The sequence below is a fragment of the Oceanobacillus massiliensis str. N'diop genome (assembly GCF_000285495.1).
Lineage (GTDB): Bacteria > Bacillota > Bacilli > Bacillales > Amphibacillaceae > Oceanobacillus > Oceanobacillus massiliensis.
Map to the genome: position 1 here is coordinate 275890 of NZ_HE610977.1, position 56744 is coordinate 332633.

Here is a 56744-nt window from a genome sequence, read left to right on the forward strand (position 1 = left end):
CCGGCAATAACCAATGCACTCCCAATCACTGTGAGTAGAAAGGTTCCCCAATTATTTATAAAGGAAGAGTCAGTAAAATGAACTGCCAGCAAGAATCCGGTAATGGTAGTTATTAAATTCGAGTTCACAATACCTATTTTAATAAGTGCTTTTATTTCTGAAATGAACCTGGAAATTTTTTGCTTATTCGATACAGCAGCATTTCCGATCACTTCAGTATATGGTGTTTCTACTTTATTCATTTTATCCCCCCTTCAAATCCGGGCAAAAAGACATGATAATAATCAGAATACCACATAATAATTTGTATTCTGATATCCATTCTAATTGTATCACGAATTTAATTTACAATCTAATTAACCTACTTGTAACATTTTACAACATATTCCCCATTAGTATGTGTCGAAAATGTGAAACAATAACAATTGTTAAAAAGAAAGTAAAATATGTACTACATCCACTAATACATGTACTTGCACTGAATTGACAACAGTCATCCCTATACTATTTCTAGCAAACAAAGGCGATTTATGCAAGACTTTTTTATCTGGTTAGTGAAAACAAGCCCTAAACATGATACTATTACAGTTATGTGTTTCAGCAAGTTTTCGAACTTATTTCATTGCATTGGACTATCACTAATATTATTATTAATCTATTGAAAAGAAATGATTTATTATTTATTCATTAAAGTGAGGCTATATTGGTATGATAAAATATTTAAAAATCCTTTCAGTAATCGCAACAATTGGGATGCTGCTGATTCTGCTTGGCGGCGCGTTAGTTACGAAGACCGGCTCACAAGATGGATGCGGAGAAAGCTGGCCGCTATGTGAGGGTGAGGTAGTACCGAGCACATTTACCTTTGAAATGGTAATTGAGTTAAGCCACAGAGCCGTAACGGGTATAGTAGGCATCGTTGTGGTCGCTCTCGCGGTTCTTTCATGGGTTAAAATCGGAAATGTAAGGGAAGTGAAATTCCTTTCGTTTTGCTCCGTTTTTTTATTTTTCTTCAGGCTCTGATTGGGGCAGCGGCAGTGATGTGGGGTCAATCCGACTTTATACTGGCGGCTCATTTCGGAATATCTTTAATATCTTTCGCATCTATATTCCTTTTGATGCTGCTGATTTTTGAAATCGATAAGAAATTTGATAGTGCATCTTTATTTATCAAAAAGAAACACCGTATAGAAATTTATGCGTTATCGCTCTACACGATGGCCGTTGTTTATACAGGGGCATTGGTGAGACATACCGAATCAAACCTCGTGTGTGCTGATTGGCCCTTCTGTACGAATACTTCTCCCCTTGGATTTTCTGGCTATAGTTTTAATCAATGGGTGCAAATGGGACATCGACTAACAGCAGCTATTCTTCTTATATGGACGCTGCTGCTTACAATCAGGATTATCAAATATTATCGATCCAGTAAAATTATGTATTGGGGATGGATAATCGCCTGCTCTCTTATATTCCTGCAGGTTTTCTTTGGTGCAATGATTATTTTTACCCTATTAAATCTCGGTGTAGCTTTGATGCATGCACTGGTTATCTCTTGCTACTTTGGAATGATTAGTTATTTTGTGCTATTATCCACAAGAAGCGGAAAACATGAAAAAACAGGAAGCAAATCATAATTTGCTTCCTGTTTTTTTATCATTACTCAAATTCTATTAATAAATCATTGACTTCAATAGTGTCTCCGCTACCGACATGAATCTCTTTAATCACTCCTGAATATGGTGCCTGAATAGTAGTTTCCATTTTCATAGCTTCATTCGTAAGCAAATGGGCACCTTTATTCACCGCATCACCCTTTGAACAATTAACCGAAAGCACTGTTCCGGGCATCGTGGCACCAATATGTTTGGTATTCGACTTGTCTGCTTTTGGCTTTGTGGCAACCATTGATTCAAGGCTATTGTCCCTTATTCTGATTTCACGAGATTGACCGTTCAAATCAAAGTAAAAGACACGTGTCCCATCCTCTTTCGGTTCCGAAATGGAGACCAATTTGACAATCAGTGTTTTGCCTTTCTCTATCTCAACTTCTATTTCTTCACCCAGTTTCATTCCATAGAAGAAAGTAGGTGTATCCAGTACAGACATATCACCATATGTTTCACAGAACTTCGTATAATCCATAAAAACTTTAGGATATAAGGCGTGTGAAATCAAATCAAAGCTTGTTACTTGACGATTTAATGATTGGAATAGCTCTTCCCTGGCCTCTTTAAAGTCCACAGGTTCAAGCAATTCACCCGGCCGTACAGTAATAGCCTCTCTGTCTTTAAGGATTATTTTTTGCAGTTTCTCAGGTATTCCCTGATACGGTTGACCGATATACCCTTGTGCAAATTCGATTACAGAATCCGGAAAGTCTATCGTGTTTCCCTTTTCATATACATCTTTCTCTGTCAGGCCATTTTGCACCATAAATAAGGTCATATCACCGATTACTTTAGAAGAAGGCGTAACTTTAACAATATCCCCAAACATATCATTTACTTTCCTAAACATTGTTTTGACTTCATTCCATCTATTCCCGAGTCCGACAGCCTTAGCCTGCTGTTGCAGATTACTGTATTGCCCGCCTGGCATCTCATGGAAATAGACCTCTGTATGCGGAGCCTTCATTCCACTTTCAAAATCCTGGTAATACCCTCTGATCCCTTCCCAATAATGGGACAGTCCTTCATATGCTTCAATGTCAATTCCCGGTTGCCTGCTAGTGCCTTCAAGTGCATGATAAAGTGTTTGGACACTTGGCTGGGAGGTTAATCCTGCCATTGGACCTGCAGCTATATCTACTACATCGACACCCGCTTCTATTGCTTTAGTATATGTCAATATGCCATTCCCGCTTGTATCATGTGTATGCAAATGAATTGGAAGGTCGATTGTCTCTTTTAAAGCGTATATCAATTGGTAGGCCGCTTCCGGTTTCAATAATCCTGCCATATCTTTAATTCCTAATACATGTGCACCGGATGCCTCCAGCTCTTTGGCCATATTTTTATAATAATCCAGATCGTACTTTTTACGTCCTTTATCCAGGATATCCCCTGTATAGCAAATAGCAGCCTCGGCAACTTTATTGCTCTCGCGAACAGATTCGATAGCAAGCTTCATTCCTTCAACCCAGTTAAGGCTGTCGAATATCCTGAATACATCTATCCCTGCATTAGAACTTTTCTCAACAAACTCTCGAATAAGATTGTCAGGGTAATTTTTATAGCCTACTGCATTACTTGACCGAAGCAGCATCTGAAATAAGACATTAGGCATTTTTTCACGAAGTTTTATAAGCCTTGTCCATGGATCCTCTTTCAAGAATCTGTAAGCAACATCAAATGTAGCTCCGCCCCACATTTCAACGGAAAAGAGATTGGGGGCTAAACGTGCAGTCGGTTCAGCAATCCGCAGCAAATCGTTCGTTCTCACCCTCGTGGCAAGCAACGATTGATGTGCGTCCCTGAATGTCGTATCGGTCAGCAAGACTTCATCTTGTTCCTTTAACCATTTTGCCAGTCCCTCTGGACCATGCTCATCGAGTATCTGTTTTGTTCCATTTGGAATCTCTTGATGTCGATCCACTTCCGGTATCAGCAATGGAGAAAAGGATGGTTTCTCCTTTTTGGTCAATCCTTCAGCACCGTTTAGTGTTGTATTTGCGATGTAGGTAAGCATCTTCGTACCACGGTCTTTCCTTGCTGGAAATACAAACAATTCCGGTGTTTTATCAATAAAAGTCGTATCATACTTACCAGAAAGAAATTTATCATGCAAAATAACATTTTCCAAAAAATGAATATTAGTTTTGATTCCGCGAATTCTGAATTCCTTCAAATTTCTAACCATTTTGATTGCAGCCTGCTCAAAACTCAGCGCCCATGTGGAAACTTTCACGAGTAATGAGTCATAATGCGGTGAAATCACAGCGCCCTGATAGCCGTTCCCAGCATCGAGACGGACGCCGAATCCCCCACCAGTACGATATGCATTTATTTTTCCGGTATCCGGCATAAAGTCATTTAATGGGTCTTCCGTTGTTACCCTTGATTGAATGGCATATCCGTTAATCTTGATATCTTCCTGATTTGGCACTCCGACTGCCGGGTCATGCAAACTTAGCCCATCGGCAACCTTTAGTTGAGTCTGTACTATATCCAATCCAGTAATAAGTTCTGTGATGGTATGTTCCACTTGAACACGTGGATTTACTTCAATAAAATAAAATTCATCTTGTGTGACGAGAAATTCAACAGTGCCGGCGTTAACGTAACCGACATTTTTCATCAAGTCAACTGCCGCTTTGCAAATCTCATTGCGGCGCTCATCTGTCAATGAAAGGCTTGGTGCAACCTCTATTACCTTTTGATGCCTTCTCTGAACGGAGCAGTCCCTTTCATGCAAATGGACAATATGACCATGCTTATCGCCAAGAATCTGTACTTCTATGTGTTTGGGATTTTGAATGAATTTTTCCAGATATATCTCATCATTTCCAAACGCAGCTTTTGCTTCTGATTTTGCCCGGTTATAGGCTTCTTTGGCTTCCTTTTCCTCATGGACGATCCTCATTCCGCGACCGCCGCCGCCTAAAGACGCCTTAATAATAATCGGGTATCCGTATTTTTGACCGAACTTTTCAACTTCATCAATTGAAGTAACTGCACCGCCACTGCCAGGTATAATAGGCAGGTTCGCTTTGACGGCCTGTTCCCTGGCCTTCACCTTGTCACCGAACATATTTAAATGCTCGCTTGTCGGCCCGATAAAAATAATTCCCTCTTCTTCACAGCGCCTTGCAAAGTTAATATTTTCTGACAGGAATCCATATCCAGGATGGATTGCATCAACATCTACCTCTTTAGCCAAATCAATGATTGCTTCTATATCCAAATAGGCATCAATTGGTTTTTTGCCCTGGCCAATCAGGTATGCCTCATCTGCTTTGAAACGATGAAAGGAGGCTGAATCCTCTGTTGAATATACAGCCACCGTACGGATATTCAGTTCCGTACAAGCGCGAAACACCCGGATCGCAATTTCCCCTCGGTTTGCTACAAGTACCTTGTTGATATTTTTCAATTCTGCCATCTTTTTCCACCCCTATTGTAATTAATAGTGCTTCTGTTTCTGCTTCCTTCTGCTTTCTCCTCTGTTTCCCCATTTTCCTGCTTCTTAACATACATTGCAATATTATTTAAGATCCCCATAGAGATCAACATAATCAGAAGTGATGAACCACCATAGCTGACAAACGGCAGCGGAACCCCGGTAATCGGCAGCAGCCCGCTGATTGCTCCCAGATTGATAAATGCCTGGATTGCAACCATGGAAGATATCCCGATTGCCATTAAAGCACCGAAACTATCATTACATTTTCTAGCAATAAAAATCCCTCGCAGAACGATGATTGCCAGCATTCCTACTATAATCAGCACCCCGATAAAACCTAATTCCTCGGCAACTACTGCCATAATAAAATCTGTATGCGCCTCCATCAAGTATCCAAGTTTCTGCACACCATGCCCTAATCCTTCTCCATTCATACCCCCTACACCAATCGCTAAATAAGATTGAATCAATTGGTATCCATCTGAATCAGGAGTTTCAAAAGGCTTATATGCACCTGTAAAACGCGAGAGTCTCTCGTCTGTCACCATATACGGAACCGCCAGCAGCGCCAGACCAAGGCCGACCGCAATCAGAATCGATAAATGCTTTAACCTAATACCTGAACTGAAGATTACGGAACACGCAATCAGGAAAATAATCGATGCAGTTCCAATATCCGGCTGCATCACGACCAATCCCAGAATAATTCCGGTCATAATCAGCGGCGGCAGGACTCCTTTATTGAATTCATTGATATATGACTGCTTTTTCGAATACACCGAGGCCAGATACATTATGATCCCCAGTTTGGCGAGCTCCGCCGGCTGCATACTGAATGGCCCGATTTGAAACCATGACTTGGCATTGTTAACGGAATTACCAAAAAACAAAACGGCAACCAGCAAAAATACGATAATCAGAATGATGAATTTCATTAACTTTTGATAATATTTATATGGGAAAATACTGCAGAAAATAAAACCCGCTGCGCCCAGTCCAAACCAAATCGATTGCCTGACAAGATAATACGTACTTTCATTCCCCTCAACGACTGCCGTCACCATACTCGCACTATAGATCATGACTATTCCGAAACAAGCCAAGAGTATAGGTGTAATGATAAGTGTAAAATCATAATCTTTCCATTTCTGTATCATTCTGCTTCTCCCTAACATATGTAATTTAAACAAGGTCTTAAATCCATTTATCTGCGGACCAAAATCCATTAATGGATGTCTATTTATCTCTTTTTATTTTGACCGACTCATTAATAGGCAAAGTACTTTAAACAAAAAAACCTTGCCAATTATATGCTGGCAAAGTTTTTGCTTCATTGTACCGTTACGCCATTGCATGAGCGATAAATCATAAAGATTTTTGGGAAGCTTCATGCAGTATATTAAGCTTCTTCTCCAGATTCTCAAGAAGCGCTTTACCTTCATTCTCGCTGATTAAGTTCAGACGCACAGCAAAATCAATTTCCCTTGAAAGACCGAACATTTGCGTGTCCAGTACATCCTCATAAACCGGACATTGCGGCATCGTCAGATTTTCTATTTGAACTTCAATGAGTCGTAAAATGTTGTCAGCGTCAGCCTTAAGAAGGGCGTGGGCTTTCTCACGATGATCTATAGTAGTCACCTCAGGCATCAATTGGATCCCCTCCACTTAAAAGACTTTCTTTTATATTATATTATCGTTAGCTACTGGAAAATGCAAATAAAACAAGGAAATTTATATAAAAATAATTCATTACGAATGAAATTATCAATAATGTCTGATATTCTAAATGAAGATACATAATTAGGGGTGAATATAATGATCGTACCAATTACCGGAAATGTCTCCTACTCCATAACTTTAGATCCTACCGTCTGGATATTTGACGACAGAAAGATTTTATTGGAAGAAGCATTTTCAACTCAGGGCAGTGAGAAAGAAGAGATTGACCCATTGCAAACAGCTTCAGAGAGATTTAACAGGGAAGTTCTCGATACGAAAATGAATCGGCCGCCTGTTAATAGAAGCATCTCCAAGCTTGAGGGAGAAGCAATTTTGACCAATTCCTATGTGATGCCATTGCATGACTTCATAACAAATGCCGAAATAAAATCGGACGCTATTGATGCAACACTTGTAACAAGTGCAGATGATGATGTGACGGTTACGCTTGACGAACTGACAAATGGATATTTTTTATTTGCTCTGGATGGGCAGCCTTTAAGAGATGATGGACCGGTCCACTTTTATTATAAGGACGGTTCAAACGTCGAAAGTCCCATTAAAAAATAAAAAAATAGTCATCAATTAATCAAAGTCTGCTGTTGAAGCAGACTTTTTTATATATTTTTTATCTGTGAACAGAATCTAGCTCCTTTCAAGAGTATATTTTTAAGCAATTTAACCAAAATAAGTTCATCAGCTATTAAATCGAGGAGGTATGCTGCATGAACCTGCAATTAAATATACTTTTACTGGCTATCGTATTGTTTTTGTCTGCATGTAATCAAGGGCAAGAGGATGATCCATTGGCCAGTGAAGACCCGAATACGGACCGAATCGTGCAAGTTAAGAATTCTGATCCATCACAGAATCCTGATTTAGATAACAATGAGATTGCGGAACATCTGGCTGAAATCGCATCCGATATCCCTAACGTTAATCAAGCATCAGCAGTTGTAGCCGGTCCATATACGGTTGTCGCAATTGATGTCGACAAAGATCTTGACCGTTCAAGGGTAGGAACTATTAAATATTCGGTCACCGAAGCATTGTACCATGATCCCTATGGAAAAACCGCGGTAGTCGTTGCAGATGGCGATGTCATGGAGAGAATTGAAGGTATGGGAAATAAAATAAGCCAGGGTCATCCAGTCCAAGGAGTTGTCGATGAGCTAGCAGCGATTGTCGGTCGCTATATGCCTGAATTTCCAGCAGACGAGGACCGAGCCCCAGAGCCTGACCAAAATAAGGAAATTATAGATGAAGAAGATGAACAAAGATTAGATGATATCCAGGATGACCAATCCAACCAGCATAAAAACAGCTCAGATTCAAATCAATAAATTTACAATAAACAGCCTCAGGCCGATTAAAAAGGTTTCCCACTCAGGAAACCTTTTTCTTATGATTCGTTTTCTACTCATTTAAACCCGGATCCAGTGTAACTTCTTCTATTAGCTACCTATCTTATGATATACTACAGATTAAGAAATACTAAACCCTGGGTTGAGGTGAAATTATGCAAGTCAAATGTTCTCTTTGCGACAAAGTGGAAGAAATAGAGGATTATTCTTTAAAAGCGAAAAGATTGAGAAACAGAAGAATTTATATGTATCTGTGCACTCCCTGTTATGATCGAATTGAGGATAGGACCAACAAGCGCTTAACTACAGGGAAATTCAGATTGTATCGCGAAAATAAAAAAGTGGATCAATACCTATAAATTCCTATATTAAAAAACGCCTATGATGTCTGAGCCCCTTCAGTTAGACTTTTTGTTGTCCAACTTATCGGCCCGCATCAGTAAAGGCGTTTTTTTATTACTGTTTATTTGCTGATCTTTGTTTATAAAGTCTGAATCTGTATATTGCCAGCACTAATATGATGACAGAAAGACTTTCTATTGTCGGCATCTTCATAACCGTTGTGAAGATAGTTAAGATAAAAGTACCAATCAGCAGCATCACATAAACGAAAATAGTTTTCCCAACAGGAAGTTTCCTGGCAAACCCAAGCTCATATGCAATCGCACATAAAATGAAATTTATCACAAAAAATATCCAAAATATATTTTCAATGCCGCCGTTGATTTCCACTACCATATCAAATACAAATGCATCCATATAAATCCCCCACTATCTAAATAAACCCTTTTACCATCATACTAAATCTTTCCGGTTCATGCCAGTTCTTTGAAAATCTATTAGAGAGTTATTTTTGAAGATTTTCATATTTTGATATATACTATTGGTGATAGAAATAGAGGTGCTTTAATGAAAAACATTAATTTTCCTATGCTGTTTTTGGCTGTTTTAGTCATTGTTATGTTGATATTAGTAGCTTTCTCGATTGCCTTACGTAATATTTGGCTTATTTTATTATTTCTAATATTGGCATTTGGACTTTTTGGCTATGGTTTCTCCATGAAAAAAGGAAGAAAGTGACATAGTCATTTTCTTCCTTTCTGCATATAGGCAAGGATTCTATGCTGAATCGATATGTTGCACGTAAGGATAGATGATTTATTCAGCATATCAAGTTCGCCACCATTGATATCCGTTGTAACACCACCCACTTCTTTCACCAGAATCATTCCTGCAGCAATATCCCATGGAGAAAGGTTCATCGATATATAGCCGTCAACAATTCCTTCAGCAGTATAGGCGAATTCCAGCGCAGCCGAACCATATGTCCTAGTGCCCCGTATATCCTTCACAAATTGCTGCATGACCTTTTCATCGATTAATCTATTTTCACATAGCCAGAAGTGATTCATCCCAATAATTGCTTCGTTTATAGTTGATTTCTCGTTCAGTGGAGATAGCCTTTTATCGTCTTTAAACGCACCTTCACCTTTTTTGGCATGATATAAGATATTTTCCATAACGTCATATATGATGCCTATTTCGCCTATACCATCCTGGTAGATTCCTACCGAAATAGCAAAATTCCTTTTTTGATGGACAAAATTCATCGTGCCATCAATCGGATCAATTATCCAGACTGTTCCATCGAGGTTTTTAAGGTCATCACCATAGCCCTCTTCTCCTATAATGGAGTGGCCTGTAAAAGTCCCTTTAATCTTTTCTACAAAGAATTGCTCGGTTTCCTTATCCAATTTAGTGACAAGATCGTTCGCATTCGATTTCGTCTCGATGTCCAGTGGATCATTCATCTTGTCTCTAATGGATTCACCGGCTTCCAGTACCCATTTTATAGCCTGTTTATATATTTCATCACGAAGCACCACATCCATGTAAATACCTCCAATTTATATCTGTATCATTAATTGTATCAAAGTGGAGGCTGTACGTCATTGTATTTGAATGACCCCAATATGTATTCGAATATTATCGCAATGCTCCAATACATATTGGGGTCAGCACCTTATTCGTGTTCATTTTCAATTTGAAGCATCTGTTTTCTTAAATCTTCCAGCCGTTCCTTGGTCTTGATCATCTTCACTTTGTCTTTCTCCTGCATAGCATCGTAAAGGGTCACAAGTTCATAATCAATTTCCATTCGAATAACAGGTAATCTCTCCTGGGCCTCTTTCCTTCTTAAAGCTTCCATTACATACTTCATTTTTTCCACTTCCTCTCATAGCTTGTTTAATGCAATCCATCTGTCTTTCCTTTATTCTATGACTACGGCATCTTTTTGTTCGTGACTTTATTTAAGATTTTGATTTATTTTATAATCATTTCCCAATTGCCCTTATTTTTAAACATAGCTGAGAATTTCATCCCTATTTTTTATCGAAGTCGGCGGAACTTGACTTCCGTGACTAAATCCTTAATAATAATTATTATAATCTATGCATCAGGAAGGAATGAATCATTTGGCATTTCACGGGTTTGAGAAAAAAGACTTTACTACATTTACAATAGATGGCCTGGATGAAAGAATGGAAGCTATCCAGTCAAGAATCCAGCCTAAATTTCAGGAAATTGGATCGGAAGTTGTTGATCATTTGTCAGCTAAGTTAGGCAACGAGGTTTATTTACATATTGCAAAGCATGCAAGAAGAACGGTCAATCCACCAAAGGATACGTGGATGGCGGTAGCCGATAACAAACGAGGATATAAAAAACACCCGCATTTTCAGTTGGGATTATTTGATGACCATGTTTTCATATGGCTGGCACTCATTTATGAATTGCCAAACAAAAAAGAGATTGCTGAAGCTTTTATCGAAGAATTTGATGAAATAAAACAGTTACCTGATTCCTATGTCATATCTCTTGATCATATGCAAAAGGATTCCCTCAAGATTGACGAACTGGAAATGAAACATCTCGAACGATTCAGAGATGTTAAAAAGGCTGAATTTTTAATCGGCCGCCATTTCAGCGCAAATGATCCGTTATTGAACGACGGAGATAAATTTATAGAAGTGGTTAAAGAAACATACGATACACTGATCCCGTTTTATCAATTAGCATTACGTTCCCGTAACCAATAATGCTGAAAAAGATGCCATTTAATGGATAATCTACATTGCAGGACTTGAACCGTCATCTCATTAATAACGGAACATCGAGTGCAAAGAAAAACGAATAAGACCCAACCAAAAAAATCGCCTCTCTCGTGATTGTTGCTAACGTAGCAATCAATAATACGAGCCAGGCGATTTTATTATTCATATCAGGAATATATAGCCACTGTAGTTCGCTTCCCGTGATTATTCTATTCCGCGGGATTTCGGCGTTTTTCCGCGGTTCTCGGAGTTATTCCGCGCTTTCCTCGATTATTCCGCGTTTCTCCGGATTATTCCGCGATTCCCTCGATCATTCCGCGCTTTCCCGGATTATTCCGCGCTTTCCCGGATTATTCCGCGCTTTCCCGGTTTTTTCCGCGCTTCTCGGTGTTATTCCGCGGTTCTCACGATTATTCCGCGCTCCCCCGGTTTTTTCCGCGCTTTCCACGATTATTCCGTGCTTTCCCGGATTATTCCGCGATCCCCTCGATTATTCCGCGATTTCCACGATTATTCCGCGCTTCTCCGGATTATTCCGCGCTTTCCACGATTTTTCCGCGGTTCTCACGATTATTCCGCGCTCTCCTGGATTATTCCGCGCTCCCCGGCGTTATTCCGCGCTTTCCCGGATTTTACATTTTAATAACTGCTTCTGATGATGATTTTGCTTTTTTTATGGTTCTGTAGCTTGAATATCCTGAAGCTGTTTCGAACTCTGCAAAAAGCTTCTTTTCTTCGCTCTTTGAAGGGACGATTTGCTTGAAACGGTTATATACTATCAGAAGTTCCTGTCTGCTTACTTGTTTTTCATGTGCTTTTTCAATCATGCTGAAGAAATTTACAACATCGATGATTTCATTTGTAGACCATGTCTCATCTATCGGATATCCATAATTCATTGTCTCAATCCACCTCAATTGCTCCATTTATCTTTTATTGCTTCTGCTTCTTTTATAATACGTTGTATTAGAGTTTGTACGGTAGGAAGATCATGGATTCTTGCTGCCGATTGTCCGGCCCAGCCAAATCCTTCCGTTGCATCTCCTTCGTTAATGTATTTTTGATTTGCTTTGCCGCTTATGTATTCTTTCAAAGAATCATAACCAGCTTCCTGTTTCTCAATTTCCAGGATATGCTCTGTCCATTCATTTCGCAATGCTCTGGCAGGTGCACCGATTGACCTTTTAATTACGACAGTATCAGTCTCTGCTGCATCAAGAATCGCTTGCTTATAATTTGTATGTGCTTGTGTTTCTTTTGTGGCAATGAATCTTGTGCCCATTTCAATCCCCTCAGCCCCTAAGCTTAATGCCGCCATTAAACCGCGCCCATCCACAATCCCTCCGGAAGCTATTACAGGGATCGTCACACGTTCTGCAACTTGAGGAGTCAGTATGAATGAACCAACGTCTCCCCTTCCGAGATGGCCACCACCTTCCTGTCCAACAACCATAACTGCATCTGCTCCTAGCTCCTCGGCTTTTTCTGCCTGTCTTGCAGCAGCAACAAGTACAAGCTTTTTAATATCATGTCCGTGAATTAGGTCCAATACTCCTTTTGGATTGCCGCCTGTTACAGAGATGACGGGAACTTTTTCTTCAATTGCAACCTTTACCATTTGTTCAAATGGTCTGCCGTGCTGACCAATTGCAAAATTAACCCCAAACGGTTTGTCTGTCATTGTCCTAGCTCGCCTGATTTCTTTTCTTAATTCCTCTGGGTTTTGTAGGCTCATAGCAGTAATCTGGCCAAGCCCTCCTGCATTGGAGACTGCTGCAGCCAAATCGGCATACGCAAGGTAGGCAAGACCACCCTGAATGATTGGGTATTCGATATTCAATAGTTCTGTCACCCTTGTTTTTAAACTCATTTATATCCCCCTATAATATAGTTTACGGTAACTTCTCTGCTTTAATTATACTATTACCAATACCGATAAGAAAATAAATGGTCATAATCACTCTTTTAGCAAAATAAAAAGAGTTGCATAAAGGATGCAACTCATCGTTGAATATTAGTTATGTTCGTGACAAGAAGGACATGTTCCGTAAAGAGTTGTTACTTTCTCTTCTTCATAATGTTCAATAACTTGCTGGCAATCCTTACAAATTATTGTACCCATTAAGCCATCTCCTTTAATTGAATTATGTTAGCGTATACATATTATAATATGGCACATAAGAATAATCAACCCTTAATTAGTATAACACATTAAAAATAACGTTATTTTATTTATCTTCTAAAATCGTCTGTATTAGCCAAACTAAAGAGTGGCTTTTACACTGATAGGATGGAGACTGCAACAATTATTTTATTACATTTCTTACATTCATATTTCGATAGCGAATTAATAGTGGACAATTCAATTTCATTTGGATAACAGTTTTATAACAATACCAAATGCCTTACGTTCATCTGATAAACTTAAGTTTAAGAAGGAAGCAAAAATCTGAGTGAGGAAGTGCATAAAAAGTGATCTATAGAGTTGCAACACTGATTTCTATTTTATTTGTACTTGCTGCCTGTCAAAATGAGGATGGAGAAGTTGAAGTAATTACATTTAATCCTTATGATTACAATGTAATATTTATTCCTGAGAATAAAGTCGATGATAAGAATGAAATATATATTGATGCAATGATTGAGTTAAAAGCGGAATACCCATCAGAATTTAACAATGTGAATAAAATTGAGAAAGATCTTACAGCAATGGGGATCAAAGAAAGTAATGATGGACCGACACTTGTAATTCTGAAAAGCGGGGAAACTATCGCCAAATTATCAGGAAAGATGCCCAAACATGAAATAAAGGAACAGCTGGAGATTACATTAGCTGACAATAACATAAGGATGCCCCGCGAATATGGGCATCCTTATGTTATTTCAGCATTTAATTTTACATCATGTGAATCGGAGTTCCTAAGGCAACTTCTGCCGCTTCCATTGTAATCTCACCTAAAGTTGGATGAGCATGGATAGTTAACGCAATATCTTCCGCTGTCATTCCTGCTTCAATAGCAAGGCCGATTTCAGAAATCATATCGCTAGCGTTTGGTCCAGCAATTTGTCCACCGATTACTAATCCATCATCTTTACGTGTAATCAGCTTCAGGAATCCATCACTATTGTTCAGTGATAATGCACGGCCATTTGCTGCGAATGGGAATTTACCCACTTTAACATCATAGCCAGCATCTTTTGCATCCTGCTCAGTCAAACCAACTGTAGCAAGCTCAGGCTCTGTAAAGGCAACAGCAGGAATTCCGATATAATCCACTTCGGATTTTTCACCGCTGATTGCTTCAGCAGCAATTTTACCTTCATAAGATGCTTTATGTGCAAGCGGGGGTCCTGGAACGATATCACCGATTGCATAAATGTTTTCCACACTTGTACGGCATTGTTTGTCAACTTTAATAAGTCCACGATCAGCCATTTCGATTCCTACTTGTTCAAGACCGATTTCACTAGTGTTCGGACGACGGCCAACAGTTACCAATACATAATCAGCTTCAACTGTTTCTTCTTTCCCGCCAGCTTCATATGTTACTTTTACGCCGTCTTTAGTTTCCTCGACACCTTTAGCCATTGCTTCCGTAATGATGGAAGCACCTTTATTTTTCAGACGCTTTTTAACAAGCTGAGTCATTTGTTTTTCAAATCCGCTTAGAATATCCTTAGCACCCTCTAGGAACACAACTTCTGTTCCAAAGTTTGCATAAGCAGATCCTAATTCACTGCCGACATAACCGGCACCAATAACAACCAATTTCTTTGGAATTTCTTTCAAATTCAGTGCTCCAGTGGAATCAAGAACACGATCAGAAAATTTAAATGTCGGAATTTCAATTGGTGCAGAACCAGTCGCAATAATACAGTTATCGAATTTATATGTCTGGGAGGATTTTTCATCCATAACTTTCGCTGTATTGTGATCAACAAAGTATGCTTCACCTTTAACGATGTTTACTTTGTTTCCTTTAAGAAGGCTTTCGACACCAGAAGTTAACTTGTTAACTACTGATCCTTTCCATTCTTGTACTTTAGCAAAATCCACTGTTACATTTTCTGTTTTGATCCCAAGATCTTCTGAACCATGTGCACCTTCAGCCAAATGTCCAGCCTGGATTAATGCTTTTGATGGAATACAGCCAACGTTTAAACATACTCCGCCAAGAGCACCCTTATCGACAATCGTTACCTTTTGTCCTAATTGTGCTGCGCGAATTGCTGCAACATACCCACCAGGGCCTGCTCCAACTACTAATGTTCCTACTTCTATCGGAAAATCTCCTACTACCATTACCTACGCCTCCATCATAATTAGTTGTGGATCATTCAGCAATCGTTTAATTTGGTTTAACGCCTGTTGTGCAGTAGCACCATCAACGATACGATGATCAAAGCTTAAAGATAAAGCGAGAACTGGAGCAACGACAATCTCCCCATCACGAACGATTGGCTTCTCAGCTATACGGCCGATTCCAAGAATTACTGCTTCAGGATAATTCAGGACAGGTGTAAACCATTGTCCGCCCGCTGAACCAATGTTTGAAATGGTGTTTGAAGCCCCTTTCATCTCATCTGGTTTCAGTTTACCACTACGGGCTTTTCCTGCCAATTCATTAATTTCAGAAGATATCTCAAAAATTGATTTTTTATCTGCATCTTTAACGACAGGAACCAATAATCCCTTATCTGTATCTGCAGCAATACCAATGTTATAGTAATGCTTTTGAACAATCTCCTCTGTGTTCTCATCAATAATGGAGTTGAGAATTGGGAATTTCTTGGATGCTGAAACAAGTGCTTTGACGACATATGGCAGATAAGTAAGCTTGATTTCCTGCTCGGCTGCAATTGCCTTGAATTTCTTACGGTGTGCTACAAGCTCCGTCACATCAATTTCATCATGCAATGTAACATGTGGTGCCTTCGTTTTAGAGTTAACCATTGCTTTGGCAATTGACTTGCGGATATTGGACATTTTCTCACGTGTTTCCGGATATTGTCCTTGTGGAGCCACTGGTGCTGCTGATGCTGTTTCTTCAGATGAATCTGTTTTAGTTTCCTCTTGGTCAGTTGATGCATCACCATTCAGATAGCTGTCAATATCCTCTTTAAGAACACGGCCATTTTTACCAGATCCTGTTACAGCACTGATTGTCACATCATTTTCACGTGCATATTTACGTACTGAAGGCATAGCGATAACGCGAGCTCCATCGGTATCATTAGATTCTGCCGTTTCAGGCGCTTTTTCATCTGCAGTCTTTTCATCAGAAGGAGCCTCTTCTTGCTTCTCTGCTTGTGGCTCTTCCTCTGATTCATAACCTTCAGCGTCAAACGAGATCAATGTATCTCCAACAACAGCAACTGCTCCTTCTTCAACATGGATTTTAGTAACCGTACCATCCACTTGAGAAGGAATTTCCACAACCGCTTTATCATTTTGAACTTCACATAGTACATCGTCTTCTTTTACTGTGTCGCCCTCTTTAACAAACCATTTTACTATTTCACCTTCGTGAATTCCTTCACCAATATCGGGCAATTTAAAATTAAAAGCCATATTAAGAATACCTCCCAATCTATTTTAGAAATTAATTACAGTATTTACTTTTTCAACAATATCTTTATGGTTTGGCAGCCAAACTTCTTCCGCATCTGAGAATGCATACACTGTATCTGGTGCTGTTACACGCAATACTGGTGCCTCAAGATGAAGGATAGCTCTTTCCTGGATTTCTGCAATAACGTTTGCAGCTACACCCGCTTGACGCTGTGCTTCCTGAACAACAACCACACGGTTTGTTTTCTTAACTGATTCCATAATGGTGTCATAATCTATTGGGGATACAGTTCTAAGGTCGATAACTTCTGCACTTACACCATCTTTTTCAAGATCTTCTGCTGCCTTCAATGCCGCATGCACCATTGCGCCGTAAGAAACGATCGTTACGTCTTTTCCTTCTCTTTTCACATCTGCCTTACCAAGTTCGATAGTATATTCTTCTTCCGGAACTTCCCCGCGGAATGAACGATACAGCTTCATATGCTCTAAAAATACTACTGGATCATTATCGCGGATGGAAGCGATTAATAACCCTTTCGCTTCATATGGTGTTGCAGGTATTACAACTTTTAATACCAGGCTGCTGTGCAATAAGACCTTCTAATGAATCTGCGTGAAGCTCCGGTGTATGCACTCCACCGCCAAAAGGTGCGCGAACTGTAATTGGAGCATGGTGATGGCCGCCAGAACGATAACGCATCCGTGCCATCTGTCCGCTGATTGAATCCATTACTTCATAAACGAAGCCGAAGAATTGAATTTCCGGAATTGGACGGTATCCTTGCAAAGCCAGTCCGATTGAAAGTCCGCCAATTCCTGATTCAGCTAATGGGGTGTCAAATACACGTTCTTCACCGAATTCATCCTGCAATCCTTCCGTAGCTCGGAAAACACCACCATTTTGACCAACGTCTTCACCAAATACAAGCACGTTTTCATCATTTTTTAGTTCTGTGCGCATTGCATCAGTGATTGCTTGAATCATTGTCATTTGTGCCATGATTTACTTCGACTCCTTTTCTTTATATATTTCCATTTGCTCCTGCAGATTTGTAGGAAGTTCTTCATACATATTGCCGATCAAATCTGTTACTTTTTGTTTTGGTTGTTGTTCTGCTTTTTTGATCGCTTTTTTAATATCTTCTTTTGCTTCTTCGATAACTTTGTTTTCGTCCTCTTCAGACCATAGTTTTTTACCTTCCAGGAATTTACGGAAGCGAACTAATGGATCCTTTTTAGCCCATTCGTTATCCAGCTCTTCTGTACGATAGCGTGTTGGATCATCACCGGACATTGTGTGCGGACCGAAACGATATGTTAATGTTTCAATAAGTGATGGCCCTTCGCCGTTTACAGCACGGTCACGAGCGTCTTTTGTAGCTGCATAGACTGCAAGAACATCCATACCATCTACTTGGATTCCTTCAATTCCTGCCGCCACTGATTTTTGTGCCAATGTTTTAGCGTTTGTCTGTTTTTCAACCGGAACGGAAATTGCAAAGCGGTTGTTTTGAACAACGAAAATAGCCGGCGCTTTATATGCACCTGCAAAGTTGATTCCTTCATAGAAATCTCCTTGAGATGTACCACCGTCACCTGTATATGTGATTGCTACATTTTTCTTGCCGCGTTTTTTCATTCCCAATGCTACACCGGCAGTTTGGACATATTGAGCTCCAATAATGATCTGCGGGCTTAACGCATGTAATTTTTCAGGGAACTGATTACCGTGAAAGTGTCCTTTTGAAAACAGGAATGCCTGGTATAAAGGAAGACCCTGCCAAATCAATTGCGGTACATCACGGTATCCAGGGAGAATGAAATCTTCCTGTTCCAGAGCAAATTGACTGCCCAGCTGTGAAGCTTCCTGACCAGCAGTTGGTGCATAGAATCCTAGTCGTCCTTGACGATTCAAAGCGATAGAACGCTGATCAAGGATACGTGTATAGACCATGCGGCGCATTAATTCCTTTAATTCCTCATCAGATAAATCCGGCATGTCAGCTTTATTTACAATCTTCCCATCTTCATTAAGAATCTGGAACATTTCGAACTGACTTTCGATATTTTCAAGTACATGTTTCAAAATAGTTCACCTCGTCCTTTCTTTATACCCATTTATTATTGTCTTTCATAGCCTACCCATAACAAGAAAAATCTGTACAAAATTTATCATATAAATCGTGTACCCTGTTTGAGTTGATGGTAATCACTGCTACAATAAATTCTACCCTGTTACACTTCTTTTGTAAAGGAAATTGGTACAATTATGATTACCACTAAATATTAGCCCATTTCCCTTATTCGGTCAATTAGTTTGCATCTACTAATAACTCAAATGAAAGGATTTTCATATTGTAGTTAATCAAAATCCATCTGGAAGCAAAGCTGTTATATTTAACAGTCGAATCTGTATTAATATGAGGAAGGTATAATGGATTGATTCTAGATTAGGCACTCGGACCATTCTGTAAAATGTCCATATAAAACAAAAAATGGGAATCCATGTTGGATTCCCATTTTCTATTCGTTACTGTTCATACGTTACATCCAGCTCTGCCACTTCATAAAATTCTTTCTTTAACTCATTGTATTCCATTGTATAATTATTGAATTCCTCATTGGAGCTGAGAACTTTCTCGTAGCTTTCGTTTATAGCATTGATTTGTTCTGTCAGTGTCTCCTGCTCAATATCCTCCTGCTGAAGCATCTGGTACAATTCTCTTTCCTGTTCCAAAGACGTTACATACGCATCATTTAATTGTCCGTATGCAGTATAACGTTTGTTCATCATCTCATACATGTTTTCTGCTTTTTCCTTTGCCGTCCCATCATCGAGTTCGGTAATCAGATCTTCAATTTTCACAAATTCTTCCTGGGATGTTTCAATGCTTTCCCGTTCAAGCTCTATTTTCTCTTCTCGTTCGTCAATCGTTCCCAGCGCCTGTTCAGAAAGCTCCTTGATTTTTTCGAAATCTTCCATTCCAAGGTCGATAATCTGGTTATATATTTCTTGTTCCTGAACTTCGAGGTCTGTGATTTCTTCCTGTTGATTTTCAAAACCCTCTTCAAGATTTACCGCTTCTTCTAAATGACTATGTATCTGTTCCTCAGTCGACGGACTGCTGCAAGCAGTTAATAGAGCGATTAGAGTAATTAAGAGAATAAATGATAATTTCTTCAAGTGCACGATTTCTTCCTCCTATAGCTTCCATTTCGTTAATATTGTTAGATTATACCATAAACTATGCATCAAAAATCAATGGATACCTTTGACTAATATGCTCTCTTTCAAATTTATGATTTATTCACCAAAGTTATGTTAAAATATTAAATTGAAGTAGATGAAACATAGTTTTCGCCAAAAAGATATGTAAACGATCCGGCTTTCTTTTGAATACCCTCAATTCGTATATCTTAAAACAAAAGGTCAAAAAACGGCCATTGCAGTTTTAAATTTCGCAAATTATATATTATATCAATTAAGGAGTAATGCATGATGATAACAATGGATGATATTGTACGAGAAGGACATCCTTCTTTGGAAAAACCTGCCGCTGAAGTAGGCTTGCCTATCAGTAAAGAAGAAAAGAAACTGCTGGAAGAAATGCTTCAATTCCTCATAAACAGCCAGGATGAAGAAACAGCAAAGAAATATGATTTGAGGGCTGGAGTCGGCTTAGCTGCACCACAGCTCGGAATCGAAAAGAGACTGATTGCGATTCATTTTGAAGATTTCAACGGAAAGTTATACAGCTATGGCCTGGTGAACCCCAAAATTATCAGTCATTCAGTAGAACAGTCTTATTTGGCTTCTGGAGAGGGCTGCCTATCAGTCGATCGCCCAATAGAAGGATATGTGCCGAGGCATGCACGGATTACTGTCCGGGCAACAGATGCAGACGGCAATCCGATAAAATTAAGACTAAAGGGATACCCAGCTATCGTATTCCAGCATGAAATCGATCATTTAAATGGCATTATGTTTTATGACCACATCAATAAAGAAAATCCTTTTGCCATTCCTGAAAATTCAGTTGCAATCGATTAAACTTTCAACGTGCCTGTTTCAACAGGCACGTTTTTTTATGATGGCTATGCTAATTCGGAAATCCTCCCCGTGCAAGATGACGAAAAAAGTAATGCAAGGCTTGCCTGCCTTATGATGAAACGTGGAAAGCAACAAGCAAAATGTATAAGATTTCAATCTGTGTAAATGATAAAGATATGTAAAGATTGGTGAGAAATTATTACTATTTTTTTATAAATGAAGTATTTTTATTTAATTATTCCTCATTTCGTACTATACTATAGATAAGAGGATTGGACGGTAGAATGTTTTTGTTGCTTTTCTTAGATATCTGAAAGGAGACGTGTGTCCTTATGCTAAAGCGCCTAAAAGAAAAGCTTAAGAAACGGTGGAGAGACTTTTTAGGCAAAGAAGGACGTGTACCTACTACTTTTAAATAAGACTACCAAGGATGCAACCAATCACACCAATAAAGTACTTTATAAATTATCTGGTTTGCTTCGGAAACAAATCAGACGAAGTTTTTAACGGAAACTAATCATATCAAAAAAGGGGACAAGGTTATGGTCTGTATCACAGGCATAATTCAAATTCCTGGAAAATATAAAAATATCAGTTAGGAGAGATGAAATGATTTTTAAAGTATTGTATCAAGAACTTCAAGAAGAAATCCCTGTACGAGAACGTACAAAAAGCCTTTACGTCGAGGCAGACTCAGTCCGAGAGGTAAGAAAGAAATTAGTTGACAGAAACTATAACATCGAATATATCCACGAATTAGATGAGGCACATCTTAATTATGAAAAAGAAACCGGCAAACTGAAAGTGGAGAACATTTAGGTTATGAAATTCGTAAAAAATGATCAGACAGCTGTTTTCGCACTAGGTGGATTAGGCGAAATCGGGAAAAATACGTATGCCGTTCAATTTCAGGACGAGATTATTTTAATAGATGCCGGAATTAAATTTCCTGAGGATGAGCTTCTTGGAATTGACTATGTTATTCCTGATTACACGTATATCGTTCAAAATCAGGATAAGATCAAAGGTCTTTTCGTAACACATGGTCACGAAGATCATATTGGCGGAATTCCATATCTTCTGCGTGAAGTAAATGTGCCTATTTACGCAGGTCCTTTAGCAATTGGATTGATCAGAAATAAATTGGATGAGCATGGTCTGTTAAGAAATGCTAAATTGACTACCATTCAAGAAGATGATGTTATTAAATTCCGTAAAACTTCCGTCAGTTTTTTCCGTACCACTCATAGTATTCCCGATTCATATGGAGTAGTCGTTAAAACACCACCAGGCAATATTGTCCATACTGGTGACTTTAAATTTGACTTTACTCCAGTGGGTGAACCAGCTAATCTAGCAAAAATGGCTGAAATTGGTAAAGAAGGCGTGCTCTGTCTGCTTTCTGACAGCACAAACAGTGAGGTTCCAGGTTTTACAATGTCTGAAAAAGTTGTGGGTCAAAGCATCCATGATGTTTTCAGCCGTGTAGAAGGAAGACTCATCTTCGCAACATTCGCATCCAATATTTACCGTCTGCAGCAGGTTGTTGAAGCAGCAGTGAGACATAATCGTAAGGTTGCTGTGTTTGGTCGCAGCATGGAAAATGCTATTAATATCGGCTTAGAACTCGGCTATATTCAAGCGCCAAAAGAAACATTTATTGAAGGTAATCAGATCAACCGTTTGCCGGCAAATGAAGTTACCATCCTATGTACAGGTTCTCAAGGTGAAACAATGGCAGCTTTATCACGTATTGCCAATGGGACACACAGACAAATCCAGATTATCCCTGGGGATACAGTAGTATTTTCTTCATCACCAATTCCGGGAAATACAGTGAGTGTCAGCAGAACCATCAATAAATTATATCGTGCAGGTGCTGATGTAATACATGGTAAGCTGAGCAATATCCATACTTCAGGACATGGTAGCCAGGAAGAGCAAAAATTGATGCTTAGATTGATTAAGCCTAAATTCTTCATGCCTATCCATGGTGAATACCGGATGCTGAAAGAACATATTAAACTTGCAGAATCATGTGATGTCGATCCAGATAATTCATTTATTATGGATAATGGCGATGTTCTTGCATTAAGTAAAGACCATGCAGCAATCTCCGGTAAAATCCCTTCCGGCTCCATCTATGTGGATGGCAGCGGAATCGGTGATATTGGTAATATTGTATTGCGCGATCGCCGTATTCTTTCTGAGGAAGGACTTGTCATTGTTGTAGTTAGCATCAATATGAAGGAATTCAAAATAGCTTCTGGTCCAGATATCATTTCCAGAGGATTTGTATACATGAGAGAATCTGAAGACCTGATTAATGAAGCACAAAAGCTTGTTTCTGCACATTTAAATAAAGTAATGGACAGAAAAACAACACAATGGTCTGAAATCAAAAATGAAATTACAGATACCATCGCACCATTCTTGTATGAAAAAACAAAACGCCGTCCAATGGTATTGCCTATCATAATGGAAGTCTAAAATAAAAAATGTGCAGACGATTTTATGCAGCGCTCTGCACTGCTGCCCCCACTATTTATTAAAAGGGGGACCAGAAAAAAGGAATGGAGAATCCTCCATTCCTTTTTTTTAGGCTCTTTTCGTAAGTATTGTTGTGTGTAATTCCGTATTTGAAAGAAACTGCGAGGTAGCAGCAGCGGTCGATTTCTGTGCCGGTCAGTCGCTTTCATTGTAGGGAACTTTCAGCTTCCTTGGCGCAAGAAGGAGCTTTTTTATTAATCCATTACTAGGTTCCTCTCAAATCTGGATATATCTTTATCCGCCCCAATCACAATCAAGATATCGTCCTCGTGCAGCGGTTCTTCAGCTTTTGGTGAAACATTGATATCACGCCCATGCTTTATGGCAACAATATTACAGCCATAGTTGGCCCGAACATCCAAATCAATGAGAGATTTACCGACCATTTTCTTCCCAGCCTTTACTTCTACAATGCTATGGTCATCCGATAATTCAAGGTAATCCAGAATATTGTTAGAAATGAAGTTATGGGCAAGCCTTCTTCCCATATCACGCTCGGGATGCACTACCTGTTGGACACCAATTCTGCTTAATATTTTTTCGTGATAGTCATTCTGAGCTTTAACAGTGATTTTTTTAATGCCTATGTCTGTTAAAATAACCGCCGTAAGGATACTTGCCTGGATATTCTCCCCTATTGCCACAATCACATGGTCAAAGTTTTTGATGCCTATTTCCCTTAGCATATCTTCATCAGTCGAATCTGCTATAACTGCATGATAAGCTATATTTTTAAATTCATTTACTCTATCCTCATCCTGGTCAATAGCAAGCACCTGCATACCTTCCATGCTTAATTCACGGCAAATGCTGCCGCCAAACCGACCCAGTCCGATCACTGCGAAATCTTTTGACATTATTCTTCCTCCAATATTGCATATTCTAGTACTTATCATACTAATTGACACAGAAAGGAGCAACCTTCAATTGAAGATTGCTCCCAAAATGGACTAAATCGCATCGAGCATGGTGAATTGTGATTTTACAAGTTCATAATATTTTCCATGTTGTTTCATTAATGCTTGGTGACTTCCCTGTTCCAAAATCCGTCCCTGTTCCAAGACAAAAATGGTATCCGATTCACGAATGGTCGATAGTCGGTGAGCGATAATAATCGATGTTCTTCCCTTTAACAGTTTACGCAGTGCTTGCTGGATTTTAACCTCTGACTCTGTATCAATACTTGCCGTTGCTTCATCCAGGATGATGATACTTGGATTGGCAAGCAATGCCCTGGCAAATGATAAGAGCTGTCTTTCTCCTGCCGAAAGGATATTTCCCCTTTCTTCGACCTCTGTATAATAGCCATTTGCCAGCCGTTTGATAAAATCATCTGCGCCCACTACTTTCGCCGCCTCTATTACCTCTTCATCGGTTGCATTCGGCCGGCCAAAACGGATATTCTCCATGATCGTGCCAGAAAAGATAAACGTATCCTGTAGTACAACACTGATGCGCTGCCTTAAACTATCAAGCTTCACATCCCGGAGATCATGCCCGTCTACTTTAACTTTCCCTGCCGTTGGATCATAGAAGCGGCTGATAAGATTGGCGATCGTCGATTTGCCGCTCCCTGTATGTCCAACCAAGGCTATCGTCTGGCCATCTTTTATATCAAGCGAGATTTCATGCAATGCAACCCGATCTGCATTATACGAAAATTGAACACGATCGAATTCAATGTGCCCCTTCATTTCCTCAAATACATATCCATCTTTCTTATCCTCCACATTCGGCTGCTCATCCAAGAACTCAAAAATACGCTCAGAGGAGGCCATTGCCATCAATAACTGATTGTACATTTGCCCCAATCTCGAAATTGGTTCCCAGAACATGCCAAGGAAAAAGGCAAATGAGACAAAGGTGCCGATTTCTATCGTCCCATTTAAGATTAAGTAGGCTCCAAACGCGATTAGGATGATGGTTCCGGCCGCATCGCATATATCTACAAGCGGGCGGAACATTGCACTTTTTTTCGCCGCATCTTTGAAGCTGTTAAAATAACCCCTATTGACTCCATCGAAGAACTCAGCATTCTCTGTTTCCTGTGAGAAGGATTGGGTAATTCTCATCCCCTGAATCCCTTCATTCAAATGTGAATTCAGTCTGGATTGATGAACCCGTACTTCCTGCCACGAGCGGCGTATTCTTCTTCTGAGCTGTGTTGAAATAATAAACATAAGCGGAATTACAACGATTACCGCCAAAGCAAGTGGTGGACTTAATACAAATAAAATCACGATGATTCCCAATAACATAACCGTATCCATGAGCAGGTTGATGATACCGTTTGTAAATAGTTCCTGCAATGAATTAATATCATTCAGTATCCTTACTAAGATCGAACCTGCTGACCGCGTGTCAAAGAAGCGATGCGACAATCGCTGTACATGGGAAAAAAGCTTTTGCCTGATATCATAGATTACATTCTGGCCTAATATATTCACCCATTTAATCCGAAATGTATTGGCAGCATAATTTAATAAATATAAAAGTGCTATACCAGCAACGAGATAGACAAGCAATGTTGTATCCTCTTCGGTAATAGCCATATCGATGGCTATTTTACCGATTAATATAGGGACCGTTAATCGAATAATTGTTGAAATAAGCATTGCAATAATCGCTGCCGGCAAATAGGTTTTTGAATATGGCTTAACGAATTGAAGCAAACGCCCCATTTGTGTCCAGTTGAATGGCTTTTCAATTGCCTGGTCTACCGTATAGGAAAATCTTTTCAAATGTCTGCTTTCTTGTTCTTTTTTCCCTTTGACATATATGTTACACCTCCCTAATGATTGACTGTATCCATGATTTCCTGACGATCCTGGTATTGGATATTGTAGATTCTTTCATAGGGTCCCTTGTGATTCAACAAGAATTCATGGGATCCGCGTTCAACCACTTTTCCTTCTTCCAGAACCAATATCTCATCCGCATGTTTCAAGGAAGATATACGGTGGGCGATAATGAAAGTAGTCCTTCCTTTCATAACTTCCCGCAAAGCTTTTTGTATCTTGAATTCTGTTTCCATATCCACAGCGGAGGTTGCATCATCAAGCACAAGAATACTTGGATCAATGCATATTGCCCGAGCGATTGCTATCCTTTGCTTTTGGCCGCCAGAGAGTCCCATTCCGCGTTCACCAAGCATTGTTTCATAGCCTTTCGGCAGATCCATAATGAAATCATGGGCCTGTGCCCTTTTCGCTGCTGCAATAATTTGGTCTTCTGAAACGTTCGGGTTTCCATATGCAATATTTTCTCTTATAGAAGTAGAGAATAAAAAAGGCTCCTGCAAGACAAAGCCGATATGGCTTCTTAACGTTTTCAGTTTATAATCCCCTACCGGCCTGCCATCAACAAGGACTTCCCCGATCTGTGGTTCATAAAATCTCGTAATCAATTGTGTGATGCTTGTTTTGCCTGAACCGGTTGCACCGATGAGACCAATCACTTTCCCCGGCGGTGCATCAAAACTAATATCTTTTAATGCCGCATCATCATTTTCAATATAGCTGAGTGAGACATTATTAAATGTAACATGCCCTTTTATAGCGCAATCCAATGCATTTTCTTTTTCAATTATGTCTTCTTTTGCTTCGAGGATCTCAATCAATCGCTCACCAGACGCTTTCGCCTGCGAAAACTGGTTGACAATAAATCCAAGATTCATTAAGGGCCCGAGGATATACCAGACAAGACTGAAAAAGGCAACGAGCTCTCCCAAACCAACTTGCCCTTCCATAACCAAAAACCCTCCGTATGCAAGCAAGGCAACCACACAGACATTACCGATAAACTCCATAAGCGGGAAATATTTCGCCCAAAGTTTTGATGTTTTCAGGTAATTCTGGCGGTAGTTATCATTATTCGCTGAAAATCTTCCTATCTCAAAGTCCTCTCTTGACAAGGACTTTACCGTGTTCATCCCGCTGATATTCTCTTGCACCCTTGTGTTCAGTTTTCCAAATGACTTTCTGATTTTCCGAAAAGCCGGATGCACCCGTTGATCAAATTTAAAGACCACTATGGCCAAGAATGGGATTGCAGCCATTGTAACCAATGCCAATGGAATTGAATAATAAAACATTATGCTTAAGCTGATTACAATAAGCAGTACAACTCTGATCAACTCTGCGAATCCAACTGAAAGGAAAAAACGAAATCCTTCTACATCTGCCGTTAACCGGGACATAATATCTCCAGTTTTTGCGTTGTCATAATACTTGAATGCTAAGGACTGGAGTTTATCATATAAAGATTCACGCAGTTTGTAGACAGTTGTCATACCGAAGACATCCCCGAGATACTGGAATGAGAATGTCGAAATACCTTTAATAACCATAAGTCCCAGGAAGATCATACATATCCACGGAATCAGCTCATATCTGTCCTGAAGTACAACTTCGTCGATTGTAACCTGTAGGATGATTGGATAGACAACTGTAATTAAGGTGAGAAACAGTAAAAATAAAAGCGACCATAAAAAATATCTTTTATATGGCCAATAAAACCTTTTCAATTTTTTAAACGTATCCAAATAAATTTCCCTCCTTCGTTCTTTTACCGTAATTACTAATATAACGGTTTCCGAAATAAATTTCCATATATTTTTTAAAGTTTTTAAAAATTTTTATTATACAAATTCGGAACGCAGAAAAATAGCACTCCCAGCCAAATCGGGAATGCTTCCGTCTGTTAGATATCGAGCAATTGGGTATTCTCGTTTCTGGCAGATTATTGTTTTTGTAGCCTGCTTCTCGTGTAAAAGCAACTGATGAATATCTCTGCACAGTACCTGGTTTAGCTACGGCGGAAATATGAGTGCCCGCGTCTTGACAGCTCTCGCTTCTTGCAAGAGAAAGTAAGGCTTCCTACTTCATTACACGCTCCAGACGTCTGCGAAGTAATTGCAGACCGTTGCCTCCTGATTGAAAGTGCTTTAGTTTACCATTTGCATCAAAAATAAAATAGGCCGGCACATATTTTGCCTGGAATCTTTTCGATAAGATGTCCTCTTGGTCAGCGAACAGAGGGTCTGTAATCTGGTATTTCAAAGCTTGATCCCTTACCGTTTGCAATTGCTTATCTTCCTCCTGGAGTGGCCTATGAATGCTTAATACATGCAGCTTGCCCTTATATTCGTCCCGTACTTGATTAATGAGCGGCAGAGCCCTTTTGCAGGAACTGCAGCTGACCGACCAAAAATAGATCAATGTAGGTTTCTCTCCGATAAGGTCACTATTTATCATCCTGCGGCTATTTATCCATTCTCCAGCTGCCTCAAGTTCCGGTATATCATCCGACAACTTCATTGTTACATTACCCCCTTAGGTTAGAACTCTATTATGAATCCAATTCAGTGTCATATTTATATATGAAATCAAGGAGTAAAATGACACATAGAAAAACAGAGCCTCCCATTTGATAGGGAAACTCTGCCTTTTTTTCATAATTGTTATTTAAATTTCAACTTAATTTCTGATTGACCATCTGACATACATCTTCAGCATTTTGCCCTTGGGCATTGATTACCGGACCACCTATGCTAGTTGATTGCATGCCCATGACATCTTTATCCTGCCCGGAGATCACGCAACAATCACAATGTCCCGCATCTTTTTCGGTTCGCAAATCAATAATCTCATGCCCCATTTCCATCAGGGCCGTTTTGACATCTGTCAGCGTATCTTCTACACCTATTCGCGCCATATGGATTTCCTCCTCTGTACATGTACATTTACAATCATAGTTTCTGCTGACTTGTAAACATTATACACGTTAGTTCGTGAGGGATTTAAACATACTGGTTACCGATCTGATACCAACTTCAAGCGCTTCTTCGTTCGGATTGATCATCGCATTGTGTAAACCATACGGAGAATCAACACCAAGCCAAAACATAAATCCCGGAATCTCTTTCAGCATGTCTCCAAAGTCTTCTCCCGTCATGGCTGCATTTGCTTCCATATAGGTGATTCCTTGTTCATGCATCGTCCGTTCAAATAATGCTACATATTTGTCCTGATTATATACCTGATAGTAGTTTGCCCCATAATCAACGCTGATCTTGCATTCGTGACTGATTTCGAAGCCTTTCATAAGCCTTTCAAGCTTTTCCTTTATCGTTCCTATTGTCTCTGGATTCATTGTCCGAATCGTACCCTCAAGCCGCGCGGTTGCGGCAATGGCGTTTTGAACAAAACCGCTTTCCATCTTGCCGACGGTGATTACCGCACTTTCCAAAGGATTCAATCCTCTGGAGATTATCTGCTGCATTTGTATAACAAAGTTACTGGCAGCTACTGTCATATCCCGTGATAAATGCGGATATGCTGCATGTCCGCCAAGACCGGTAAAATCGATAAACAATTCGCTTGTATTTGCAAAAAGCAGACCTTCTCTTGAAGACACGGTTCCAACCGGCAGTTCCGGAGCAATATGCAATGCAAAAATCACATCCGGTTTCCACTCCTGGAATTCATCCGACTGAAGCATTGGCAGCGCCCCGCCAGGCCCTTCCTCTGCAGGCTGATAGATAAAAACTGCATCATCCTGTAGTGGATTGTCAATAATATGCTGCATAACACCAAGGGCAATTGTCATATGAAAGTCGTGCCCACAGGCGTGCATTCTTCCAGCATGTTTGGATTTAAAATCAAAATTGGTTGACTCGGTTATCGGCAATCCATCCATATCGCTTCTAAAACCGATTGTCTGTTTCGGAGAAAGTCCATCCACTTTTACCAGAATTCCAGTTCTCCATCGTTTTATCGAAACGCGATCCGTTTTCATTGCTTCGATTTTTTCAAGTAAATACGCTTGTGTTTTAAATTCACGGAAACCCAATTCCGGAATTTGATGAAGTTCTCTTCTTATTTGACGTAAATCTATATCGGTATCCATGGTTACTTAATTATCCAGTTTACGAAGCTCGTGTTTAATTTCTGTTTTTGATTTAGTTTGTTCATCAATTTCCTTTAATACGCGAGCAGGTGTACCGCCAACAAGTGTATTCGGTGCGACATCCTGTGTCACAATGGCGCCAGCTGCAACAATAGATCCCTTTCCAACGGTTACACCTTCCAGAACAACAACATTCGCTCCGATAACTACATCATCCTCAATTATGACAGGCTTTGCGGATGGCGGTTCAATAACTCCTGCTAGGACAGTACCTGCTCCAATATGGCAATTTTTGCCCACTGTAGCACGTCCACCCAAAACAGCATTCATATCGATCATGGTACCTTCACCAATTACAGCCCCGATATTTATGGAAGCTCCCATCATGATAACGGCGCCATCGCCAATCTCTACTTGGTCACGAATAATTGCACCTGGCTCAATTCTGGCGTTGATTCCTTTAAGGTCTAACATTGGAATAGCAGAGTTTCGGCGATCGTTTTCCACAACATAATCTGTTATTGACGCTTCATTATTTTCTATGAAAGCTTGAATGCTTTTCCATTCCCCAAATAGAACACCGCTCTTATCCTCTATGAAGGCCTGAATAGAATCGTCGATATTCAGATTGCTCAAATCACCTTTTATGTATACTTTAACAGGTGTGCTTTTCTTGCTATTCGAAATAAAATTGATAATTTCATTTGCATCCATCATGTTCATGTTTTTTCCTCCTGATTTTCATAATCTCTATTTTACTTTAGCAGACAGTATATGTACTCGCAAATATTTTATAAATTCTCGGCCGACCAGAACTGCTGGTGCATTTCAAGAGGCATAAAAAAACAGCCGCTGCCATCCGAATTGGAAGCGGCTGCTGTCAATTGCTATTTTTTATACGAATTGATATAGACATTCTTCTTGATCTCTTTGAGGATAGCTCTTCTGGTCAGTATACCATCAAAATATCCTTCCTTATCAACAAGGCATACAAAGGTATGGTCAATGACACTGTTTAATCCATCAAGCAGTGTGCTCTCTCTTGTCAATGTTGGGATATTGCTATCCATCACGTCTTTTACCTTCATCTCGGAAAGCTTTTCAATTTCAAAACGTTCCAATCCTAAAATTCCATTTAAAATAACAGTTTTTCCGATAATACCCACAAATTTATAAGAAGAATCCAAAACCGGAACAGCTGAATACCCTGATTTCACAAGTACTAATAAAGCATGCTCCAATGGATTATTTATTTGTACATGTGCTACTTTTTCCGAGGGAATAAATAAATCGCAAATTGAAATTTCATCTAATTGTTTGTCTTGAATTACACTCATAATAAAGCCCCCTTCGTTAAAACATTCCTATTTGATTCTGTAATCGCATCATCATTTTCCGAAACAGTATATATGGATACCCTAATCCTACCATATTCGAAACACAGAAACATCTTCAAAGCCATTAGTTGCTATTTTTGCGCACATATTTTATAATATGTGCATATGTTCATATACTAAGAGGTGAAACAGATGCACGACCATTCCTTGGACGATCAACAAATCGACCATATATCGCAAATTTTCAAAGCTTTATCTGACCCAACAAGAATCAAAGTACTTCATTTATTATTTCAAAGGGAGTGTTCCGTCAATGAAATAGCGGAACAATTGAATATGAATCAGTCAGCGATCTCACACCAACTGAAATACTTAAAGCAGCTCCATCTGGTCAAAAAGCGCAAAGTCAAAACAATGTCATACTATTCTCCTGATGATTATCACGTTATGAATTTGCTGGAACAGACGATTGAACACACTAAACACACAAGCTAGGAGGAAAACATATGGGACACCAACACGAGCATCATGATCACGACCATAGTCACGCGGGGCATGGGCACCATCATCATACATCGAATACCCGTGTACTCTTTTGGAGCTTTATCTTTATCTTTACGTTTATGATCGTAGAAGCAATTGGGGGATTTTTGACAAATAGTCTCGCATTGCTGTCAGATGCAGGGCATATGCTGAGTGATGCGGCAGCATTGGGCCTGAGCCTGATTGCTTTTAAAATAGGCGAAAAGAAAGCAACAGGAAGCAAGACCTTCGGGTACCGGCGCTTTGAAATTATCGCTGCTTTCATTAATGGAATTACGTTAGTTGCAATCTCACTGTTTGTATTCTATGAAGCCATTCATCGATTTGCTGAGCCCCCGATAGTCAGTGGAAATATGATGATTATTGCCTTTGTCGGCTTCTGTGTCAATATCTTGGTTGCCTGGATGCTGATGCGTGGAGATACAGAGCAAAATCTGAATATCAAAAGCGCTCTGCTTCATGTAATGGGTGATTTACTTGGATCAATTGGTGCACTCATTGCAGGTCTTTTGATTATATTATTTGGATGGAATATCGCTGACCCGATTGCGAGTATTATAGTGGCCGTCCTAATTATTGTTTCAGGGCTTAGAATAACCAGAGATTCTTTGAACATTCTAATGGAAGGAAAGCCGGCAAACATCAACGTTGGTTCCCTGACAGACACCCTTAGTTCTATTGATGGCATTGAAGATGTCCATGATGTCCATGTCTGGTCGATTACATCAGAATTCCCATCCATGAGCTGCCATCTTGTCGTTCAGGAATCGATCGACAGAGATGATATACTGAGAAAGGCAAATGAAGTTGTTAAAAATCAATTTCATATTTCCCATTGTACGATACAAATTGAAGGGTATCACTCCAAATTCCATAGTGATTGTGAATCCTGTGATTAAACCGTTCAATTGACCAGCTATTTAAATCACTATGTTTTATTTGCTTTTAAAGCAGAAGCTAATACGTATTGGCCAGTAATCTGGCTGGTACGTATTTTTTAATTCAGGCTCTTGTTCATTTTCTAAACATAGACCGTAAGTATATTTATCCCAAATGCCCTTCTTTAATTCTAAGTAATAGAAATATGAATGTCAAACAGTTAACAGATAATTCTAAATCAATTATCTTGAATAGTAGCATTAATATAGGACTTTTGCTTTTCATATTAACTTCAAACCATGCTATACTTTTACCATCTGTTTTTTCGAGAAAGGTATGACTATAATGAATCGACGTTCCTTTATAAAGAAAACTTTTGGAAGTCTGCTAGCTTTTATCGGGCTAAGTGGCGGAACTTATTATTACTCGAGAGAAATCGAGCCTTCCTTATTAAAAATTACGGAAGAAACCATCACTTCCGTTAAACTCAACCCTGCATTTAACCAATTTAAAATCATCCAACTTTCGGATACACATATAGGTTTTCAATACTCGCTGACACAATTTAAAGAACTTACCGACAAAATCAATTCACTGGAACCGGACCTGATTGTCTTTACTGGGGATCTGGTTGATGAGCCAAATAACTTCAATTGGGATTCCAATATAGTTGATATACTTCAATCTATGAAAGCACCCTATGGAAAGTATTGGATATACGGCAACCATGACCATGGCGGCTATGGAACAGAGGTGGTAAGGGATGTCATGGAAGAATCAGGATTTCAATTACTGCAAAACAGCCATGCCACTATTGAAAAGAATAGCTCACATATGATTCTTGCTGGAATAGATGATGTCATGCTTGGCAAACCTGATCTGGAATCAACTTTACAAAATACCAACCCAGACCTGTTCACAATTCTTTTGGCACACGAGCCAGATTATGCTGATCATGCGGCAGGATTCCCCGTGGATGTGCAGTTATCCGGGCATAGTCATGGCGGACAGGTCCGACTGCCCTTTATCGGTCATCTCTATACTCCAGCGTTTGCTGAAAAATATGTACAAGGAAAATATGATCTGGAATCAGAGGGCCTCACCTTGTATGTAAATAGCGGCATTGGTACAACGCGCTTGCCATACCGCTTTCTCTGCAGACCGGAATTGCATATGTATACACTACATAGCAAGACCTAGCTGCCTGGCGAACCAAATAACAGATGCTGCAGTTAATTGTCATAAAGCTTTCAAGCTTAAGGATGCAAGCATCGACCAATTTAATGATATAATGACCGTGAAACCAATCATTTTGAAGCAGCATGAGAATACTAAATAATCTATTTGTCTTTGGAATATGGTGAATAGGGCTTAAACAAGGTCATTGCTGTGAATCGCAGTTTTCTATTAATAATGACTTGAAAATCACATTTACCAAGAGAATCATTGCAGAAAGGACTTTCAAATGAAACATTTATTAATATTAGCAGGACTTAGCATCTTTCTGAGTGCCTGTGGCGGCTATCCAATTGATACTACTATGTCTAAAAAAGTTTCAGATTTCGAATTTACAACACAGGATAATGAAAAGATGGGGCTCAGCGATTTAGAAGGTGAATGGTGGATTGCTGATTTCATTTTCACGAATTGTACAACAGTATGCCTTCCAATGACTGCAAATCTGGCGTCCTTGCAAACAATGCTTAAAGAAGAAGGTATCGATGCGCAGCTTGTTTCTTTTAGTGTGGATCCCGAGCACGATAGCCCTGAAGTTTTAAAAGACTATGGCGATAGCTATGGAGCTGACTTCAGCAACTGGAATTTCCTGACTGGCTATGACTTTAATACGATTAAAGAGTTCTCCATTAAGTCGTTTAAAAACCTTGTCACCGAAGCTCCAGATGGTTCTGATCAGGTGACACATGGAACTTCATTCTTCCTCGTAAGTCCTGAGGGCGAAGTGATAAAAAATTATGGTGGTGTACAATCATCCGCTCTTGACTCTATTGTCGAGGATCTAAAAAAAGTTCAATAGCAAGCATGAAGAAAATGCTCGAAATGGAGCATTTTTTTCATGTATTCCCTTCCCTTTATGAAGGATAAATACGTGGGGAAGATTCCTTTAGGACTGGCAGCGGTCCGACTTCAGAAATGCCTTCTTAGGGGGATTCATATTATCGAATCTCTTCCAGTTAAAAATTATCACGCTTCTTGTTGATTTCTATTTGCCTCAGGACAAGCTTTACGATACGATAGAATATATATTTATCCATTAGATTAGAAAGGAGAAAGTCCATGAAGCATGAAATTACCATACAGAATCTAGCACAGGCCGTATTTACCATCAACCGTCATGCTAAAACCGCTCCTGATCCCCAGCATCTGTATCAAATCAAGAAAGACACCATATGCAAATTGTTAAAAGAAAAAAAGGCGGAAAAAGTGGGACTTCATTTCTCTGACCATCCAAAGCTAAGCAATCAACATTCTACATTGCTAGTAAAGGTAGCTGACTATTACTTTCATATACCTCCATCCAAAGACGACTTCAAAAATCTCAAACATCTCGGTTCTCTTGACCAGAATTACCGGAACCCGCAAACGAAGATGTCTTTATCACAGGCCAAGAGAATTGTCTATCAGTATATTGACTGGAAGCCGGAAAAGAAACCTCACCCAAGACAGAAACGGTACACATCTTCCTACTATACTCCATCCTCTCTAGGGAAAATGGAATGGCCTCCAAGTAAATCACACCGAAACTACTAACTCCTATCATCCTTTATGGATGTGTTACATTCTCGAGATTTAGGGTAATACATCTATAAAGGAGGCGGTGAAAATGAAACTTCAGGATTTCGTATACGAGCTGCACCGATATGCCGAACAGACACATGTTTTAAAAGATAAATATGAAAAACTATCGGAAAACGAGAAAATACTTGTGATGGACGCTGCTCCGCCAAGTCTAAAAACCCCGCAGGAATATTTTCAGCCTGTCTATGAATGGCTGGAATCGGTTAATAAACGGATGGACAATTAATCAGAACGCACGGCATTTCAAATTTCACTGCCATGCGTTCTGATTCAGTTAGTCGCTTTAAATAGTTGTTTTCTAAAAGAATGCTGTTGTTCTTATTTGACGGATAATCTATAAACTGCACGTACCGGTAACGGCACTCTCCAAACCGGCTTCCTTCTTCAAGGAAGCCGGTTTTGCTTCGTATGATGAAATGCGAATAAAGAGCCAATCATCACGACAACTTATTCCGCAAATTCAAACAGCCGCTAATTTAACGCATTCATCCCTAAGAGGACTGCCCACGGATAAACTGCTGAATCAATATTCCGATTGCCAAAAACATACCTAGAAAAGAAATGCTCTGGACAGTGACCTTCATTATAGGTATCAATAAACGGTTAAGGTCCTCAATCAGAAAAGAGATAATAAATACACTTAACATGATTATAAGGCTGCTTATCAAATAGCTTAACAGTCTATAAAGCTTCAAATTCACGATTTTTAATATTAGCGGCTTAGCAAAAAAATATATTATCATACTTCCGGCTATGCAGCCTAAAACGTATACATAATGCTCTTCGACACCTATATTCCCAATTGTAATAAAATAAATAAAGTTACTGAATTCCATCACGACTGCACAACCCGCTTCCCTCATCATAATTCTCGAACAAGTACTGGAAATCATTTTTACTGATTAGCATTTTCTCCTTGCAGTTCTTATTCTATACGTTCTTGCATGAAGGTTTTTTTGCTATAATCATAATTAACGCAATAAAGGAAAAGGAGGACATGCATCGCTTTGAATAAACATTTTTTAATGATACTGGCCGGAGCAGCACTTTGGGGGACAATTGGGTGGTATGTGAAGAACCTCTATTTACTTGGATTCACTCCAATGGAAGTAGTTACATTGCGGGCATGGTTTTCAGCACTCATTCTTATTATCTATCTATCAATAGCTTCACCAAAGGAATTAAAGTTGAGAAAACTAATCGATATCAAATACTTTTTCGGAACAGGCGTCTGCAGCATTATCTTTTTTAATTTTTGCTTATTTACAGCTATCGAACAATCAACCATCCCGATGGCTACTGCCTTGTTATATACAGCTCCAGCATTCGTCACGATTATCTCATTTTTCCTATTCAAAGAAACAATCACCCGTGTAAAGATCGCTGCGCTCATCCTTACATTACTGGGGAGTTGCCTGGTTGTGGGCTTAACACCAGGCAGCATAGCAAATCTTCAGGCAGTAAGTATTATCTTAGGTCTGGGCTCTGGCATAGGTTATGCGCTGTACAGTATCATCAGTAAATTCGCTTTAGAAAAATACTCCAGTCTTAGCGTAACAGCTTTTACCTTTATTACCGCTGCAGTGTCCCTTTCACCATTTTTCCCTTATAAGGAAAAATCAGGTTTATTGCTTGATCCTGAAGTCTTATTTTATGCAATTGGACTTGGCCTTTTACCGACAGCACTGGCATATATTGTCTATACATACGGTTTACATTATGTACAAGCTTCAAAGGCCTCCATATTGGCAACAACTGAACCAGTTGTTGCCACCATTATTGGTATTTTTATATTTCAAGAACCTTTTTCAATTACCCAAATGCTGGGAATGGGTTGCATTTTAGGTGCAGTCCTGCTCATTCAGCTCTATAGGGACAAGATTCCCTTTCCATATGAAAAGCAGAAATGATCCATTCTCATTTCTGCTCTTATTTATTCTTTTATTTCTATTTTTTGTCGATCTGACAAAGCTAAAGCTTCCTGTTTTTTTCTAACCGGAGCTCAATTTGTGTTATACTTTCTTCATCATTTAAAAGCTCTTGCCTATTTTGTTTGACTAATTGTTCGAAATTTAACGGTTTCGGTCTCATCAGTTACACTCCTTATCATGTTCTAATTTAATTATACCCCATTTTTTGTATTATAAATCAAAATTATTTGAACATTTTATTAAGTTTTTGTCACATAATAGGAAATATTTATGAAAAGGTGGTTATTTTATGGACTATTTATTGAACACAAACGTAAAAAACATCGAAATATCTGGAATTCGCAGGTTTTCTAATATGGTCGCCAATGAAAAGGACGTTATCTCATTGACAATTGGCCAGCCTGACTTTTATACACCGGAAAATGTTAAGCAAGCAACGGTTAAAGCAGTGGCACAGAATAAAACGACGTACACCCACAATGCAGGGTTATTGGAATTAAGAAAGGCTATATCTTCATTCAATGAATCTCACTATGGCATCAGTTTTAATCCAGAATCAGAAATAATTGTTACTACAGGTGCTTCTGAAGCAATCGATATTACTTTCCGCACCATTCTTTCTCCCGGAGATGAGGTAATCCTGCCAGGTCCCATTTATCCAGGTTATGAACCATTAATCAAACTCGCGGGTGCGCATCCTGTCTATGTTGATACAACCCAGACAGGATTTAAACTGACAAAGCAGACGCTCAAAGAGCATATTACTGCAAAGACAAAGTGCGTTGTCCTCCCCTACCCTTCCAATCCAACAGGCGCTTCCTTCTCGAAAGAAGAGCTACAGGATCTGACAGATGTATTGAAGGATAAAGATATCTTCATCTTGGCTGATGAGATATACAGTGAGCTCGTCTTTGACAATAAACACACGTCCATTGCGAGTTTCGGTTCCGTTAATAAGAAAACGATTGTCGTGAATGGCTTGTCGAAGTCACATTCCATGACCGGTTTTCGCATCGGATATGTGCTTGCTCCTGAATGGCTCTGTCAACATATCTTGAAAGTACACCAATACAATGTATCTTGTGCATCCTCAATCAGTCAATATGCAGCTCTTGAAGCATTGACAGGAAAGTCAGACAGTACCATGGCAATGCTTCAAGAATATAGGAAAAGAAGAGATTATGTGTATGGAAGATTACAAAATATGGGACTTGAGGTTAATAGACCTGAAGGAGCTTTTTATTTCTTTCCTAAGTTTCCTATCCAGGAAATGACCTCATTTGAATTGGGGTTGGCACTCGTTCGAAAAGCAAAAGTGGCATTGGTTCCAGGTGATAGTTTTTCCGCACTGGGAGAAGGGTATATGAGACTGTCGTACGCATATGATCTAGAAACAATCTCTAAGGGGCTGAATCGTATAGAGACCTTCTTGCAAAAGGAAGAATTACGTTAATAGCTTTTATCAGCAATTATTTTTTGGATTTGATTTACTTTTCACTTCTTCGTAAAGGTTTAATAATAGGTCAAGCTCTTGACTGATGTGAATCGATTCTGTATTGGTGAATCCTTTGCTCATGGCCACATCAGTCATTTTTTTTCGTAAAAACTCTATTCGGCGAAGAATATTTTCAGTTGTCGTCATATTAATTTGGCCTCTCTGTTTTCTAAATTTGAAACTGTGAACCAGTTTGTGTTTATTGTGTTAAATTAATGGAAAATGTTCGATTACTGCATCACTCTATGCTACTATTAATTTGAAACTTGTAAAGGAAGGATGACTTCTGTGCCGGAAGCAAAAAAGAAAAATGAATGGCTTGAATGGGTAAAAGCAATCATCTTAGCCATTCTGATTGCTCTTTTTCTAAGAACCTTTATCTTCGCAACATCCATTGTAGAAGGTGAAAGTATGGACCCAACCCTTCAGGATGGAGAAAGAGTCATATTCAATAAACTTATATACTACATGGGTGAGCCTGATCGTGGAGATGTTGTTATTATTCAAAGACCTACTAAAAATTATGTTAAAAGAGTAATTGGTTTGCCGGGTGAAACAATTGAAATAAACGGAAGCCATTTAATCATAAACGGTGAGGAATATTCCCAGACTTTTTTAACTGAAGATGCAAGATACAATACAGGAAATTTCGGTCCTGTTACCATACCGAAAGAAAGCTATTTTGTAATGGGTGACAATCGTGCAATAAGTAAGGATAGCCGAAACGGACTCGGATTTATTGAAGAAAATGAAATCATCGGAAAGTCCGAAATTGTAATATATCCATTCAGCGAATGGGCAATGACGAAATAATTCTAAGGGGGAGGCTATTGCAGCTCCCCCTTCTCACTTATTTACATGCAAGAATTGAATGAATCTATTTTCCAATACACTGTCTGCTGCTATTAACAGCAGCACCTTCGCAAAAAAGCTTTTAAAAAATGGAAAACATCCTCTACATATTATTCATGGTCAAGAAGAAGATATCCCACATTAAGTACGAGTATTCCAAAACAGACTACCCCAAATAAAATTTCCATTCCAATGGCACCCCTTTCATTTCCTTTATCCCTAAATCATTCATTACAATATAATGTTCCACTTTCCCTATCATACCAATATCCACCCCCTAAATAAAGCAAAATATGTTAGAATTGTGAAGAAATGCTTTGGCGACTGGTAGGAGCGGACGCATAAGCAAATGACCGAAAAGCAACGGGCTTACGCTTGTAGAGTCAATTGCTTATGACGGAAGCTGCTGGGAGCCACAAGCTGGACAGAGAAATGCTTTGGCGACTGCCCGGGAGCTTTTATATGATTATGTTTTGGAGGTTTGCACCATGTTTCACTGCCCCTATTGCGGTACCGATGTAAAAGAAGATGAACAATATTGCATTCATTGCGGCAAAAAATTGCCAAAGGATATAAAGAATCGCATTTATAATAGAAAGAAGTTTAATAAGTTCTGGTATATGCCGCTGATTTCTGCTGTAATAATCGCAGTCTCGACAGGTCTCTTCCATTTAATCCTCGAGAATGAATCAATTGAGGCAAAAGAACTGTACAGTCAAGGTGAACAAAAACTGCAGGAACGTAACTATCAGCAAGCCAAGGAATTATTTTCAGAAGCGCTGGATCATAACCATAACTTTTCAATTGCCGAGAATACCATAGAGTTTGTGAATGCTGCTATCGAGGTACAAAAGGCTTTAGACCAAGCTAAGCAATTACAAGAAGATAAAAAGTTCCAAGAGGCAACCTCCCTAATTAATAATGCATCCTCCTTATTGAAAAATTATGAGGGTTCCGCTGCCGATCTTATTATTAGTGATATTGGTGAGGTTAAAAACAATATCAAAATTACCGAGTTGAAATATACACTAAATCAGAAACCCAAAATTGAAGATTTGAAAGTGATGCTCTGGGAAGCGGAAGCCATTAATAGTCAAGAAGCAGATACCATTACAGATAACATCCGCAATCAGATTGTTGACTATTCTTTTTCAAGGGCAAGTGAACAGCTCAATCAAAAGCAATTTAATGATGCTCAGATAATTGTCGAGGATGGCAAGAAATATGCGCCACAATCCGAAAAACTGCTCAGTCTGGAAACCACCATTACCAAAGAAAAATCAGCGTTTGAGACTGCCCAGCAGCAAAGAATTGAACAGGCTATAAATAGTGCTCAAGAGGAGCAGAATGTAAACGAGAATGATGCAATCAAATTAAAATCTGCCGACTTGGAAATAGATGATCAAGGGAATATTGTCGCCAAGGGTCAGGTGGAAAGTGTTGCTACTGTACCGATCAGCTCCGTGGTTGTGGAATACTCCATTCTAACAAATAAGGATACAGAGGTGCTTTCAAATGAAGTTGTTATTTTCCCGGAAACACTTTATCCGGATGAAAACGGAAGATTTGAATTTACTCATTTTGATTTAAAAAGAGATTTGAAGGAACTTGACATAGAAGTTAATAAAATAACCTGGTATACCGAATAGTAATCAGAACTGATTGCATCAAAGAGGTGATTTTCATTGCGAAAAAAGCACTATCCCCCTATTATCCTATCATGTATTATCTTAATGGCAGGGATCATTTCGATACTAAAAATATATGATAATTGGAATTCAAAGGAACTGACAATAAATAATCCAATAGTAAACGTTGTTGCCGATACGACCACCTCGCTGGACTTGAAATCAATTATCCACGAGGCGGAAAAAAGCGTCATACAGGTCGAAGGTCAGAATGAGACGAGTACGATAACAGGCTCCGGCTTTCTTTATAATGAGAAAGGTGACATTATCACCAATGCCCACGTCATCCAAGATGCTGATGCCATTTATGTGAGAACATCAAATGCTGAAATATACCCAGCAGCCGTGATTGGAATCGGAGAAAATGATGACATTGCCGTTATAAGGGTTCTGCAGCTTGCTGGGCGCAGCACCCTCCCTCTCGAAGAAGACACTCTTGCTGAAATCGGGGATGAGGTAATAGCACTGGGAAGCCCGCATGGTTTTCAAAATACTGTGACCTTGGGTATTATTTCAGGCACTGAAAGAAACTTTTCCGTTGATGGATTTGATTACTCCAATGCCTATCAGATATCGGCACAGATATCACACGGTAATAGCGGCGGGCCCTTAATCAAGCGGGAAACAGGTGAAATAATCGGGGTTAACTCCGTAGGAACGCAGGATGGTACCATCGGGTTTAGTATTCCGATTATTGAAGTGTTAGATCAAATCAAACAGTGGTCCAATGAGGCGCAAAACGAACAGCTTCATTTTTCAAATGTTACAGATCTCATTCGTTCTTCTGATTCCGAACAGAATCTGGAAGGGGCTGAATATGTGACGGATTACTTTCTTGAGAGCATTTCTATTCGAGACTATGTTGGTGCCTATACCCTGTTAGGAAGCTCCCTTCAATCCGAATTGACATATACAGAATTCAGGAACAGCTACATTGATGTCGTAAATCTTGATTTTGCTGAAATCAGCAGTTCCAGCACAGAAAACAATCGCATTAAAACAACGACGGAAGTAACCATTGAACGGAAAATCCCAAATAAAGAAGAAACAGAAAAAGAAACATATCTGTTTGAGTTTCAGATTGGATATGAAAATGATCAATTGAAAATTCTTAATTACTCTAGCTCTGAAAAATAAAATGGTCTGTGCTGCCTTTCGAACTCCATCGAAGGGCAGCTATTTTTAGTTGTGTAAGTTTTTATAGGGAAAATGTCTATACATAACTGTCATTGGTGCATACAGTATTAATGTACCATCGGGAGGTGAAAAAGCATGGGCTATGGCTATGGATTTGGCGGCTTCGACTGTGGAAATCAAGGCAACGTTGGTGGATATGGAAACAATTTCGCATTAATTGTTGTGCTTTTTATCCTATTGATTATTGTAGGAGCAGCATTTTACTGCTAACAAAAATGGCTTGTGCTAACATTCTAGCACAAGCCGTTTTTTATTTAGCCAATGATTATCTTCTCTTTTGGATAATGGTAATTTACTTTAGACTTTTTCCTTTTAAATATGAGAAGAAACGTCATTATACCAACCCTGCCTAAAAACATCAGCAGCATCAGCAGTATTTTGCTGAACGTTGTTAAATCTCCGGTTATTCCCAGTGATAATCCGACCGTTCCAAAAGCGGAGGCTACCTCGAACAGAAGCTGTCCTAATGAAAAAGGCTCAATAATGGTCATTACCAATAAGGAAAGGAAAACGATAATGAATGCAACCAACGTCACTGCCACAGCTTTTGCAAGGTCTTCTTCATGTATTTCCCTGTTGAAGATCCGAATGGTACTGCCGCCGCGTATATAGGTAAATACATATATGAGTGCCAAAGCAAAGGTTGTTGTTCGTATTCCACCGCCTGCACTGCTTGGAGAAGCTCCAATAAACATCAGCAGCGACATAAAAAGCTCATTCGATTCTGTAAGCTTGCTGACATCCATAGTAGCAAGTCCGCCACTTCTGGTTGTGACAGATTGAAACAAGGAGTAAAACAAGGATTCATGCCATGTTTTATCTGCAAAAAAGTAATTCATATCCAGCAGATAAATAACGATCGAGCCAACGACGACCAGAATAAAGAAGGTAGTCGTTGTTACTTTTGTAAACAAGCTGAAACGAAATGGATGACGTGCGTCCGTCTTCTGAAATAAATATTCCTTGACTTCAATTAACACCGGAAAGCCAATTGCTCCAAAAATAATGAGAAGAATATTAATAAACTGCACAAAATAATCATCTTTGAATGGAATCAGGGATTGTCCAGTAATATCAAATCCCCCATTCGATATTGCACTGATCGTTCCAAAGAAACCATGTAAATACGCCTCTCCTGCAGTCGGAAAATATTGCAGGAAGTACGTTCCTAAAATCAGAAATCCAATCAGCTCAATTACCAGCAGCACGTAGACAATTTCCTTAATTAACCGAACCATCCCTTGGAAACTGGTTTGGTTCTGGTCTGTCATTATGAGGCTTCTTTCTTTAAGCCCAATCCTTTTTCCAAGCAGAAGCCATATTAACGTACCTATCGCCATTATTCCGACAGCACCAAGCTGCATAATCAGACCAAGCAGAATAATTCCTGTCGTACTTAACGAATCTGCAATCGAAATGGTGCTCAATCCCGTTACGCTGATTGCACTGACAGCAGTGAATAGTACATCAATAAATGCTATCTCTACCCCATCCTGATGAGCAACAGGCAATGCCAATATAATGGTGGAAAGTATCACTGCAATAAGATAGAAAAACAATAGCATCTGCACGGGTGTTAACTTATTTATCCATTGATATCTTGAATCATACATTCTCATATAATTGCTCCCAGCTGCTAATTTGATTCATTTTCATTATGATTATGCTAACTCCTTAAACTTCTCCAGTAAGGCCTTGCCCTGATAACCCTGGTTTACTAAATCCGTTAGTAATTCTTCAACGATGTTCTTTCTTCTATCAATGATAGATCCTATAAAAAGCACATTCAGGTTGTCGCCAATTTCATTTATACCGTGGATCCTAGTTATAAACGTTGCTGGCTCATTGCTTTCTTTCGTAATCGTAGCAAGCAACATAATTTCTTCCTTATTTTCATATAGCTCTGTGAAATAGTCAATAAGCGATTTCTCGATATAGGCTTCAATCAGCCACTGATTGTTCTCATCTTCCCTATTAATAATAAGTCCATCAAGCAATTCAATAGAAATCTGTTTAATATCCTTGTGATGACCGAGAACCTCGAGTTTTTTCAACTTGAATGTTTTCATCCGCACACCCTCTCATCTATTCGTCTCACGTGCAAAAGCTAAAGCGATAACTAATATTTATCATATTGTATCATTTTTTAATGTTTAAGGCATATTTCGCTCGGGTATCTATTACCAAAGAATAAAAAAATAGATACTGAGGTGATACTATGGATAAAATTGGTTCATATAAAATCAAACTGAATGATAACATGCATATGAAAGAAGTACTTAAACTCCATCAAATAGCTTCGAACTGCAGTTCCAATATTTATTTGTACCGCGAACAAATGATTGCAGATACTAAGAATCTTCCAAAATTGTTATCTTTCTTCCTTACCACGTCAGCCGATCAGACCTTTTCAATGATAATTGATGGTGAAAATGCAGAGAAGGATCACAAGGAAATTACTTCTTTTCTTGAGCGGGATACCATTAATGTTCTGTATGAAGCGGACTACCATATTAACGAAGATGAATCAATCGTCATTTAATTTATGTACTAGCAATTTTGAAGGCATCATGTTTGATGTCTTTTTATTTTGGAATAAACTTATAACGCCGTGCGAATTATTGTATAATTGATTATATTCATAATTAACCAATCGAAAACGAGGCGATAAGTATGATTAAGAATAGACTCCTACTTATACTTCTTTTGTTTATCGCAGCAGGCTGTTCCGATTCGACACAGCCAATAATTGAAAAAGTGGATACTGTTCCCTATGACTCAAACAGAGAACCTGCATTGATTGAACAGCAGGAAGAGGAAGAAATCGAGCAATACATAGAGTTTTCTCTATTCGATGAACAGGTCCTCATTAACTTGGAAATGGTTCCAATACTCAATGAATATTTGAAAGGAGTCCAGGATGAAGAGGCTGCAATTAATGAAATGAAATTAGAAAAATTGCCTTTAAGTGAACATCAGATCTATTTGATGGAGTTTTCATGTATAAATGACCTTTGTTCCTACTTACTCTTTAACCAAAATGGAGAAAATCCTGCATACCTTGTTGCAGATTTAGCTAAGACCGCCAACACATTGATCTCTCCAGACCAAACCAAGATTGCCCTGCACTTCAGTCGAATAAATGGTAAATCTGAGCATTTGGACAATCTAGTAGTTGTCGATCTGCAAGAATGGAAACTTTCTGCTTGGAATAATGAACCAGATGGTGCTAACATATTAAATTATACGTGGCCCTTTGTTGCAGTGGAATGGTTGGATGATACAACCTTAACGGTTAGAAGACCAGACATTCTGGAACCTACCAGCGCATCCATTTCAGAATGGCAGGAATTGGGCGGAACCAAATTGATCAGTACACATTTACATATTGCAGATTAAACAGGAGGTCTTTCAGTCATGAATCAAGTTATCGAAACAATTTTAAATCACCGTTCCATCAGAAAATTTAAAGAAGAAAAACTGTCATCAGACCAAGTACAGACGATTGTGGAAGCAGCCCAGCAGGCTTCAAGCTCCAGCAATGTCATGGCGTATTCCATCATAGGGGTCACCGATCAAAGCTTAAAGAATGAACTATACGGCATATCTGGGCATTCCCATGTCAAGAACAATGGACATCTCTTCGTTTTTTGCGGTGATTTGCACCGCATCCATCAGCTTGCCCAAGATCATCCAAACAAGGATATTGAGGAAAATATGGAGAGTACAGAGCAATTTATTGTAGCGACTGTTGATGCGGCGCTTGCTGCCCAGAATGCTGCCATTGCATCAGAAAGTATGGGGCTTGGGATTTGCTATATCGGAAGCCTGCGAAATGACATCAATCGATTGAATGAACTTCTTAAGCTTCCGGAGCATGTTATTCCGTTATTTGGACTCGCAGTAGGATATCCGGACCAAAATCCCGAAATCAAGCCAAGACTCCCTCTCAAGGCAATTTATCATGAAAATCAATACTTGCCGTTTAGCGAGCAGCAAGCGCATATCACCACCTATGATAATGAAATGCAAAACTATTATGGAAGCCGTTCTTCCAATACAAAAGTTGACACTTGGACAGATCAGATGCTGCGCAAATACAGTAAACCGACCCGGATGGATGTCACACCTTTCATTAAGAGCAAAAATCTGAATAAACGATAACAAAAACCGGCGCATGTCTATTGTGCCGGTTTTTGTTATTGAAAATTCAATTCTTCAACGTGTTCTATTTGGATTCTTTTGCCATTTGCCGTAAAATTCGCTTGGATATAAAGCGTATCTTTATTATGCTCTGGAAATGGAAGCAGGGCATTCAGCTGCGGGTAAATGTCTCCGCTATCCAGTTCCATCGATACATGGCTTCCAGTAAAGTCATGATTAAATTCATTATAGGAAACAGATACTAATGGTGTTTGATGCTCAATGATTATTCGATCAGCACCAATATATTGCAGTGAATGCTGGATTTGGATACCACCTTCAATCTCTTCTATCCTTAAATGCAAAAGGAAATCTTCTGCTTCTGTAACAGTTGAAGTAGCGGTCACAAGTGAACCATTTACATTTCCATCGATATACCATCCGACACTGAGAAAAAAAATAACTAAAAAAAAGACAGAAATAATAATTCTTTTTTTGATAGTATCCCCTCCCCCAAATTAAATCCCTACATTATAAGACGGATGAAACTGTATAAATGTTTCAAAAAGTCACTTTAAATTTTAAATTTAACAATATATGGAAGCCTTCTGAAAGTATATTTAAGCTCTATTTCTGCAATTATAAACAGTGAAAGTAAATGAGGAGGGATTAGATGACAGTAATAACTCAGGTCAAACAAACCATTGCCGGCTTGAAAAGTGCTCAGGCAAACTTCGAACAGTTTGCCCTCCAAACAGATAACAAACAAGCTAAGCAACTGTATCAGAATGCAGCACAGCAAACCTTGCAAATTTTAAACAGCGTAGAGCCAAGAGTGACACAAATAGAACAAGAAGAGCCACAATACAAAAGTTGATTTGCAGGAATCAAGAGGCAATATAATGCCTCTTACATACCTCAAACGAAAGAGATGGGTGTGAGCTATGCGATTTATCATTATGATTTTTTATTTATTATGCAGTGCCCTGCTGTTTACAGCATGTGCAAATAACGAGAACGATACTGGGCAGACCAATAATACGGACTCGGCTGAAATCGAGAACATTTCCAATCAAAGTCTGGTCAGTCAGCAGCCGGCAAATCATGCAAAAGAATTATTGAGCAAACATGAGGAAATAACAGCAATCAATGCCGTAAACACAAAAGATAACATCCTTATCGCAGTTGAAGTAGAGCACCATGAACGATTTACCTTAGCACAGCTAAGAAAGAAATTTCAAAAAGAGATGGAAGATGAATTTAAGGATATGAAAGTAGAGTTCTCAACAGACCGAAAAATCGTTCTTGAACTGGAAAAGCTCGAAAAGGATATAAGCAACGATAAACTGTCGAACAAAGAACTCGAGAAGAAGGTTAAAAAAATTGTTAAGCTCGCCAAGGAACAGACATAAAATCCATTTGTAAAAAGGAGGAGCCGTTATAACTTCCTCTATTAAGAAAAGAGTGAATACGTATGTCAAATGAGAAAAAGAAAAAGCTGACTCCAGAAGCTCAGGAATATCAGGGCTTTCAGAAAAAAAGAGAAGTGAAACGGCCAATACTAAAAAACTGCCTAAAAGCTTTTTTTGTAGGTGGATTCATTTGCATTATTGGGCAAGTCATCACTACTTTTTATATTCATAATTTCAATTTCACAGAACAGACTGCCGGCAACCCAACAACGGCAACCCTCATTTTTATAACCATGCTATTGACCGGATTTGGCATCTATGACCGGATCGGCCAGTTTGCAGGTGCCGGATCCGCTGTCCCTGTAACAGGATTCGGAAATGCAGTTATCGCCTCTGCTATCGAATACCGAACAGAAGGTTTTGTGCTCGGGGTCGGTGGGAACATGCTGAAATTAGCTGGACCTGTTATTGTCTATGGCGTTTTTTCGGCTTTTGTTGTTGCACTTATTAAAACAATTCTCACTCAATGGGGTGGCTTTTAATGCTAGCAGGACATCAGACATGGATATTCAACAATAAACCCGTCATCTTAACTACCGGAACAGTAGGTGGCCCTTTTGAAGCAAACGGTAATATTCCGGAAGCCTTCGATACATTGCATGATGACATGTGGCTGAAGCAGGATTCTTTCGAGAAAGCGCAGCAGATTATGATGGAAGAAGCCTGCCAGATTGCAATCAAGAAAAGCTCAATCGAAAAAGAACAGGTCGAGTTCTTTATCAGCGGTGATCTCATCAATCAAATAACCCCAAGCAGCTTTGCGGCAACAACGATGGGACTCCCCTATTTTGGATTATTCAGTGCATGTGCCACCTCCATGGAAAGTCTTGCCTTATCTGCAGCCATTATCAATGCACAGGGTGCCAATTATATATTAAGCGGGACATCCAGCCACAATGCCGCTGCCGAGAAACAGTTTCGCTATCCCACTGAATACGGTGGGCAGAAACCGCCAACAGCCCAGTGGACAGTCACCGGTGCCGGGTGTGCTCTGGTAGCGAAAGAAGGATCTGGCCCCAGAATCACCTCTGCAACTATCGGAAAGATTGTGGACATGGGAATGACGGATCCCTTTAATATGGGTGGCGCCATGGCCGCAGCAGCAGCAAATACCATCGAGACCCACCTAAAAGAAAGAAATTTGGCTCCTTCGTATTATGATCTGATCATAACCGGTGATCTCGGCCATGTCGGAAGAGAAGTTTCTCTGGATTATATGCATCAGCGTAATATTCCCATCGATGAAGAAAATTATGTTGATTGCGGTTTAACGATCTACCGTGAGGGCCAGCCGGTGCTTGCAGGAGCAAGCGGACCTGCATGTTCTGCAGTTGTAACCTATGGACACTTTTTAAAAAAGATGGCTCTACACGAAATCAATCGAATTCTTGTCGTTGCTACAGGGTCATTACACTCCCCATTAAGTGTACAGCAAGGTGATCCCATACCATGTATTGCACATGCTGTATCAATCGAATCAGGAAGTGATAGCATATGATATTTTTCTGGGCATTTGTCGTAGGGGGCCTTATTTGTGTAATCGGACAGATTATGTTTGATGTATTTAAACTCTCACCGGCACACACACTAACGATCCTAGTTGTAAGTGGAGCAATCTTAGATGGATTTGGATTGTATGAACCATTGATAGATTTTGCTGGTGCAGGCGCCACTGTTCCGATTACAAGCTTTGGTAATTCGCTTGTCCACGGTGCCATGCAGGAGGCTGAAAAACATGGCATTATCGGTGTTGTAACAGGTATGTTTGAGGTAACGAGCGCCGGTATTTCAGCGGCGATTATTTTTGGATTTATTGGAGCATTAATTTTCAAGCCTAAAGGATAATGGAGATGATCAGATGACAGTCGGTGCACAGGTCAAAGGGTGTTTTTCCTCGCTGAAAAGCATGGAAGCAGGACTTCAGGTGTTAGCCAACAAAACACAGGATGCCGAATCAAGACAAAACTATAGCGATGTTCAGAAATTAATAGCAGAAATCAAAAATGATCTTCAAATGCAGGTCATTGAACTCTCTAAGGAAGAACCGCAATATAAATAGAAAGGAATGAATTGATGTGCCGGAATGGATTATCGTTGTACTTCGATCCTTTGCATTGATCATATTGTTATTCTTTATGATCAAATGGTTGGGTACGAAGCAATTATCACAACTAAATATTTTTGAGACCATTTCCGGGATCGTCCTTGGTGGCATCGCCGCCATCCACACCATTGATCCGGCCACAAATTTCTTCTATGCCATTATCGCCATGTTCATTTGGTTCATTGTACCATTTGGAGTGGAAAAATTATCTTTAAAAAGTAAAGCATTTCGTGACTTTACGGAAGGTAAAAGCACGGTGTTCATTCAGGATGGAAAAGTAATGGAAGATAATTTGAAAAAAGAGGGCTATTCAACAGATGAACTTCTGGAAAAACTCCGTGAAAAAAATGTGTTTTTAGCTAGTGATGTAGAATTTGCTGTGCTGGAACCGTCCGGTACACTAAACGTGCTTCCCAAACGGGAAAATCGTCCATTGACAGCGAAGGATCTTGGGCTTAACTTAGCTCCCCAAAAGGAACCCCAAACTATTGTGATGGATGGCAAAATGCTGCTGGAGCCTTTAGCAAATCTATCCCTTAATCCTAATTGGCTCGAAACGGAGCTTGCAAAAATGAATGTCAGCATAGAAAATGTATTTTTAGCTCAGGCTGACAGTGATGGGCAATTGTATGTTGATTTGTTTGACGACTTGATTGCAGTGCCTGCTCCAACCGAAAAGCCACTATTGCTCGCTATGATGAAAAAATGTCAGGCTGATTTGGAATTATTTGCTCTGGCAACCGAAAACCAGCAATCCAAGGAAATGTATAATCGAAACAGTAAGAAAATGCAGCAGGCAATCGATACCATTTCACCATATTTAAGCTAACTCTCTTTTTTATATACTCATTTTCGTGTACTATTATATAGGTCATATTACGATTACTACACGAAAAGGGATGTTTTACATGAAAAAAAATTTGAAAGCATATCGTTTTCCTATCATTCTGCTGTCTTCGATTATATTAGGATCCATAATTGGATTAGTATTGGGCGATGATGCAGCAGTTATTAAACCGCTGGGAGATATCTTCATAAACCTGCTGTTTATGATTGTTGTCCCACTGGTTTTCTTTACCATTTCATCTGCTATAGCGAGTATGGACAGTATGAAAAGACTTGGTAAAATCATGGGTTCCATGATAACGATATTTATTGTTACAGGAATTATTGCCTCTGTATTTATGCTATTCGCTGCAATCATTTTTCAGCCAGGTTCCGGTGTAGATATTCCATTAACTGCACCTGAAACAGTTGAAGATGTAAGTTTAGGCGATCAATTGGTAAGTACGTTTACAGTCCCTGATTTTGCCGATTTGTTTTCCAGGTCCAATATGCTGGCACTTATTATTTTTTCAGTATTAGTAGGGGTTGCGACTGGATTGACAGGTGAACAAGGCCGACCCTTCACCAAATTTCTGACGAGTGGTTCCGAAGTATTTATGAAAATCATTCAGCTTGTCATGTATTATGCACCAATTGGACTGGCAGCCTACTTTGCTTCACTGATTGGTGAATTCGGAACGGCTCTGATTGGTGACTATGCTAAAGCAGTAATCGTCTATTATCCGGTTGCAGTACTGTATTTTGCAATTGGATTCACGATATATGCATTTATTGCTGGAGGAAGAAAAGGAATTGCTCGCTTCTGGAAGAACATCCTCTCCCCTGCAGCAACTGCTCTTGGAACGGGAAGCAGCGTCGCATCACTTCCTGTAAACCTACAGGCTGCCAAGAAGATTGGCGTGCCAAAAGATATCCGGGAAACAGTATTACCGCTTGGGGCAACGATTCATATGGATGGATCCTGCCTGTCAGCTATGCTGAAAATCGCGTTTGTTTTTGGAGTGTTCAACATGGATTTCTCTGGAATTGATACATTCCTAACAGCAATCGGAGTTTGTTTATTATCCGGAATTGTTATGAGTGGCATACCAGGTGGTGGCTTCATAGGGGAATTGATGATCGTAACCTTATATGGATTACCAATAGAAGCGCTTCCTATAATATCGGCAATCGGAGTTGTCGTAGATCCACCCGCTACCATGGTTAATGCAACCGGAGACACTGTATCCAGCATGCTTATCACAAGACAGATGGAAGGTAAAAACTGGATGGAAAAAGCCGAAATCCAATAATGCATTTGAATCATCCGAGGATAGAAAAGCTGTTTAAAAGAAAAATCCGATCCAATTCGCATTCTGTTTAGAGTTTAAAGAATGTTGAATCATGGGTCGGATTTTTCTTCGACTAAAAACTTACGCCAAATTGCCATCTATTAAACCAGTATTGGAAACCGATTCCACAAGCTAAATTGACAGTGCCACTTTACCGAATTGCTTGCCTTCTTTTAAATAATCGAATGCAGACTGGGCATCTTCAAGGGGAAATATGTGATCAACTACAGGGTGCATATCAAAATTAACGATATGATCAAGCGCTGCCTGTAATTCCTGCCTGCATCCCATTGTTGACCCAATCAGCTGATATTGGCCATAGAAAAAATTTCGTAAATTGAAATCGACGTTATCATCTGTGGTCGCTCCAAAGATAACGATTCTTCCACCTTTTTTCAATACTTCCAATGAACGGTTGAACGTTGCTGCTCCAACACTGTCGATGACAATGTCAATCGTCTCGCTGGCCAACTCCTCTTCCCAGCTGCTATTGGTATCAATGGCTCTGTCTGCACCAAGTTCTCTAGCCTTATTACGCTTGTCCTCACTTCTGGATGAAACAATAACCCGTGCGCCGACATCTTTGGCAAAAGAAATCAGATATGTCGCCACTCCACTTCCTGCTCCAGGGATAAATACAGTCTCTCCCCGCTTAATTTGCCCTTTCGTAAACAGAGCACGATAGCCGGTTAATGCTGCAAGGGAAAAGACACCTGCTTCTTCCCAGGATAGATTTTGCGGTTTCCGCTCTAATTGTTCTTCAGAAATCGCAATTTTTTCTGCAAATGTTCCATGATCCGGCATTCCCAATATATCAAATTCCACTGGTGGTGCATCACTATTGTCATACCAGCGCAGTGCAGGATTAATGATTACTTCGTCCCCAATCTGGAACCGGGTCACTCCTTCACCAACGGATTCTACCACTCCTGCACCATCTGAACCAAGAATGAGCGCTTCCTCGTCATTTCCTCTTCGATTTGGGATATACAGATCCCTTCTGTTCAGACCCGCAGTGCGAATACCTACAACAACTTCATGCACCCCTGCTGCCGGCTCGTCCATTTCTTTCACTTTCAGTTCTCCATATTCCAGTACAAACGCCTTCATCCCGCTCATCCTCTCGTATAGTAAATACTCATTTTTTCCAGTTGATTTCTATTCGTTATATCCCCCGAAAACAATGGTACATAAACAAGTTCCTGTTTCGTAAATGTTCCTTCAATCATCGTAACATACATTTTTTCTTGTTCCTTCCTTTTTTCAAGGAATTTCCCTTCCACACTTTCAGGTAATATTTTATTAACAATCAACGTGTTTACTTGCAGATGATACTTATTCAATAATTCAATTGCTTTTTCTGTTTCCAGGATAGGCAGCCGTTCGGGATTCAACACGAAAATAAATCCTGTCTGATGATCGTCAAGCAATATCTCCCTTACTTTTGAAAATCTCTCCTGCCGTTCCCGCAGCACTTCGTAAATTGGGTCTTCGATTGGCTCTCCATCATTCAATAGCTGCGAGTAATTGTCATTTGTTTTCTTTCTTTTTTGCAATAGTCCCTCAATCCAGATTCCCATCAGCTCAGGCAGAGAAAGCATCCTGATAGTATGTCCGGTTGGAGCTGTATCAAATATTATTCGATCAAAGTCTCCACTCTCCTCTAAAATAATTGCGATTAGCTTGTCAAATAATGCAGCCTCGTCTGCGCCAGGCGATACTTTTGCAGCATCCAATTGCCGATTGACTTCCTCCATCATGCTTGATTGGACGATTCCCTTAATTGTTCTCTTTACACTTTTAATATATTTTTCCGTTTCGATTTCCGGGTCAATCTCGACGGCGAATAAATTTTCCGTTACCTTTTTTGTTGCGCCTCCGATCGTTTCATTAAAAATATCGCCAATATTATGTGCCGGATCAGTGGATACCAATAATGTCTTTTTCCCTTGCGCTGCCGATTTCAATGCAATAGCTGCAGCAGAAGTAGATTTCCCCACCCCTCCCTTGCCGCCAATAAATAAAATCTTTTCTTCCCTATCCTGCATCACTTGCACCCCCCCCTTTTCAAAAATTAACAACAGCGTATTCCTGACATAGGAGACTTTTCCATTCCCATACGCAAATGCCAATCATGAAATCTCTCGATTATATATGGATACAATTCGAGCGTATAGTAGTAGACTGGGTTGGGAATACCTATCATCTCCGAATAAAGCAGCAATAGAAAAAAGTCATCTTCATTTCGCAGCTCCCGGGCTATCTCCTGCCGATGGGGCATGCTCAATACTTCATCATAAAATTTCACAAACTCCCTCAGCTTAGACGCTATCATCGACTAACACCTTCCTTTATACAGAAGAGGGTCCCCATAGATAAGGCCCCTCTTCACTGTGATAAAATGTTTTCTCGAAGATTGCTGTTTTACAAAAAATATATAAACTGCGATGTAATTTGATGATAAGCTATATCTCCGCTCCGGAAATACACTGCGCTTTCCGCGGGCTCGCGCTAAGCCTCCTCGCTCGCAAAGTTCGCTCTCTGTGGGGTCTTAGCGTCTTCGCTTTCCCGCAGGAGTCTCCGTGTATTTCCTCCGCTAAGATTTAGCTTTCTGAATCAAATTACTGATATTCAATTACTAAGCTGATTGATTGGAGCGCAGGGCAGTCGACTCCAGCGGGAAAAGCAACAGCTGAAGATCCCGCAGGAAGTGGATTTCTTCCGAGGAAGCTGAAGCGGTGCCCGCGGAAAGCGACTGCCCGGAGCGGAAATCGGCCGTTGCTGATACATTGCAGTTTCTATCACCTGTGAAGATTGTAGAAACAACCATCCTTATGAAAAGAGCCTTTTAATCTTTATTTATCATTATCCATTGGGTCGTTATATTTTTTGGTCAATGTCGAGAATGCCGTCAGGGCTATCCAGATGGCAAAAACAAAGATGATCGCCCCAAGAACGAATAAGAGTGTGTTTGAGTTGCTTCCAAACCAGGACCACTCGAATATAACCTGCTGGAACATAGCATAGAGGGTCATAAACATCAGGAATATCATTGGAATCAAAGCTATTGCATAGTTCCTTCCTAAACGCTTCAGCCAGATTGCGATAAGCATTAAGCTGATTCCGGCAAGCAATTGGTTTGCCGTTCCAAATAGCGGCCAGATTAAGTACCCACCTGACCCAAACCCATTCGGTCCTTCAGGTATTAATACCAAAGCAGCACTGGAAACAACCGCAATACTAGTAGCGACATGTGTTTTCGTCAGGGGCGGAACATTGTATTCCACACCAAGTTCAGAGATAATATAACGCATTAGACGAACCGATGTATCCAATGTCGTCGCTGCGAAACTGACCACAATAATTGAAACAATTGTGGTCGCTATGTCTTGAGGGATAGCCAATCCTTCTGCCAATTTAGCAGCGCCTTCCACAAACGTCCCCAGCCCTACCGCATTCGCTTCTGTAAAGCTGCTGAAAGTTTCCTTGAATGCATCTGTATTTGTAAAAAATGTTGATACTGCGATGATTGATATCAATGCTAAAATACCTTCGCCTACAGCTCCAAAATATCCCACAAATCGTCCATCCGTTTCTTTATCAAGCTGTTTCGATGTGGTCCCTGATGATACGAGACCATGGAATCCAGATATTGCACCGCAGGCTATGGTAATGAATAATAACGGCAGCCAGTTTCG

64 protein-coding genes and 4 pseudogenes (1 of these 68 running past the window's edge) are annotated in these 56744 nt (G+C 39.6%); 34 read left to right on the top strand and 34 right to left on the bottom strand.

Annotated features, from left to right (window positions below):
• A pseudogene (locus tag OMHG_RS18565) lies at positions 1-242 on the bottom strand (protoheme IX farnesyltransferase); the annotation flags it as partial.
• Between the two features lie 466 nt (positions 243-708).
• On the opposite strand from OMHG_RS18565, the pseudogene OMHG_RS06970 reads away from it, so the two are divergent.
• Positions 709-1637 (top strand): annotated as a pseudogene (locus OMHG_RS06970) (COX15/CtaA family protein).
• A gap of 22 nt (positions 1638-1659) precedes the next feature.
• Here OMHG_RS06970 and pyc read toward each other — a convergent pair.
• From pyc to OMHG_RS06985, 3 genes are all read right to left on the bottom strand, one after another.
• The gene (gene pyc, locus OMHG_RS06975; protein ID WP_044476815.1) at positions 1660-5103 is read right to left on the bottom strand and encodes a pyruvate carboxylase; all 3444 of its coding nucleotides are present in this window, start codon (positions 5101-5103) and stop codon (positions 1660-1662) included.
• On the bottom strand, positions 5091-6281 hold the full coding sequence (gene ftsW, locus OMHG_RS06980) for a putative lipid II flippase FtsW (RefSeq protein WP_010649539.1): 1191 nt from the start codon (positions 6279-6281) through the stop codon (positions 5091-5093). The genes pyc and ftsW overlap by 13 nt, the downstream gene beginning before the upstream one ends.
• Before the next feature lie 208 nt (positions 6282-6489).
• Entirely contained in the window at positions 6490-6774 is a 285-nt protein-coding gene (locus tag OMHG_RS06985; RefSeq protein WP_010649541.1) for an Fpa/YlaN family protein, read from the bottom strand.
• A gap of 168 nt (positions 6775-6942) precedes the next feature.
• Between OMHG_RS06985 and OMHG_RS06990 the strand changes: the two genes are divergently transcribed.
• From OMHG_RS06990 to OMHG_RS17810, 3 genes are all read left to right on the top strand, one after another.
• Entirely contained in the window at positions 6943-7416 is a 474-nt protein-coding gene (locus OMHG_RS06990; RefSeq protein WP_010649543.1) for a hypothetical protein, read from the top strand.
• A 155-nt stretch (positions 7417-7571) separates the two neighbouring features.
• Positions 7572-8189 carry a YhcN/YlaJ family sporulation lipoprotein gene (locus tag OMHG_RS06995; RefSeq protein ID WP_010649545.1) on the top strand — a complete coding sequence of 206 codons (618 nt, stop codon included), beginning with the start codon at positions 7572-7574 and terminating at the stop codon, positions 8187-8189.
• 176 nt (positions 8190-8365) lie between these two features.
• Entirely contained in the window at positions 8366-8569 is a 204-nt protein-coding gene (locus OMHG_RS17810) for a YlaI family protein (protein WP_010649547.1), read from the top strand.
• Between the two features lie 97 nt (positions 8570-8666).
• Here the strand turns inward: OMHG_RS17810 and OMHG_RS07000 are convergent, their stop codons facing one another.
• Positions 8667-8969, bottom strand: a complete 303-nt coding sequence (locus OMHG_RS07000; protein WP_010649549.1) for a YlaH-like family protein — start codon at positions 8967-8969, stop codon at positions 8667-8669.
• A gap of 150 nt (positions 8970-9119) precedes the next feature.
• On the opposite strand from OMHG_RS07000, the gene OMHG_RS18570 reads away from it, so the two are divergent.
• Entirely contained in the window at positions 9120-9290 is a 171-nt protein-coding gene (locus OMHG_RS18570) for a DUF5325 family protein (RefSeq protein WP_161603061.1), read from the top strand.
• A gap of 5 nt (positions 9291-9295) precedes the next feature.
• On the opposite strand, the gene OMHG_RS07005 is transcribed toward OMHG_RS18570, so the two are convergent.
• Positions 9296-10102 carry an inositol monophosphatase family protein gene (locus OMHG_RS07005; protein WP_010649551.1) on the bottom strand — a complete coding sequence of 269 codons (807 nt, stop codon included), beginning with the start codon at positions 10100-10102 and terminating at the stop codon, positions 9296-9298.
• Between the two features lie 131 nt (positions 10103-10233).
• Positions 10234-10431: a hypothetical protein gene (locus tag OMHG_RS07010; RefSeq protein WP_010649552.1), complete on the bottom strand. Its 198-nt coding sequence runs from the start codon at positions 10429-10431 to the stop codon at positions 10234-10236.
• A 256-nt stretch (positions 10432-10687) separates the two neighbouring features.
• On the opposite strand from OMHG_RS07010, the gene OMHG_RS07015 reads away from it, so the two are divergent.
• Complete coding sequence (locus tag OMHG_RS07015) at positions 10688-11311, top strand: YktB family protein (protein WP_010649554.1); 624 nt, start codon at positions 10688-10690, stop codon at positions 11309-11311.
• 52 nt (positions 11312-11363) lie between these two features.
• Here OMHG_RS07015 and OMHG_RS19235 read toward each other — a convergent pair whose 3' ends face one another.
• Positions 11364-11492, bottom strand: a complete 129-nt coding sequence (locus tag OMHG_RS19235; RefSeq protein ID WP_272913371.1) for a hypothetical protein — start codon at positions 11490-11492, stop codon at positions 11364-11366.
• A 34-nt stretch (positions 11493-11526) separates the two neighbouring features.
• Between OMHG_RS19235 and OMHG_RS18280 the strand changes: the two genes are divergently transcribed.
• Positions 11527-11982: a hypothetical protein gene (locus tag OMHG_RS18280; protein ID WP_147629026.1), complete on the top strand. Its 456-nt coding sequence runs from the start codon at positions 11527-11529 to the stop codon at positions 11980-11982.
• Here the strand turns inward: OMHG_RS18280 and OMHG_RS07020 are convergent.
• The 3 genes from OMHG_RS07020 to OMHG_RS17815 form a co-directional block, all read right to left on the bottom strand.
• Entirely contained in the window at positions 11959-12225 is a 267-nt protein-coding gene (locus OMHG_RS07020) for a UPF0223 family protein (protein ID WP_010649556.1), read from the bottom strand. The two genes, OMHG_RS18280 and OMHG_RS07020, sit on opposite strands and share 24 nt — an antisense overlap.
• A gap of 14 nt (positions 12226-12239) precedes the next feature.
• Positions 12240-13196 (bottom strand): NAD(P)H-dependent flavin oxidoreductase, encoded by a 957-nt coding sequence (locus OMHG_RS07025; RefSeq protein ID WP_010649558.1) that lies wholly within the window; start codon positions 13194-13196, stop codon positions 12240-12242.
• A gap of 144 nt (positions 13197-13340) precedes the next feature.
• On the bottom strand, positions 13341-13448 hold the full coding sequence (locus OMHG_RS17815) for a GapA-binding peptide SR1P (RefSeq protein ID WP_010649560.1): 108 nt from the start codon (positions 13446-13448) through the stop codon (positions 13341-13343).
• Positions 13449-13798: 350 nt separating this feature from the next.
• Between OMHG_RS17815 and OMHG_RS07030 the strand changes: the two genes are divergently transcribed.
• Positions 13799-14275, top strand: coding sequence for a YbbN family protein (locus tag OMHG_RS07030; RefSeq protein ID WP_010649563.1), 477 nt, complete (start codon positions 13799-13801; stop codon positions 14273-14275).
• Here the strand turns inward: OMHG_RS07030 and lpdA are convergent.
• The 5 genes and pseudogenes from lpdA to OMHG_RS07055 form a co-directional block, all read right to left on the bottom strand.
• Positions 14223-15629 carry a dihydrolipoyl dehydrogenase gene (gene lpdA / locus OMHG_RS07035; RefSeq protein WP_010649564.1) on the bottom strand — a complete coding sequence of 469 codons (1407 nt, stop codon included), beginning with the start codon at positions 15627-15629 and terminating at the stop codon, positions 14223-14225. The genes OMHG_RS07030 and lpdA overlap by 53 nt on opposite strands.
• A gap of 3 nt (positions 15630-15632) precedes the next feature.
• Entirely contained in the window at positions 15633-16898 is a 1266-nt protein-coding gene (locus tag OMHG_RS07040; protein WP_010649566.1) for a dihydrolipoamide acetyltransferase family protein, read from the bottom strand.
• Between the two features lie 24 nt (positions 16899-16922).
• Positions 16923-17901 (bottom strand): annotated as a pseudogene (locus tag OMHG_RS07045) (alpha-ketoacid dehydrogenase subunit beta).
• Between the two features lie 3 nt (positions 17902-17904).
• Complete coding sequence (gene pdhA / locus OMHG_RS07050) at positions 17905-18948, bottom strand: pyruvate dehydrogenase (acetyl-transferring) E1 component subunit alpha (protein ID WP_237566174.1); 1044 nt, start codon at positions 18946-18948, stop codon at positions 17905-17907.
• A gap of 483 nt (positions 18949-19431) precedes the next feature.
• Positions 19432-20091: a YkyA family protein gene (locus OMHG_RS07055; protein WP_010649575.1), complete on the bottom strand. Its 660-nt coding sequence runs from the start codon at positions 20089-20091 to the stop codon at positions 19432-19434.
• A gap of 309 nt (positions 20092-20400) precedes the next feature.
• Between OMHG_RS07055 and def the strand changes: the two genes are divergently transcribed.
• The 3 genes from def (at position 20401) to rnjA (ending at position 23442) form a co-directional block, all read left to right on the top strand.
• Entirely contained in the window at positions 20401-20952 is a 552-nt protein-coding gene (gene def / locus OMHG_RS07060) for a peptide deformylase (protein ID WP_010649577.1), read from the top strand.
• 609 nt (positions 20953-21561) lie between these two features.
• The gene (locus OMHG_RS07065; protein ID WP_010649579.1) at positions 21562-21771 is read left to right on the top strand and encodes a DNA-dependent RNA polymerase subunit epsilon; all 210 of its coding nucleotides are present in this window, start codon (positions 21562-21564) and stop codon (positions 21769-21771) included.
• Between the two features lie 3 nt (positions 21772-21774).
• Entirely contained in the window at positions 21775-23442 is a 1668-nt protein-coding gene (gene rnjA, locus OMHG_RS07070; protein WP_010649581.1) for a ribonuclease J1, read from the top strand.
• Between the two features lie 254 nt (positions 23443-23696).
• Here rnjA and OMHG_RS07075 read toward each other — a convergent pair whose 3' ends face one another.
• The 8 genes from OMHG_RS07075 to cbpB all read right to left on the bottom strand — a co-directional run bounded on the left by OMHG_RS07075 (position 23697) and on the right by cbpB (position 31748).
• Positions 23697-24359, bottom strand: a complete 663-nt coding sequence (locus tag OMHG_RS07075; RefSeq protein ID WP_010649583.1) for a potassium channel family protein — start codon at positions 24357-24359, stop codon at positions 23697-23699.
• Between the two features lie 93 nt (positions 24360-24452).
• Positions 24453-26243 carry an ABC transporter ATP-binding protein gene (locus tag OMHG_RS07080; protein ID WP_010649585.1) on the bottom strand — a complete coding sequence of 597 codons (1791 nt, stop codon included), beginning with the start codon at positions 26241-26243 and terminating at the stop codon, positions 24453-24455.
• 50 nt (positions 26244-26293) lie between these two features.
• Positions 26294-28045 carry an ABC transporter ATP-binding protein gene (locus OMHG_RS07085; RefSeq protein WP_010649587.1) on the bottom strand — a complete coding sequence of 584 codons (1752 nt, stop codon included), beginning with the start codon at positions 28043-28045 and terminating at the stop codon, positions 26294-26296.
• A 334-nt stretch (positions 28046-28379) separates the two neighbouring features.
• The gene (locus OMHG_RS07090) at positions 28380-28820 is read right to left on the bottom strand and encodes a TlpA disulfide reductase family protein (RefSeq protein ID WP_010649589.1); all 441 of its coding nucleotides are present in this window, start codon (positions 28818-28820) and stop codon (positions 28380-28382) included.
• Positions 28821-28974: 154 nt separating this feature from the next.
• Positions 28975-29217, bottom strand: a complete 243-nt coding sequence (locus OMHG_RS07095; protein WP_010649590.1) for a YkuS family protein — start codon at positions 29215-29217, stop codon at positions 28975-28977.
• A gap of 69 nt (positions 29218-29286) precedes the next feature.
• Positions 29287-30411: an N-acetyldiaminopimelate deacetylase gene (locus tag OMHG_RS07100; RefSeq protein WP_010649592.1), complete on the bottom strand. Its 1125-nt coding sequence runs from the start codon at positions 30409-30411 to the stop codon at positions 29287-29289.
• A 6-nt stretch (positions 30412-30417) separates the two neighbouring features.
• Complete coding sequence (gene dapD, locus OMHG_RS07105) at positions 30418-31134, bottom strand: 2,3,4,5-tetrahydropyridine-2,6-dicarboxylate N-acetyltransferase (protein ID WP_010649594.1); 717 nt, start codon at positions 31132-31134, stop codon at positions 30418-30420.
• Positions 31135-31298: 164 nt separating this feature from the next.
• Positions 31299-31748: a cyclic-di-AMP-binding protein CbpB gene (cbpB, locus tag OMHG_RS07110; protein ID WP_010649596.1), complete on the bottom strand. Its 450-nt coding sequence runs from the start codon at positions 31746-31748 to the stop codon at positions 31299-31301.
• A 192-nt stretch (positions 31749-31940) separates the two neighbouring features.
• On the opposite strand from cbpB, the gene OMHG_RS07115 reads away from it, so the two are divergent.
• The 6 genes from OMHG_RS07115 to OMHG_RS07140 all read left to right on the top strand — a co-directional run bounded on the left by OMHG_RS07115 (position 31941) and on the right by OMHG_RS07140 (position 36213).
• On the top strand, positions 31941-32243 hold the full coding sequence (locus OMHG_RS07115; RefSeq protein WP_010649597.1) for an ArsR/SmtB family transcription factor: 303 nt from the start codon (positions 31941-31943) through the stop codon (positions 32241-32243).
• An 11-nt stretch (positions 32244-32254) separates the two neighbouring features.
• Entirely contained in the window at positions 32255-33190 is a 936-nt protein-coding gene (locus tag OMHG_RS07120) for a cation diffusion facilitator family transporter (RefSeq protein WP_010649598.1), read from the top strand.
• Positions 33191-33515: 325 nt separating this feature from the next.
• Positions 33516-34370, top strand: coding sequence for a metallophosphoesterase (locus tag OMHG_RS07125; protein WP_010649599.1), 855 nt, complete (start codon positions 33516-33518; stop codon positions 34368-34370).
• A gap of 265 nt (positions 34371-34635) precedes the next feature.
• Positions 34636-35205 (top strand): SCO family protein, encoded by a 570-nt coding sequence (locus OMHG_RS07130; protein WP_010649600.1) that lies wholly within the window; start codon positions 34636-34638, stop codon positions 35203-35205.
• Between the two features lie 260 nt (positions 35206-35465).
• Positions 35466-35939, top strand: coding sequence for a YkyB family protein (locus OMHG_RS07135; protein WP_010649601.1), 474 nt, complete (start codon positions 35466-35468; stop codon positions 35937-35939).
• Between the two features lie 73 nt (positions 35940-36012).
• Positions 36013-36213 carry a hypothetical protein gene (locus tag OMHG_RS07140; RefSeq protein WP_010649602.1) on the top strand — a complete coding sequence of 67 codons (201 nt, stop codon included), beginning with the start codon at positions 36013-36015 and terminating at the stop codon, positions 36211-36213.
• A gap of 265 nt (positions 36214-36478) precedes the next feature.
• Here the strand turns inward: OMHG_RS07140 and OMHG_RS19000 are convergent, their stop codons facing one another.
• Complete coding sequence (locus tag OMHG_RS19000; RefSeq protein WP_237566161.1) at positions 36479-36853, bottom strand: hypothetical protein; 375 nt, start codon at positions 36851-36853, stop codon at positions 36479-36481.
• 141 nt (positions 36854-36994) lie between these two features.
• Between OMHG_RS19000 and OMHG_RS07150 the strand changes: the two genes are divergently transcribed.
• Positions 36995-37897: a DMT family transporter gene (locus OMHG_RS07150; RefSeq protein ID WP_010649604.1), complete on the top strand. Its 903-nt coding sequence runs from the start codon at positions 36995-36997 to the stop codon at positions 37895-37897.
• A 61-nt stretch (positions 37898-37958) separates the two neighbouring features.
• On the opposite strand, the gene OMHG_RS19430 is transcribed toward OMHG_RS07150, so the two are convergent.
• Positions 37959-38078 carry an FbpB family small basic protein gene (locus tag OMHG_RS19430; RefSeq protein WP_010649605.1) on the bottom strand — a complete coding sequence of 40 codons (120 nt, stop codon included), beginning with the start codon at positions 38076-38078 and terminating at the stop codon, positions 37959-37961.
• Between the two features lie 129 nt (positions 38079-38207).
• Between OMHG_RS19430 and OMHG_RS07155 the strand changes: the two genes are divergently transcribed.
• Positions 38208-39371: an aminotransferase A gene (locus OMHG_RS07155; protein ID WP_010649606.1), complete on the top strand. Its 1164-nt coding sequence runs from the start codon at positions 38208-38210 to the stop codon at positions 39369-39371.
• Positions 39372-39380: 9 nt separating this feature from the next.
• Here the strand turns inward: OMHG_RS07155 and OMHG_RS07160 are convergent, their stop codons facing one another.
• The gene (locus OMHG_RS07160) at positions 39381-39560 is read right to left on the bottom strand and encodes an aspartyl-phosphate phosphatase Spo0E family protein (RefSeq protein WP_010649608.1); all 180 of its coding nucleotides are present in this window, start codon (positions 39558-39560) and stop codon (positions 39381-39383) included.
• Between the two features lie 132 nt (positions 39561-39692).
• Between OMHG_RS07160 and lepB the strand changes: the two genes are divergently transcribed.
• The 4 genes and pseudogenes from lepB to OMHG_RS19005 all read left to right on the top strand — a co-directional run.
• On the top strand, positions 39693-40226 hold the full coding sequence (gene lepB, locus OMHG_RS07165; RefSeq protein WP_044476817.1) for a signal peptidase I: 534 nt from the start codon (positions 39693-39695) through the stop codon (positions 40224-40226).
• Between the two features lie 527 nt (positions 40227-40753).
• Positions 40754-41914: a zinc-ribbon domain-containing protein gene (locus OMHG_RS07170; RefSeq protein ID WP_010649612.1), complete on the top strand. Its 1161-nt coding sequence runs from the start codon at positions 40754-40756 to the stop codon at positions 41912-41914.
• An 84-nt stretch (positions 41915-41998) separates the two neighbouring features.
• Entirely contained in the window at positions 41999-43090 is a 1092-nt protein-coding gene (locus OMHG_RS07175; protein WP_044476857.1) for a S1C family serine protease, read from the top strand.
• Positions 43091-43279: 189 nt separating this feature from the next.
• Positions 43280-43360: pseudogene (locus OMHG_RS19005) on the top strand (YjcZ family sporulation protein); the annotation flags it as partial.
• A gap of 44 nt (positions 43361-43404) precedes the next feature.
• Here OMHG_RS19005 and OMHG_RS07180 read toward each other — a convergent pair.
• Both OMHG_RS07180 and OMHG_RS07185 read right to left on the bottom strand, forming a co-directional pair.
• Positions 43405-44763, bottom strand: coding sequence for a TrkH family potassium uptake protein (locus tag OMHG_RS07180; RefSeq protein ID WP_010649618.1), 1359 nt, complete (start codon positions 44761-44763; stop codon positions 43405-43407).
• 48 nt (positions 44764-44811) lie between these two features.
• Positions 44812-45219: a YwpF-like family protein gene (locus OMHG_RS07185; RefSeq protein WP_010649620.1), complete on the bottom strand. Its 408-nt coding sequence runs from the start codon at positions 45217-45219 to the stop codon at positions 44812-44814.
• A 149-nt stretch (positions 45220-45368) separates the two neighbouring features.
• On the opposite strand from OMHG_RS07185, the gene OMHG_RS07190 reads away from it, so the two are divergent.
• The 3 genes from OMHG_RS07190 to nfsA all read left to right on the top strand — a co-directional run bounded on the left by OMHG_RS07190 (position 45369) and on the right by nfsA (position 47314).
• Positions 45369-45692, top strand: coding sequence for an HPr family phosphocarrier protein (locus OMHG_RS07190; protein WP_010649623.1), 324 nt, complete (start codon positions 45369-45371; stop codon positions 45690-45692).
• A gap of 131 nt (positions 45693-45823) precedes the next feature.
• On the top strand, positions 45824-46549 hold the full coding sequence (locus OMHG_RS07195; RefSeq protein ID WP_010649625.1) for a hypothetical protein: 726 nt from the start codon (positions 45824-45826) through the stop codon (positions 46547-46549).
• An 18-nt stretch (positions 46550-46567) separates the two neighbouring features.
• Complete coding sequence (gene nfsA, locus OMHG_RS07200) at positions 46568-47314, top strand: oxygen-insensitive NADPH nitroreductase (protein ID WP_010649627.1); 747 nt, start codon at positions 46568-46570, stop codon at positions 47312-47314.
• Between the two features lie 35 nt (positions 47315-47349).
• On the opposite strand, the gene OMHG_RS07205 is transcribed toward nfsA, so the two are convergent.
• Positions 47350-47700 (bottom strand): hypothetical protein, encoded by a 351-nt coding sequence (locus tag OMHG_RS07205; RefSeq protein WP_010649629.1) that lies wholly within the window; start codon positions 47698-47700, stop codon positions 47350-47352.
• Between the two features lie 266 nt (positions 47701-47966).
• On the opposite strand from OMHG_RS07205, the gene OMHG_RS07210 reads away from it, so the two are divergent.
• The 8 genes from OMHG_RS07210 to OMHG_RS07245 all read left to right on the top strand — a co-directional run bounded on the left by OMHG_RS07210 (position 47967) and on the right by OMHG_RS07245 (position 53007).
• Positions 47967-48170, top strand: a complete 204-nt coding sequence (locus tag OMHG_RS07210; protein WP_010649631.1) for a DUF1657 domain-containing protein — start codon at positions 47967-47969, stop codon at positions 48168-48170.
• 82 nt (positions 48171-48252) lie between these two features.
• On the top strand, positions 48253-48705 hold the full coding sequence (locus OMHG_RS07215) for a hypothetical protein (protein ID WP_147629027.1): 453 nt from the start codon (positions 48253-48255) through the stop codon (positions 48703-48705).
• 62 nt (positions 48706-48767) lie between these two features.
• Positions 48768-49247: a stage V sporulation protein AC gene (gene spoVAC, locus OMHG_RS07220; RefSeq protein ID WP_010649635.1), complete on the top strand. Its 480-nt coding sequence runs from the start codon at positions 48768-48770 to the stop codon at positions 49245-49247.
• Positions 49247-50263, top strand: a complete 1017-nt coding sequence (gene spoVAD, locus OMHG_RS07225; RefSeq protein ID WP_010649637.1) for a stage V sporulation protein AD — start codon at positions 49247-49249, stop codon at positions 50261-50263. The genes spoVAC and spoVAD overlap by 1 nt, the downstream gene beginning before the upstream one ends.
• Positions 50260-50610 carry a stage V sporulation protein AE gene (gene spoVAE, locus OMHG_RS07230; protein WP_010649639.1) on the top strand — a complete coding sequence of 117 codons (351 nt, stop codon included), beginning with the start codon at positions 50260-50262 and terminating at the stop codon, positions 50608-50610. Before spoVAD ends, spoVAE begins: the two co-directional genes overlap by 4 nt.
• Positions 50611-50623: 13 nt before the next feature.
• Positions 50624-50824, top strand: a complete 201-nt coding sequence (locus tag OMHG_RS07235) for a DUF1657 domain-containing protein (protein ID WP_010649641.1) — start codon at positions 50624-50626, stop codon at positions 50822-50824.
• 16 nt (positions 50825-50840) lie between these two features.
• The gene (locus tag OMHG_RS07240; RefSeq protein WP_010649643.1) at positions 50841-51698 is read left to right on the top strand and encodes a DUF421 domain-containing protein; all 858 of its coding nucleotides are present in this window, start codon (positions 50841-50843) and stop codon (positions 51696-51698) included.
• Between the two features lie 79 nt (positions 51699-51777).
• Positions 51778-53007: a dicarboxylate/amino acid:cation symporter gene (locus OMHG_RS07245; RefSeq protein WP_044476819.1), complete on the top strand. Its 1230-nt coding sequence runs from the start codon at positions 51778-51780 to the stop codon at positions 53005-53007.
• A 171-nt stretch (positions 53008-53178) separates the two neighbouring features.
• On the opposite strand, the gene OMHG_RS07250 is transcribed toward OMHG_RS07245, so the two are convergent.
• The 4 genes from OMHG_RS07250 to OMHG_RS07265 form a co-directional block, all read right to left on the bottom strand.
• Positions 53179-54156, bottom strand: coding sequence for a zinc-binding dehydrogenase (locus OMHG_RS07250; protein WP_010649647.1), 978 nt, complete (start codon positions 54154-54156; stop codon positions 53179-53181).
• A gap of 5 nt (positions 54157-54161) precedes the next feature.
• Positions 54162-55094, bottom strand: a complete 933-nt coding sequence (locus tag OMHG_RS07255; RefSeq protein WP_010649649.1) for an ArsA family ATPase — start codon at positions 55092-55094, stop codon at positions 54162-54164.
• A gap of 26 nt (positions 55095-55120) precedes the next feature.
• A complete protein-coding gene (locus OMHG_RS07260; protein ID WP_010649651.1) occupies positions 55121-55381 on the bottom strand; it encodes a cory-CC-star protein in 261 nt (86 codons plus the stop codon).
• 520 nt (positions 55382-55901) lie between these two features.
• Positions 55902-56744 carry the end of a carbon starvation CstA family protein gene (locus OMHG_RS07265; RefSeq protein ID WP_010649655.1) on the bottom strand. It continues 894 nt past the right edge of the window, so 843 of the gene's 1737 nt are visible here — the last part of the coding sequence; the start codon falls outside the window, past its right edge — the gene reads right to left on this strand; its stop codon occupies positions 55902-55904.

Excerpts from the sequence above, each read along its gene's own strand:
- OMHG_RS07235 (WP_010649641.1), top strand. The coding sequence starts at position 50,624 with ATGACAGTCGGTGCACAGGTCAAAGGGTGTTTTTCCTCGCTGAAAAGC.
- cbpB (WP_010649596.1), bottom strand. The coding sequence starts at position 31,748 with ATGAGTGTAATTCAAGACAAACAATTAGATGAAATTTCAATTTGCGAT.
- OMHG_RS07260 (WP_010649651.1), bottom strand. The coding sequence starts at position 55,381 with ATGATAGCGTCTAAGCTGAGGGAGTTTGTGAAATTTTATGATGAAGTA.
- OMHG_RS07115 (WP_010649597.1), top strand. The coding sequence starts at position 31,941 with ATGCACGACCATTCCTTGGACGATCAACAAATCGACCATATATCGCAA.
- OMHG_RS07250 (WP_010649647.1), bottom strand. The coding sequence starts at position 54,156 with ATGAAGGCGTTTGTACTGGAATATGGAGAACTGAAAGTGAAAGAAATG.
- OMHG_RS18570 (WP_161603061.1), top strand. The coding sequence starts at position 9,120 with ATGAAAAACATTAATTTTCCTATGCTGTTTTTGGCTGTTTTAGTCATT.
- OMHG_RS06985 (WP_010649541.1), bottom strand. The coding sequence starts at position 6,774 with ATGCCTGAGGTGACTACTATAGATCATCGTGAGAAAGCCCACGCCCTT.
- spoVAE (WP_010649639.1), top strand. The coding sequence starts at position 50,260 with ATGATATTTTTCTGGGCATTTGTCGTAGGGGGCCTTATTTGTGTAATC.
- OMHG_RS07135 (WP_010649601.1), top strand. The coding sequence starts at position 35,466 with ATGAAGCATGAAATTACCATACAGAATCTAGCACAGGCCGTATTTACC.
- pyc (WP_044476815.1), bottom strand. The coding sequence starts at position 5,103 with ATGGCAGAATTGAAAAATATCAACAAGGTACTTGTAGCAAACCGAGGG.
- OMHG_RS07255 (WP_010649649.1), bottom strand. The coding sequence starts at position 55,094 with ATGCAGGATAGGGAAGAAAAGATTTTATTTATTGGCGGCAAGGGAGGG.
- OMHG_RS07180 (WP_010649618.1), bottom strand. The coding sequence starts at position 44,763 with ATGTATGATTCAAGATATCAATGGATAAATAAGTTAACACCCGTGCAG.
- OMHG_RS07245 (WP_044476819.1), top strand. The coding sequence starts at position 51,778 with ATGAAAAAAAATTTGAAAGCATATCGTTTTCCTATCATTCTGCTGTCT.
- OMHG_RS07075 (WP_010649583.1), bottom strand. The coding sequence starts at position 24,359 with ATGTCAAAAGATTTCGCAGTGATCGGACTGGGTCGGTTTGGCGGCAGC.
- OMHG_RS17810 (WP_010649547.1), top strand. The coding sequence starts at position 8,366 with ATGCAAGTCAAATGTTCTCTTTGCGACAAAGTGGAAGAAATAGAGGAT.
- OMHG_RS07155 (WP_010649606.1), top strand. The coding sequence starts at position 38,208 with ATGGACTATTTATTGAACACAAACGTAAAAAACATCGAAATATCTGGA.
- OMHG_RS07100 (WP_010649592.1), bottom strand. The coding sequence starts at position 30,411 with ATGGATACCGATATAGATTTACGTCAAATAAGAAGAGAACTTCATCAA.
- OMHG_RS07185 (WP_010649620.1), bottom strand. The coding sequence starts at position 45,219 with ATGAAAACATTCAAGTTGAAAAAACTCGAGGTTCTCGGTCATCACAAG.
- OMHG_RS07215 (WP_147629027.1), top strand. The coding sequence starts at position 48,253 with ATGATTTTTTATTTATTATGCAGTGCCCTGCTGTTTACAGCATGTGCA.
- OMHG_RS07040 (WP_010649566.1), bottom strand. The coding sequence starts at position 16,898 with ATGGCTTTTAATTTTAAATTGCCCGATATTGGTGAAGGAATTCACGAA.
- OMHG_RS07170 (WP_010649612.1), top strand. The coding sequence starts at position 40,754 with ATGTTTCACTGCCCCTATTGCGGTACCGATGTAAAAGAAGATGAACAA.
- OMHG_RS07160 (WP_010649608.1), bottom strand. The coding sequence starts at position 39,560 with ATGACGACAACTGAAAATATTCTTCGCCGAATAGAGTTTTTACGAAAA.
- nfsA (WP_010649627.1), top strand. The coding sequence starts at position 46,568 with ATGAATCAAGTTATCGAAACAATTTTAAATCACCGTTCCATCAGAAAA.
- OMHG_RS07090 (WP_010649589.1), bottom strand. The coding sequence starts at position 28,820 with ATGAAGTTGTCGGATGATATACCGGAACTTGAGGCAGCTGGAGAATGG.
- OMHG_RS07120 (WP_010649598.1), top strand. The coding sequence starts at position 32,255 with ATGGGACACCAACACGAGCATCATGATCACGACCATAGTCACGCGGGG.
- OMHG_RS07175 (WP_044476857.1), top strand. The coding sequence starts at position 41,999 with ATGGCAGGGATCATTTCGATACTAAAAATATATGATAATTGGAATTCA.
- OMHG_RS07130 (WP_010649600.1), top strand. The coding sequence starts at position 34,636 with ATGAAACATTTATTAATATTAGCAGGACTTAGCATCTTTCTGAGTGCC.
- OMHG_RS19000 (WP_237566161.1), bottom strand. The coding sequence starts at position 36,853 with ATGATGAGGGAAGCGGGTTGTGCAGTCGTGATGGAATTCAGTAACTTT.
- OMHG_RS06995 (WP_010649545.1), top strand. The coding sequence starts at position 7,572 with ATGAACCTGCAATTAAATATACTTTTACTGGCTATCGTATTGTTTTTG.
- OMHG_RS07000 (WP_010649549.1), bottom strand. The coding sequence starts at position 8,969 with ATGGATGCATTTGTATTTGATATGGTAGTGGAAATCAACGGCGGCATT.
- OMHG_RS07065 (WP_010649579.1), top strand. The coding sequence starts at position 21,562 with ATGATTTTTAAAGTATTGTATCAAGAACTTCAAGAAGAAATCCCTGTA.
- OMHG_RS07195 (WP_010649625.1), top strand. The coding sequence starts at position 45,824 with ATGATTAAGAATAGACTCCTACTTATACTTCTTTTGTTTATCGCAGCA.
- lepB (WP_044476817.1), top strand. The coding sequence starts at position 39,693 with ATGACTTCTGTGCCGGAAGCAAAAAAGAAAAATGAATGGCTTGAATGG.
- OMHG_RS19430 (WP_010649605.1), bottom strand. The coding sequence starts at position 38,078 with ATGAGACCGAAACCGTTAAATTTCGAACAATTAGTCAAACAAAATAGG.
- def (WP_010649577.1), top strand. The coding sequence starts at position 20,401 with ATGATAACAATGGATGATATTGTACGAGAAGGACATCCTTCTTTGGAA.
- pdhA (WP_237566174.1), bottom strand. The coding sequence starts at position 18,948 with ATGTTCCAGATTCTTAATGAAGATGGGAAGATTGTAAATAAAGCTGAC.
- OMHG_RS07210 (WP_010649631.1), top strand. The coding sequence starts at position 47,967 with ATGACAGTAATAACTCAGGTCAAACAAACCATTGCCGGCTTGAAAAGT.
- OMHG_RS17815 (WP_010649560.1), bottom strand. The coding sequence starts at position 13,448 with ATGGGTACAATAATTTGTAAGGATTGCCAGCAAGTTATTGAACATTAT.
- lpdA (WP_010649564.1), bottom strand. The coding sequence starts at position 15,629 with ATGGTAGTAGGAGATTTTCCGATAGAAGTAGGAACATTAGTAGTTGGA.
- OMHG_RS07025 (WP_010649558.1), bottom strand. The coding sequence starts at position 13,196 with ATGAGTTTAAAAACAAGGGTGACAGAACTATTGAATATCGAATACCCA.
- dapD (WP_010649594.1), bottom strand. The coding sequence starts at position 31,134 with ATGAACATGATGGATGCAAATGAAATTATCAATTTTATTTCGAATAGC.
- OMHG_RS07190 (WP_010649623.1), top strand. The coding sequence starts at position 45,369 with ATGGATAAAATTGGTTCATATAAAATCAAACTGAATGATAACATGCAT.
- OMHG_RS06990 (WP_010649543.1), top strand. The coding sequence starts at position 6,943 with ATGATCGTACCAATTACCGGAAATGTCTCCTACTCCATAACTTTAGAT.
- OMHG_RS07125 (WP_010649599.1), top strand. The coding sequence starts at position 33,516 with ATGAATCGACGTTCCTTTATAAAGAAAACTTTTGGAAGTCTGCTAGCT.
- OMHG_RS07095 (WP_010649590.1), bottom strand. The coding sequence starts at position 29,217 with ATGGCGCGAATAGGTGTAGAAGATACGCTGACAGATGTCAAAACGGCC.
- rnjA (WP_010649581.1), top strand. The coding sequence starts at position 21,775 with ATGAAATTCGTAAAAAATGATCAGACAGCTGTTTTCGCACTAGGTGGA.
- spoVAD (WP_010649637.1), top strand. The coding sequence starts at position 49,247 with ATGCTAGCAGGACATCAGACATGGATATTCAACAATAAACCCGTCATC.
- OMHG_RS07140 (WP_010649602.1), top strand. The coding sequence starts at position 36,013 with ATGAAACTTCAGGATTTCGTATACGAGCTGCACCGATATGCCGAACAG.
- OMHG_RS07020 (WP_010649556.1), bottom strand. The coding sequence starts at position 12,225 with ATGAATTATGGATATCCGATAGATGAGACATGGTCTACAAATGAAATC.
- spoVAC (WP_010649635.1), top strand. The coding sequence starts at position 48,768 with ATGTCAAATGAGAAAAAGAAAAAGCTGACTCCAGAAGCTCAGGAATAT.
- OMHG_RS19235 (WP_272913371.1), bottom strand. The coding sequence starts at position 11,492 with ATGAATAATAAAATCGCCTGGCTCGTATTATTGATTGCTACGTTAGCA.
- ftsW (WP_010649539.1), bottom strand. The coding sequence starts at position 6,281 with ATGATACAGAAATGGAAAGATTATGATTTTACACTTATCATTACACCT.
- OMHG_RS07005 (WP_010649551.1), bottom strand. The coding sequence starts at position 10,102 with ATGGATGTGGTGCTTCGTGATGAAATATATAAACAGGCTATAAAATGG.
- OMHG_RS07010 (WP_010649552.1), bottom strand. The coding sequence starts at position 10,431 with ATGAAGTATGTAATGGAAGCTTTAAGAAGGAAAGAGGCCCAGGAGAGA.